The sequence below is a fragment of the Streptomyces sp. NPDC002537 genome (assembly GCF_053594975.1).
Window position 1 is genome coordinate 1 of the sequence record NZ_JBSFWT010000055.1, and the last position, 51,438, is coordinate 51,438.

The 51,438-nt window shown below is 72.4% G+C and carries 49 protein-coding genes and 1 tRNA gene; 33 read left to right on the top strand and 17 right to left on the bottom strand.

Going from position 1 to position 51,438, the window contains the following annotated elements; genetic code table 11:
• Positions 1-141: 141 nt before the first annotated feature.
• Complete coding sequence (locus tag ACWD4A_RS23220) at positions 142-1,659, bottom strand: MFS transporter (RefSeq protein WP_451196863.1); 1,518 nt, start codon at positions 1,657-1,659, stop codon at positions 142-144.
• An 81-nt stretch (positions 1,660-1,740) separates the two neighbouring features.
• Positions 1,741-2,382: a TetR/AcrR family transcriptional regulator gene (locus tag ACWD4A_RS23225; RefSeq protein WP_451196866.1), complete on the bottom strand. Its 642-nt coding sequence runs from the start codon at positions 2,380-2,382 to the stop codon at positions 1,741-1,743.
• A gap of 277 nt (positions 2,383-2,659) precedes the next feature.
• On the opposite strand from ACWD4A_RS23225, the gene ACWD4A_RS23230 reads away from it, so the two are divergent.
• The gene (locus ACWD4A_RS23230) at positions 2,660-3,931 is read left to right on the top strand and encodes a M6 family metalloprotease domain-containing protein (protein WP_451196869.1); all 1,272 of its coding nucleotides are present in this window, start codon (positions 2,660-2,662) and stop codon (positions 3,929-3,931) included.
• A gap of 205 nt (positions 3,932-4,136) precedes the next feature.
• Here ACWD4A_RS23230 and ACWD4A_RS23235 read toward each other — a convergent pair whose 3' ends face one another.
• Positions 4,137-4,757, bottom strand: a complete 621-nt coding sequence (locus tag ACWD4A_RS23235; protein WP_451196871.1) for a TetR family transcriptional regulator — start codon at positions 4,755-4,757, stop codon at positions 4,137-4,139.
• A gap of 108 nt (positions 4,758-4,865) precedes the next feature.
• On the opposite strand from ACWD4A_RS23235, the gene ACWD4A_RS23240 reads away from it, so the two are divergent.
• The 3 genes from ACWD4A_RS23240 to ACWD4A_RS23250 all read left to right on the top strand — a co-directional run bounded on the left by ACWD4A_RS23240 (position 4,866) and on the right by ACWD4A_RS23250 (position 6,681).
• Positions 4,866-5,015: a hypothetical protein gene (locus ACWD4A_RS23240; RefSeq protein WP_451196873.1), complete on the top strand. Its 150-nt coding sequence runs from the start codon at positions 4,866-4,868 to the stop codon at positions 5,013-5,015.
• Between the two features lie 2 nt (positions 5,016-5,017).
• Positions 5,018-5,326 (top strand): DUF4190 domain-containing protein, encoded by a 309-nt coding sequence (locus tag ACWD4A_RS23245; RefSeq protein ID WP_451196875.1) that lies wholly within the window; start codon positions 5,018-5,020, stop codon positions 5,324-5,326.
• A gap of 230 nt (positions 5,327-5,556) precedes the next feature.
• Positions 5,557-6,681, top strand: coding sequence for an IS701 family transposase (locus ACWD4A_RS23250; protein WP_451196936.1), 1,125 nt, complete (start codon positions 5,557-5,559; stop codon positions 6,679-6,681).
• A 39-nt stretch (positions 6,682-6,720) separates the two neighbouring features.
• Here the strand turns inward: ACWD4A_RS23250 and ACWD4A_RS23255 are convergent, their stop codons facing one another.
• A complete protein-coding gene (locus tag ACWD4A_RS23255; protein ID WP_451196876.1) occupies positions 6,721-8,664 on the bottom strand; it encodes a helix-turn-helix domain-containing protein in 1,944 nt (647 codons plus the stop codon).
• Between the two features lie 280 nt (positions 8,665-8,944).
• Here ACWD4A_RS23255 and ACWD4A_RS23260 point away from each other — a divergent pair, with 280 nt between their 5' ends.
• Entirely contained in the window at positions 8,945-9,688 is a 744-nt protein-coding gene (locus tag ACWD4A_RS23260; RefSeq protein WP_451196877.1) for a methyltransferase domain-containing protein, read from the top strand.
• Positions 9,676-11,829 carry an aminodeoxychorismate synthase component I gene (pabB, locus tag ACWD4A_RS23265; RefSeq protein WP_451196878.1) on the top strand — a complete coding sequence of 718 codons (2,154 nt, stop codon included), beginning with the start codon at positions 9,676-9,678 and terminating at the stop codon, positions 11,827-11,829. The genes ACWD4A_RS23260 and pabB overlap by 13 nt, the downstream gene beginning before the upstream one ends.
• Here pabB and ACWD4A_RS23270 read toward each other — a convergent pair.
• A complete protein-coding gene (locus ACWD4A_RS23270; protein WP_451196879.1) occupies positions 11,742-12,692 on the bottom strand; it encodes a transaldolase family protein in 951 nt (316 codons plus the stop codon). The two genes, pabB and ACWD4A_RS23270, sit on opposite strands and share 88 nt — an antisense overlap.
• Positions 12,693-13,291: 599 nt before the next feature.
• On the opposite strand from ACWD4A_RS23270, the gene ACWD4A_RS23275 reads away from it, so the two are divergent.
• Genes ACWD4A_RS23275 through ACWD4A_RS23295 form a run of 5 tightly spaced genes read left to right on the top strand, consistent with a single transcriptional unit; the run spans position 13,292 to position 18,190 of the window.
• Entirely contained in the window at positions 13,292-14,452 is a 1,161-nt protein-coding gene (locus ACWD4A_RS23275; RefSeq protein ID WP_451196881.1) for a 3-deoxy-7-phosphoheptulonate synthase, read from the top strand.
• A 52-nt stretch (positions 14,453-14,504) separates the two neighbouring features.
• Positions 14,505-15,275 carry a 2,3-dihydro-2,3-dihydroxybenzoate dehydrogenase gene (locus ACWD4A_RS23280; protein WP_451196882.1) on the top strand — a complete coding sequence of 257 codons (771 nt, stop codon included), beginning with the start codon at positions 14,505-14,507 and terminating at the stop codon, positions 15,273-15,275.
• Between the two features lie 34 nt (positions 15,276-15,309).
• Positions 15,310-15,966 (top strand): isochorismatase family protein, encoded by a 657-nt coding sequence (locus ACWD4A_RS23285; protein ID WP_451196884.1) that lies wholly within the window; start codon positions 15,310-15,312, stop codon positions 15,964-15,966.
• Positions 15,967-15,983: 17 nt separating this feature from the next.
• Positions 15,984-17,885, top strand: coding sequence for an anthranilate synthase family protein (locus ACWD4A_RS23290; protein WP_451196885.1), 1,902 nt, complete (start codon positions 15,984-15,986; stop codon positions 17,883-17,885).
• Positions 17,855-18,190: a hypothetical protein gene (locus tag ACWD4A_RS23295; RefSeq protein WP_451196886.1), complete on the top strand. Its 336-nt coding sequence runs from the start codon at positions 17,855-17,857 to the stop codon at positions 18,188-18,190. The genes ACWD4A_RS23290 and ACWD4A_RS23295 overlap by 31 nt, the downstream gene beginning before the upstream one ends.
• 68 nt (positions 18,191-18,258) lie before the next feature.
• On the opposite strand, the gene ACWD4A_RS23300 is transcribed toward ACWD4A_RS23295, so the two are convergent.
• Both ACWD4A_RS23300 and ACWD4A_RS23305 read right to left on the bottom strand, forming a co-directional pair.
• The gene (locus tag ACWD4A_RS23300) at positions 18,259-18,846 is read right to left on the bottom strand and encodes a TetR/AcrR family transcriptional regulator (RefSeq protein WP_451196888.1); all 588 of its coding nucleotides are present in this window, start codon (positions 18,844-18,846) and stop codon (positions 18,259-18,261) included.
• Positions 18,847-18,923: 77 nt separating this feature from the next.
• Positions 18,924-19,886 carry an alpha/beta hydrolase gene (locus ACWD4A_RS23305; RefSeq protein WP_451196889.1) on the bottom strand — a complete coding sequence of 321 codons (963 nt, stop codon included), beginning with the start codon at positions 19,884-19,886 and terminating at the stop codon, positions 18,924-18,926.
• 145 nt (positions 19,887-20,031) lie between these two features.
• Between ACWD4A_RS23305 and ACWD4A_RS23310 the strand changes: the two genes are divergently transcribed.
• Positions 20,032-21,192 carry a helix-turn-helix domain-containing protein gene (locus tag ACWD4A_RS23310; RefSeq protein WP_451196891.1) on the top strand — a complete coding sequence of 387 codons (1,161 nt, stop codon included), beginning with the start codon at positions 20,032-20,034 and terminating at the stop codon, positions 21,190-21,192.
• Positions 21,193-21,350: 158 nt separating this feature from the next.
• Positions 21,351-22,559, top strand: coding sequence for a Cmx/CmrA family chloramphenicol efflux MFS transporter (locus tag ACWD4A_RS23315; RefSeq protein WP_451196937.1), 1,209 nt, complete (start codon positions 21,351-21,353; stop codon positions 22,557-22,559).
• Between the two features lie 93 nt (positions 22,560-22,652).
• Here ACWD4A_RS23315 and ACWD4A_RS23320 read toward each other — a convergent pair whose 3' ends face one another.
• Positions 22,653-23,414, bottom strand: a complete 762-nt coding sequence (locus tag ACWD4A_RS23320) for an SDR family NAD(P)-dependent oxidoreductase (RefSeq protein WP_451196893.1) — start codon at positions 23,412-23,414, stop codon at positions 22,653-22,655.
• 190 nt (positions 23,415-23,604) lie between these two features.
• Between ACWD4A_RS23320 and ACWD4A_RS23325 the strand changes: the two genes are divergently transcribed.
• The 8 genes from ACWD4A_RS23325 (at position 23,605) to ACWD4A_RS23360 (ending at position 30,420) form a co-directional block, all read left to right on the top strand.
• Entirely contained in the window at positions 23,605-24,087 is a 483-nt protein-coding gene (locus tag ACWD4A_RS23325) for a cupin domain-containing protein (RefSeq protein ID WP_451196895.1), read from the top strand.
• Entirely contained in the window at positions 24,080-24,934 is an 855-nt protein-coding gene (locus tag ACWD4A_RS23330; RefSeq protein ID WP_451196896.1) for an arylamine N-acetyltransferase family protein, read from the top strand. The genes ACWD4A_RS23325 and ACWD4A_RS23330 overlap by 8 nt, the downstream gene beginning before the upstream one ends.
• A gap of 34 nt (positions 24,935-24,968) precedes the next feature.
• Positions 24,969-25,925, top strand: a complete 957-nt coding sequence (locus ACWD4A_RS23335) for an amidohydrolase family protein (RefSeq protein WP_451196897.1) — start codon at positions 24,969-24,971, stop codon at positions 25,923-25,925.
• Positions 25,926-26,047: 122 nt separating this feature from the next.
• Positions 26,048-26,284, top strand: a complete 237-nt coding sequence (locus tag ACWD4A_RS23340) for a helix-turn-helix domain-containing protein (RefSeq protein ID WP_451196898.1) — start codon at positions 26,048-26,050, stop codon at positions 26,282-26,284.
• 315 nt (positions 26,285-26,599) lie between these two features.
• Complete coding sequence (locus tag ACWD4A_RS23345; protein ID WP_451196900.1) at positions 26,600-26,767, top strand: hypothetical protein; 168 nt, start codon at positions 26,600-26,602, stop codon at positions 26,765-26,767.
• The gene (gene tal, locus ACWD4A_RS23350) at positions 26,764-27,885 is read left to right on the top strand and encodes a transaldolase (RefSeq protein WP_451196901.1); all 1,122 of its coding nucleotides are present in this window, start codon (positions 26,764-26,766) and stop codon (positions 27,883-27,885) included. Before ACWD4A_RS23345 ends, tal begins: the two co-directional genes overlap by 4 nt.
• Positions 27,882-29,183, top strand: a complete 1,302-nt coding sequence (aroA, locus tag ACWD4A_RS23355; RefSeq protein WP_451196903.1) for a 3-phosphoshikimate 1-carboxyvinyltransferase — start codon at positions 27,882-27,884, stop codon at positions 29,181-29,183. Before tal ends, aroA begins: the two co-directional genes overlap by 4 nt.
• 55 nt (positions 29,184-29,238) lie before the next feature.
• Positions 29,239-30,420: a 3-hydroxybenzoate 6-monooxygenase gene (locus tag ACWD4A_RS23360; protein WP_451196904.1), complete on the top strand. Its 1,182-nt coding sequence runs from the start codon at positions 29,239-29,241 to the stop codon at positions 30,418-30,420.
• A 39-nt stretch (positions 30,421-30,459) separates the two neighbouring features.
• Here the strand turns inward: ACWD4A_RS23360 and ACWD4A_RS23365 are convergent, their stop codons facing one another.
• Together ACWD4A_RS23365 and ACWD4A_RS23370 are read right to left on the bottom strand one after the other, a co-directional pair.
• A complete protein-coding gene (locus tag ACWD4A_RS23365; RefSeq protein WP_451196906.1) occupies positions 30,460-31,506 on the bottom strand; it encodes a methyltransferase in 1,047 nt (348 codons plus the stop codon).
• Between the two features lie 46 nt (positions 31,507-31,552).
• On the bottom strand, positions 31,553-32,773 hold the full coding sequence (locus ACWD4A_RS23370; protein WP_451196908.1) for a cytochrome P450 family protein: 1,221 nt from the start codon (positions 32,771-32,773) through the stop codon (positions 31,553-31,555).
• Between the two features lie 231 nt (positions 32,774-33,004).
• Between ACWD4A_RS23370 and ACWD4A_RS23375 the strand changes: the two genes are divergently transcribed.
• The 8 genes from ACWD4A_RS23375 (at position 33,005) to ACWD4A_RS23410 (ending at position 39,874) form a co-directional block, all read left to right on the top strand.
• Positions 33,005-33,133 (top strand): hypothetical protein, encoded by a 129-nt coding sequence (locus ACWD4A_RS23375; protein WP_451196910.1) that lies wholly within the window; start codon positions 33,005-33,007, stop codon positions 33,131-33,133.
• A gap of 113 nt (positions 33,134-33,246) precedes the next feature.
• The gene (locus tag ACWD4A_RS23380; protein WP_451196911.1) at positions 33,247-34,176 is read left to right on the top strand and encodes a SagB/ThcOx family dehydrogenase; all 930 of its coding nucleotides are present in this window, start codon (positions 33,247-33,249) and stop codon (positions 34,174-34,176) included.
• Between the two features lie 49 nt (positions 34,177-34,225).
• Positions 34,226-35,260: a TOMM precursor leader peptide-binding protein gene (locus ACWD4A_RS23385; protein ID WP_451196913.1), complete on the top strand. Its 1,035-nt coding sequence runs from the start codon at positions 34,226-34,228 to the stop codon at positions 35,258-35,260.
• Entirely contained in the window at positions 35,253-36,623 is a 1,371-nt protein-coding gene (locus ACWD4A_RS23390) for a YcaO-like family protein (RefSeq protein ID WP_451196914.1), read from the top strand. Before ACWD4A_RS23385 ends, ACWD4A_RS23390 begins: the two co-directional genes overlap by 8 nt.
• A gap of 1 nt (position 36,624) precedes the next feature.
• Positions 36,625-37,401 (top strand): CPBP family glutamic-type intramembrane protease, encoded by a 777-nt coding sequence (locus ACWD4A_RS23395; RefSeq protein ID WP_451196916.1) that lies wholly within the window; start codon positions 36,625-36,627, stop codon positions 37,399-37,401.
• Complete coding sequence (locus ACWD4A_RS23400; RefSeq protein WP_451196917.1) at positions 37,398-37,874, top strand: hypothetical protein; 477 nt, start codon at positions 37,398-37,400, stop codon at positions 37,872-37,874. The genes ACWD4A_RS23395 and ACWD4A_RS23400 overlap by 4 nt, the downstream gene beginning before the upstream one ends.
• Positions 37,875-37,966: 92 nt before the next feature.
• Positions 37,967-39,031 (top strand): LLM class flavin-dependent oxidoreductase, encoded by a 1,065-nt coding sequence (locus ACWD4A_RS23405; RefSeq protein ID WP_451196918.1) that lies wholly within the window; start codon positions 37,967-37,969, stop codon positions 39,029-39,031.
• A 123-nt stretch (positions 39,032-39,154) separates the two neighbouring features.
• Complete coding sequence (locus tag ACWD4A_RS23410) at positions 39,155-39,874, top strand: TetR/AcrR family transcriptional regulator (protein WP_451196919.1); 720 nt, start codon at positions 39,155-39,157, stop codon at positions 39,872-39,874.
• Here the strand turns inward: ACWD4A_RS23410 and ACWD4A_RS23415 are convergent.
• The gene (locus ACWD4A_RS23415) at positions 39,833-40,654 is read right to left on the bottom strand and encodes an MmyB family transcriptional regulator (RefSeq protein WP_451196921.1); all 822 of its coding nucleotides are present in this window, start codon (positions 40,652-40,654) and stop codon (positions 39,833-39,835) included. The two genes, ACWD4A_RS23410 and ACWD4A_RS23415, sit on opposite strands and share 42 nt — an antisense overlap.
• A gap of 537 nt (positions 40,655-41,191) precedes the next feature.
• Entirely contained in the window at positions 41,192-42,910 is a 1,719-nt protein-coding gene (locus ACWD4A_RS23420) for an MFS transporter (protein WP_451196923.1), read from the bottom strand.
• A 173-nt stretch (positions 42,911-43,083) separates the two neighbouring features.
• Here ACWD4A_RS23420 and ACWD4A_RS23425 point away from each other — a divergent pair.
• Positions 43,084-43,156 (top strand) — tRNA-Arg (locus ACWD4A_RS23425).
• Between the two features lie 606 nt (positions 43,157-43,762).
• On the opposite strand, the gene ACWD4A_RS23430 is transcribed toward ACWD4A_RS23425, so the two are convergent.
• From ACWD4A_RS23430 to ACWD4A_RS23445, 4 genes are all read right to left on the bottom strand, one after another.
• On the bottom strand, positions 43,763-44,131 hold the full coding sequence (locus ACWD4A_RS23430; protein WP_451196924.1) for an anti-sigma factor antagonist: 369 nt from the start codon (positions 44,129-44,131) through the stop codon (positions 43,763-43,765).
• 219 nt (positions 44,132-44,350) lie between these two features.
• The gene (locus ACWD4A_RS23435; RefSeq protein WP_451196926.1) at positions 44,351-45,085 is read right to left on the bottom strand and encodes an ANTAR domain-containing protein; all 735 of its coding nucleotides are present in this window, start codon (positions 45,083-45,085) and stop codon (positions 44,351-44,353) included.
• 5 nt (positions 45,086-45,090) lie between these two features.
• The gene (locus ACWD4A_RS23440; protein WP_451196928.1) at positions 45,091-45,807 is read right to left on the bottom strand and encodes an ANTAR domain-containing protein; all 717 of its coding nucleotides are present in this window, start codon (positions 45,805-45,807) and stop codon (positions 45,091-45,093) included.
• Positions 45,808-45,955: 148 nt separating this feature from the next.
• Positions 45,956-46,294 carry an ArsR/SmtB family transcription factor gene (locus ACWD4A_RS23445; RefSeq protein WP_451196929.1) on the bottom strand — a complete coding sequence of 113 codons (339 nt, stop codon included), beginning with the start codon at positions 46,292-46,294 and terminating at the stop codon, positions 45,956-45,958.
• Positions 46,295-46,483: 189 nt separating this feature from the next.
• On the opposite strand from ACWD4A_RS23445, the gene ACWD4A_RS23450 reads away from it, so the two are divergent.
• Positions 46,484-46,924 carry a DUF6542 domain-containing protein gene (locus ACWD4A_RS23450; RefSeq protein ID WP_451196931.1) on the top strand — a complete coding sequence of 147 codons (441 nt, stop codon included), beginning with the start codon at positions 46,484-46,486 and terminating at the stop codon, positions 46,922-46,924.
• On the top strand, positions 46,917-48,539 hold the full coding sequence (locus tag ACWD4A_RS23455; protein ID WP_451196933.1) for an LCP family protein: 1,623 nt from the start codon (positions 46,917-46,919) through the stop codon (positions 48,537-48,539). Before ACWD4A_RS23450 ends, ACWD4A_RS23455 begins: the two co-directional genes overlap by 8 nt.
• Positions 48,540-48,576: 37 nt before the next feature.
• On the opposite strand, the gene ACWD4A_RS23460 is transcribed toward ACWD4A_RS23455, so the two are convergent.
• Complete coding sequence (locus ACWD4A_RS23460) at positions 48,577-49,044, bottom strand: hypothetical protein (RefSeq protein ID WP_451196934.1); 468 nt, start codon at positions 49,042-49,044, stop codon at positions 48,577-48,579.
• A gap of 140 nt (positions 49,045-49,184) precedes the next feature.
• On the opposite strand from ACWD4A_RS23460, the gene ACWD4A_RS23465 reads away from it, so the two are divergent.
• A complete protein-coding gene (locus ACWD4A_RS23465) occupies positions 49,185-51,224 on the top strand; it encodes a restriction endonuclease (RefSeq protein ID WP_451196935.1) in 2,040 nt (679 codons plus the stop codon).
• The last annotated feature ends 214 nt before the right edge of the window (positions 51,225-51,438 follow it).

Genomic DNA, 51,438 nt, shown 5'->3' on the forward strand with positions numbered 1-51,438 from the left:
CCTGCGGGGCCCCTGAGGCTTCCGCTGTTCCCGAATCTCGAAGTCCATCGCATCCCCTGAACTGGGGTGTTGCGACGACCACTAGAACGGAAGCGACGGCAGGGGGCCTTCATGTTGAGCCGAGCAGGCGTCAGTTCGGCGTCAGTGGGCCATCACCGGGACGAAGTCCTCGGCGTCCTCGGCGTTCCCGTCACCGGACGTGGCGGCGGGGCCGCCCTGGTGGCCCGTGTTGATCGCGAAGAAGGCGATCAGCGCGGAGAGGCCGAGGATGCCGACCGCCCACCAGATGGCGACGGAGTAGCCGTGCACGCTCGACTGGAGGGCGAGCATCTTCTGCGCCGTGGGCGTCGCGACACCGGTCACGTGGGACTTGGCGTACGCGGTGCTGGCACTCGCCGCGATGGTGTTGAGCAGCGCGGTGCCGATGGCGCCGCCGACCTGCTGGGAGGTGTTGACCATCGCGGAGGCGACACCGGCGTCGCGCGGCTGGATGCCGTGCGTGGCCAGGCTCATGGCGGGCATGAAGGCCGTGCCCATGCCGAGGCCCATCAGCAGCAGGCCAGGCAGGATGCCCGTGGTGTACGAGGTGCCCAGGTCGATCCGGGTGAGCCAGAGCAGGCCGACACCCGCGAGCAGGAAGCCCGGACCCATCAGCCAGCGCGGTGCGACGCGGGTCATCAGGCGCGCGCCGATCTGCGTCGACCCGGCGATCATCGTGAAGATCATCGGGAGGAAGGCGAGACCGGTCTTGACCGGGCTGTAGGCCAGCGCGACCTGCATGTAGTAGGTGAGGAAGAGGAACAGGCCGAACATCGCGATGGCCGCGAGGCCGAGCGAGGCGTAGACACCGCCGCGGTTGCGGTCGGCGAGCACGCGCAGCGGCAGCAGCGGCGACTTCACCTTGGACTCGACCACCAGGAAGGCGCTCAGCAGCACGGCGGCGGCGATGAACAGGCCGATGGTGGCACCGGCGGCCCAGCCGTCGGACTCGGCGCGGGTGAAGCCGTAGACCAGCGAGACCAGACCGAGGGTCGCCAGGACGACGCCGGGGATGTCCAGCTTCGAGGGGTTGCGGCTGTCGGCGGGCTCGTGGATCACGGCGATCGCACCGGCCGCGGCGACGACGGCGAAGGGGATGTTCACGAAGAACGTCCAGCGCCAGTTCAGGTACTCGGTGAAGACGCCGCCGAGGATGAGGCCGACGCCGCCGCCCGCACCGGCGATGGCACCGAAGACGCCGAACGCCTTGGCGCGCTCTTTCGCGTCGGTGAACGTCACGGCGAGCAGCGACAGCGCGGCCGGCGCGAGCAGCGCGCCGAAGACGCCCTGCAGGGCGCGGGCGCCGAGCAGCATGCCCGTGTTCATCGCGGCGCCGCCGAGCGCGGAGGCGATGGCGAAGCCGACGAGGCCGATGACGAAGGTGCGCTTGCGGCCCCACAGGTCGGCGATCCGGCCGCCGAAGAGCAGGAGCCCGCCGAAGGCCAGCGCGTAGGCGGTGATGACCCACTGCCGGTTGCCGTCCGAGATGCCGAGGTCGGCCTGGGCGGAGGGCAGCGCGATGTTCACGATGGTCGCGTCGAGGACCACCATCAGCTGGGCCAGCGCGATGAATATCAGCGCTTTCCAGCGCCTGGGGTCGGGAGTGGTGACGTTTGGCATGGGGTGTCTACCTCAGCGGTGCGTGGTTCGGGACGGCGAGTCGAGGTGGTGGGGGGAAAGTCTGCAGGGGGGCGACCACGGTCATCCGCAGCACTCCTTGCGGCGCAGATCCTCCAAAGTGGCGGCGGTGCCGGGGAGTTCGGAACGGGCCGGGGCCATCAGGCCGTCGAGGAACACCTGGACGTGCCGGTGCACGAACTCGTCGAAGGTGGCACAGCCCTTGCCCGGCAGCGGTCTGGTCAGCTGGGCCAGCGCGATCATCACGTCGCCGAGGGCGACGTCGGCGCGCAGCTGGCCCGACGCGCGGGCCGCGGCCATCAGCTCTTCGAGGGCGCTGTCGAGGCGCTCACTCGCCGCGATGTGGTCGGGGTGAGTCGGATCGACGCTCTCGGCGAAGAGCGAGCACAGCGCCCCCACCCGTTCGTCCACGGCGGCGTGGACGAAGCGGCTCAGCGCGTGGAAAGCATCGGGCTCCTCGGCTCGTGCTGCCTCCGCCCGGTCCGCGAGGCGGTCCAGGACGAAGAGGGTGACATGACGGATCAGCTCGGCGCGATCCGCGAAGTGCCGGTACAGCGTGGCATTTCCGACCCCGGCCCGTCGAGCGATTAAATCGAGCGAGGTGTCGACCCCGTGCTCCACGAACACCTCGCGGGCGGCGGCGACGATCCGCTCCCGGTTGCGCACGGCGTCCGCGCGGAGGCGGGGCTGGGCGGTGGTGGCCACGGGTGGCGCTCCTTCCTCTTCTTCCTGCTGTCCCTGTGGGGTTCCGGCTCTGCGTGCCGGGCCGTAAGCGGGGAGTGTTTCCCCGCTTCGCCCGGACGAAAGACTAAACGGGGAGAGCCTCCCCGTTTATTTCGGGTGCCGGGTGTGACCTGCGTCACTGCCGGTCCGCTCCGGGCCGCCACCCCCATCTGCCACGGCCGGGAAGCGCGTCCGCGTGCGGCGGCTCAGGGTGATCACAGAGAGCGGCCGGACGCGGCCGCGCCTGGAGGTACCCGGCATGAGATCCCTGGCCATGGCGGTCACGGTGCTGACCGCGCTCGCCCTCACCGCGCCGCTGCCCGACCGGGAGGGCCCGGCCGTCGCGCTCGGCGGCACCGGGGCCGTAGGGGTGGCCCCGGGCGGCCTCCACCCGCACGGCCCCTGCGCGCTCCCCGGCGCCCTCGATGGTGTCTCCGAGTCCGCGCGCACCCCGCCCGGCTACGCCCGGTCGCACGGCACGGTGCGCGCCGTCACGCTCTTCGTCGACTTCCCCGACGCGCGCGCCCGGATCAGCCCCCGGGAGCGGTACGCCGAGTTCTTCCCGGCGGTCGCGGACTTCTACCGGACCAGCTCGTACGGGCGGCTCGACTACCGCTCGACGCCCGTGCCGCGCTGGATCCGGATGTCCCGCCCGTACGCCGCGTACGGCATCACGCGCGGCGCGCCGTTCGACACGGGCAGCGGGAGCGGCTATCACGCGATGGCCCGGGAGATCCTCGCCGCCGTCGACCGGAAGGTCGACTTCCGGCGCTTCGACCTCATCAACGTGCTGGTCGCCCCGAACGCCGGGCCGCCCGCCACCCAGGACGTGCGGTCCGTGACCTTCGCGGGCGCGCCCACGGGGCTCACCAGCCGCGACGGGGCCCCCTTCAAGAACGTCTCGTTCATCTGGAGCAGACAGACCGGCGACAGCCCGTTCCGCGTCCTCGCCCACGAGAACGCCCACAGCTTCGGCCTTCCCGACCTCTACGCCACGGACCCCGGCGGGCGGGTGCGGACGCCCGTGGGCCACTGGGACCCGATGGACGAGGACTGGGGCCCCTCCAACGACTTCCTCGCCTGGCACAAGTGGAAGCTGGGCTGGCTGGGCGTGGGCCAGGTGAGCTGCGTCCGCGGGGCGGGGCGGCACGTCGTGCGACTGACCCCGACCTCGGTCCGCGGCGGCCCCAAGCTGGCCGTCGTCCCGCTCTCCCGCACCCGCGCGATCACCCTGGAGGCGCGCGCGCCGGGCCCGTTGGACCACGCGGTCTGCAGGCCGGGCGTCCTCGTCACGACGATCGACACGGACGTCCCCTCGGGCGGCGGCCCGGTGCGCGCCGTCGACGCCACTCCCGGGAGCCGCGGCTGCTACACGACCGACCCGAACGTCAACGCCCGGCTGAGCGACGCCACTTACGTGACCGGGCAGCGCTCCTCGGTCTCGGGGGTGGGCATCGCGGTCCTCGGCGGCTCGGGCGGACGGGGCTGGCGGGTGGCAATCTCCCTCGGCCGCCCCGCCAGGACCCACTGAGCGCTCCGCTGGAAGTCCGGTACGTCGTCTGCGGGTGCGCCGTGGCTGGCCGTGCGGTTCCCCGCGCTCCTTCGGGACGCTACGAACCTAAGCGGAATCGCGCCCCGTAAGGGGCGCGGGGAAGCGCCGATCTGCGGCTCCGCCGCGTGGGCGCGACCAGCCACGACGCACCCGCAGTCGAATGACCGCACTCCCAGCGGAGCGCTCAGGCATCCCGCCAGTGGCGGCGCCCGAGGCTGATCAGCCGCAGCTGCCGGCGGGCCGCGTCCGCGATCCGCCCCCGCTCCCCCGGCTCCGCCTCCAGGAAGGCCGAGGCCGTCATCACCAGGTGGTCGACGTACAGCCCGGCCAGCATCCGGACGTCCGCCGCGCTCCACCCCTCCGACTCGTCCTGCGCGCCGAGCGCCTCCGCGACCTCGTCCCCGAAGCGCGCCAGCTCCGCCGCGATGGCCTCCCGTACGGCCCGTACGCCGCCGTGGCGTTCGCGCGCGACGAACCGGACGTGCGCCGGGTACCGCCGCACGTGCTCGGCGACCACCTCGACGCTCCGGTCGATGACCTCCTCCGCGTCCGTCTGCTCGGCGAGGACCGCGCGGATCATCACATGCAGGCTGCCCAGCGACTCCTCGACCAGGGCCACCCCGAGGTCACCGATGTCCCGGAAGTGCCGGTAGAAGGCCGCGGGGGCCACCCCCACGGCCCGGGTGACCTCGCGGAGCCCGAGGCTGCTCAGGCTCTGCTCCGCCAACAGCCCGAGCCCCGCGTCGAGAAGGGCCTGCCGGGTCTTCCGCTTCTGTGCCTCACGGACGCCGAGGGAGTTGCTCATGAAGTTCAGTAAACAACTGTTTGCCGGATGACGCCAGGCACGGTACGCTCTTTTCAGTGAACAGTTGTCATTCCAACCGTTCACCCCCTGCCCAGGGAAGGACTGGAAATGATCCTCCTCATAGCGGCCCTGCTCCTCTTGGGAGTCCTGGTGGGCGCCGCGGCACACACCCCGCTCCCCGTCCTGCTCCCGGCGGCGGGCGCCATCGCCCTCTGGCTGCTGGCCTTCGCGGTCCGCGAGCGCACGAGGGAGCGGTGACGATGACGACGACCCTGAACGAACGGCGGCGCGCGGCCACTTCACGGCCGGCCGCCCCGGCCCCGCGCGCCCGCCGCGGCGTACCGGACACCATGGCCGTCTGGTCCTTCGTCCTGGGCCTGCCGGGGCTGCTGATCTTCAATCTGGTCCTGGGCCCCGTCGCCCTGACCCTCGCCGTCCTCGCCCTCACCCGCGGCACGACCCGTAAAGGCCGCGCGGCCCTCGGCCTCGCGCTGGGCGCGGCGGACCTGGTCGTCATCGTCACGCTGATGGCGACGGACCACACGATCTCCTGGGCGGCGGGCGGCTGAGCCGCCGCTGTGCTCCCGGAACCTCCCCGGCCCGCGGTTGGGTGACCGCCGCACCTCGTCTTCCCCACGCCCGACGACCACCGTTGAAAGCTCAGTCGCCAGTCGGCCGAGCCGCAGGACGGAGTGTCGTGAACCAAGCAGCAGTGCTGAGTCTTAGTGACCGCCGGGGGCAGCACCAGGGACCGGACCGTACCGGAAGGAACGGGACGGACGGAAGAGGGGACGCGGAACTGCGCGCTTCCCTCTTCTCCACCCTGCGCCGCAGCGACCAGCGCAAGAAGGCCGATCTCTATCTGAGCGGACTGCTCGCGGCCGAGGGCCGCAAGTCCATCCGCAACATCGCCACGGTCCACGGGGGACCGGCCGCGGAGCAGAGCCTGCACCACTTCATCTGCAGCTCCACCTGGGACTGGGAGTCGATGCGCGCGGAGCTCGCCCGCTTCCTGGGCCGGACCGCGCCCCACCGCGCCTGGGTGGTGCGGTCGTTGGCGATCCCCAAGGCGGGGACGCACTCCGTGGGCGTGGGCCGCCAGTTCGTCCCCGACCTCGGACAGGTGATGAACGGGCAGCTGGCGTACGGCTCCTGGTTCGCCTCCGAGGAGATCAGCGCGCCCGTCGACTGGCGGCTCTTCCTGCCGCCCAACTGGCTGGACCACGAGGGCCGCCGGTCCCGGGCGGAGATCCCCGACGGCATCGACGAGGCCACCCCCGCCCAGTGCGCCGTCGCCACGGGCCTGGATGCCGCGCGCCTGTGGGGGCTGCCGGCCCGGCCCGTCATCCTGGACACCGAACTGGACGAACCCGGCACGGCCGTACGGGCCTTCGCGGCCGCGGGAGTCCCCCTGCTCGCGCGGATCAACGACAGGACGCAGCTGGCCGTCGCCGACCGCGCCCTGCCCGGCTCCGGCCGCGGCGCCCTCCCCGCCCGGCAGATCCTGGAGTCGGTCAGGGGCCTGGCCCGGCCGGTGGACTGGACGCACCCGACCGCGCCCGGCGTACGCCTGACCGCGTTCGCCGCGGCGGTCCCGGTGCGGCTCGCACAGCCCGCGTCCGGACCGGCGCCGCTCGCCCGGCGCGATCTGCTGCTGCTGGGCGAGTGGCCGGACCGGCGGCGCCGGCCCTCCCGGATCTGGCTCGCCGACCTGCCGGGCGTCCCGCTGAGCTCCCTGCTGCGGCTGAGCAAGCTCACGTCGAGGGTCGACCACGACGTGGAGCGCGTGGGCGACCAGGTGGGCCAACGCGACTACGAGGGCCGCTCCTTCCCCGGCTGGCACCGCCACATGACGCTCGTCTCGGCGGCCCACGCGGTGGCGATACGGAGTGCCGCGCGGGGGCAGGAGCGCAGGGCGGGCTGAGCGCTCCGCCGGGCCGCGCGGCGGTGGTGCGGGCACCCCCTACGCGCTGCGTTCGGCGAGCATCCGCCGTGTCCGGTTGAGCCTGAGCGCGAGCTGGATCTCCAGCGCGCGCTCGGGCTTCTGCCAGTCCGCGCCGAGGAGTTCGGTGATCCGCTCCAGACGGCGCGAGACCGTGTTGGGGTGGACGTGCAGCGACCTGGCCGCGTGCCGCGGGCTGCTGCCCGAGGCGAAGTACGCCTCCAGCGTGCGGGTGAGCTCCGTGAAGCGCTGGGTGTCGTAGTCCAGCACGGCGCCGATGACGGAGCCGATGTAGTCGTCGGTGTCGTACGTGTCGCACAGGAGCAGGCCGAGGAAGCCCATCTGCCGGGGTGTGGCGACGCAACCGGTGTTGCCGAGCTCCGTGAGCGCCTCGAGGCAGTGCTGCGCCTCGCGGTACACCTGCCGGACCGTGTCGAGACCCGTCGTCGGCCCGGACGCGCCCACCGTGACCGGATGCCCGAGCAGCGGCGAGAGTTCGTCGCACACGGCCCGCGCGGCGGCCTCCGCGTCGTCGCCCGGCAGCAGCAGCGTGATGCAGCCGTTGTGCGTGCTCTTCAGCCCGCGCCTCCGGTGGGCGTACGAGGAGGCCCAGACGACCGCCCGGCCCTGGGACCCGCCTTCGGGGCGGGCCACCACGACGACGTGCGGGTCGCCGACATCGACGGCGAGCGCGCGGGCCCGCTCCTCGACATGCCGCCACGGGCGTCGCGGGCCGGCCAGCAGTTCGTCGAGGAACTCGTCGCGGACCTGGCTCGCGGCCACGGCCGTGCTGCGCTCCAGGAGCAGGGCCAGCGCGACGGTCCTGGCGGTGAGGAGGAGCCGCGCGGGCGGGACCGCGAGCGGTTCGTCCGGGACGAACAGCACGGTTCCCAGGTCCTCGCCGCTCGCGCTGACGGGGGCGATCCAGGCCCCGTCGCCCAGCGGCACCGGCTCGCCCCCGGCGTGCGCGTCCAGCCCGCCCTCGGTCAGCTCCGCCGCGCCGAACGCGGGCAGTTCACCGGTCGCGGCCAGGATCCGGCCGCCGGGGTCACGGACGGCCAGCGTGCCCCGCAGCGCGCCGGCCGAGGCGCCGACGATGCCGCTCAGATCGCCGCCGTCCAGGACCAGGCCGATCAGACCGCTGTGGACGGCTTCGAGGCGGCGCCGCTCGGCGAGTTCCGCCCGGGCGGCGGCCCTGTCCCTCTCCAGCGCCCTGGCCTCGGCCCGGACCGCGTCCAGCGCCCTGGCCTTCTCGATGGCGACGGCCGCGACGTCGGCCAGCGAGCACATCAGGCTGATCTCGTCCGGCAGGAAGTGGCGCACCTCGCGGTCCGCGCCGTAGAGCGTGCCGACGACGGTGCCGCAGCACGACAGCGGGACCGCCATGATCGCGCGGATGCCCTCGGCACGGACCACCTCGTCGATCTCGTCGGCGTGCGTGATGCGGTCGTCGGCGAGGTAGTCGGGGGTCCAGAAGGGGGCGCCCTCGCTCAGGACCGCGGCGCCCAGGCCCGATCTGTCGCGCACCTTCAGCCCGACGTTGAGCGCGGTGGTGTCGCCCTCGGAGGCGCGGATGGTCATCAGGCCGCCCCCGGAGGCCGCGCCGGCGCGCGTGCCCGGGGCCGCCTCGTCGAGGCCGATGTAGGCGAGGTCGAAGCGCAGCAGCCGCTGGGCCCGCCGGGCGACTTCCTTGAGCAAGGTGTCCAGGTCGCGCGCGTGGTAGAGCTCGCGCGCGGTGTCCACCAGCGCGGTCAGCCCCGCCTCCCGCCGCTGCCCGCGGCCGAACAGCTCGTGGATGTCCGTGCCCAGGCGCACGGCCCTGTCGAGTCTCTCCAACTTCTTGACGGACGCGCCGTCGCGGCGCGCGCGCTGAAGCAGCTCCTCGAACTGCCGTGGGGCTTGCCGGTGGGCCAGAAGTTCGAGCACGTCCAGCGCGTCAGGGCCGGCTCGGTGCGCATCAGCCATCAGATTGTTCCCCCCGTAACAAAGGCTGCTCCCCCGATTCATCCAATGAATCAATGACCTCAGGCTACTGGTTTGAGTCCTTTGGACCCCACGTCAGGGCAGGGGGGCGACAAGGAAACGCAAGGACGGCCCGGGGGGTGGTGATCCGGTCACCACCCGCGGCGGCCGACAGTGTCACGGCATCACCTTTTGCCGTTTCATTACCCAGGTCATGATCAATAACGGGGACGTGTCAGCGCCCCCGCCGATGCTGTTCTGGTGTAGGGGGCACAGAGATCCGATGTCGGAAGTCCGCAGTTACCTCCGCTCCCTGGAGCGTGGCCAGGAGTCCCTCACGCGGGAGGACCGGCCACGGGTCTTCACCATGAACGGACGCGAATGGGACCTGCTCGACCAGGTCTTCGCGCCACCGCACACCTCGGCGACCGGCGCCGCCCTGGGCCTGCTGGGGCTGCTCGGGCCGCGGCCGCGGCCGTGGCGGGGCTCCCTGCTGGAGATCGGGTGCGGCACCGGCATCATCGCCGTCGGCGCGGCCCTGGCCGGCAGCCCCCGGGTCACCGCCTCGGACATCAACCCGCACGCGGTGCGGAACACGGCGCTGAACGCCGCGCGGCACGGCGTCGCCGACCGGGTCCGGGCCGTGCACAGCGATCTCTTCGCCGGCCTGGAGGACGACGAGCGCTTCGACACGGTCTACTGGCACTCCAACTTCGTCCTCGCGCCGCCGGATTACCGCTACCGCTCGGTCCACGAGCGGGCGTACGTCGATCCCGGCTACGCCGCCCACCGGCGGTATCTGGAGCAGGCGCCCCTCCGGCTGGCACCCGGCGGCCGGGCCCTGCTCCACTTCTCCAGCCGGGGGGACGCGGAGGCGCTGCGCCGGGCGGCGCGGGAGTGCGGCCGGGAGCTGCGGGAGTTGAGCGGCACGACCGTCCGCGACGGCACGGTCCCGGTCGAGCACACGCTGTTGGAGGTGTCCGTCGTCAGGACACCGCGAGGTACGGGGCAATCGTGCGCACACTGATCATCGACAACTACGACTCCTTCACCTACAACCTCGTCCACCACCTGGCCGCGGTCAACGGCCGGGAGCCGGTGGTCGTCCGGAACGACGACCCCTCCTGGCGGACCGGCCGGCTCGCGGAGTTCGACAACGTCGTCCTCTCCCCCGGCCCCGGGAACCCGGGCCACGCCGCCGACTTCGGCATCTGCCGGGAGCTCGTGGACCGCTGCGACCTGCCCCTGCTCGGGGTGTGCCTGGGACACCAGGGCATCGCCCTCCAGCACGGCGCCACGGTGCGGCGCGCCCCGGAGCCCCGGCACGGCCGCACCTCTCCCGTCCTGCACGACGGGACCGGGCTGTTCGCGGGGCTGCCCACGCCGTTCGAGGTCGTGCGCTACCACTCGCTCGCGGTCACCGATCTGCCCGACGAACTGGAGGCGACGGCCTGGACACCGGACGGCGTCCTCATGGGGCTCCGGCACCGGCGGCGGCCGATGTGGGGCGTGCAGTTCCACCCCGAATCCGTCCGCACCGAGTACGGGCACGAACTCCTCGCGAACTTCGGCACGTTGACCCGCGAGCACCGGGCGGTACGGCACGCGCCCGTACGGCTCTCCGGCGTCCCGGCCGCGCCCCCGGCCCCTGCACGGCACCGGCGGCTGCGGGTGCTGGCCGAGCCGCTGCCCGTCCGCTGGGACGAGGAGGCCGCGTTCGAGGCGCTCTTCCACGGCGGTGAGCACGCCTTCTGGCTGGACAGCAGCACCCACGAGCAGCCCCTGGGCAGGTTCTCCGTCATGGGGGACGCCTCCGGCCCGCTCGCCCGCGTGGCCACGGCCGACGTCGGCACCCGCACCGTCTCCGTGCGGTCGGCCACCGGTACGCAGGTCGTCACCGGCGAGTTCCTCGAATGGCTGGACGCGGACCTGCGGGAGTGCGCCGCCGACGTCCCCGAGCTGCCCTTCGACTTCGCCCTGGGCTGGGTCGGCTACCTCGGATACGAGCTGAAGGCGGAGTGCGGCGGCACCCGCGCGCACCGCTCCGAGGAGCCCGACGCGGCGATGGTCTTCGCCGACCGCGCCCTGGTCCTCGACCACCTGACCGGCACCGCCCACCTCCTCGCGCTGGCGGAGGACGGCGACGAGGGCGCCGCGCGGGCCTGGCTCGCCGCCACCGCCGGGGCGCTCGCGGCGCTCACCGGCACCGGGGCGCCCCCGCCGCAGGCACCCGCGCCGCTCTCCGGAGTGCGGCTGCGCCACGACCGCGAGGCGTATCTGGACCTGATCGCCGAGTGCGGGCGGGAGATCGCGGCGGGCGAGAGCTACGAGGTGTGCCTGACGAACATGGCCGAGGCCGCGGGCGAGTTCGACCCCTGGCAGGGCTACCGCCTCCTGCGCCGCGTCAGCCCGGCGCCGTTCGGGGCGCTGCTGCGCTTCGGGCCCCTCTCGGTGCTGAGCACCTCGCCCGAGCGCTTCCTGCGGATCTCCCGGGACGGCGTCGTCGAGTCCAAGCCGATCAAGGGGACGCGGCCGCGCGGCGCGACGCCGGAGCAGGACGCCGCGCTCGTCGCGGACCTGCGCGCGGACGAGAAGGACCGGGCCGAGAACCTGATGATCGTCGACCTGGTGCGCAACGACCTCGGGCGGTGCGCCGTACCGGGCTCCGTCGAGGTGACCGGGCTCTTCGACGTCGAGACCTATGCCACCGTCCACCAGCTCGTCAGCACGGTCCGCGCGCGCCTGCGGCCCGGCGCGAGCGCGGTGGAGTGCGTACGGGCCGCGTTCCCCGGCGGTTCGATGACCGGGGCGCCGAAGGTCCGCACCATGGAGATCATCGACCGGCTCGAAGCGGGCCCGCGCGGCATCTACTCGGGCGCGATCGGCTATCTCTCGCTGTCCGGGGCCGCCGACCTGAGCATCGTCATCCGCACCGCCGTGGCGACACCGGGGCGGGTGCGGTACGGCATCGGCGGGGCCGTCATCGCCCTCTCCGACCCGGAGGCGGAGTTCGAGGAGACGGCGGTGAAGGCGGCCCCGCTGCTGGCCCTGACCCGTGGCGGCTTCCCCGGCAGGGACGGTCAGGCGACGGCGGCCGGCTCCCGTTCCAGGGAACGCGCGGTCTCGTCGAAGGGGATGCCGAGCCTCTCCAGCTCCGCCACCACCTGACCGGCGGCCCGGTGCCCGCAGGTGAGCGTGTCACCGTGCGCGCTCCCGTGCCGGGCCAGGTCCTCCAGGGCCGCGGGCGACAGCGCGCTCACCGTCCCCCAGCCGACGAGCCCGGCCGCCCCGCGCGCGTCGGTGGCCCACAACGGGCGGGGCGGGCGGGCGCCGTGTTCCACGAGCGTGCGCCAGCGGGCGCTGCCGAGCAGTTCGTCGTGGGCACGGTAGACGAGCCGGGCGACGGCCAGGGCCGCCGTGCCGCGCAGCGCCCCGGCCGCGGGATCGGCCGACTCCGCGAGCAGGGAGTCGACGTGGTCGCCGAGGCGGTCGACGTCCACCTGGACCACCGCGGCGACGGCGGCGAGGTCATGGCCCTGCCCCGAGGCCCGTTCGAGACCGTGGAAATAGGCGTCCGCCGCGGCGGCGTACCCCTGGGGGCCGCAGACCGGGCCGACGTGGACCCCGATGCCCCGCGCGAGGCAGTCGGCGGCGGCGGCCAGGCCCTCGTCGGTGGCGTCGGTCCTGATCAGCACGTTGGGCCGGTCCACCGCCTCGGCCAGTGACCGCGCCGCCTCGGGGGCCGGGCCGGGAGCGGCGCTCACCGACACCCAGCCGTCCTTCCCGCGCGTGGCCGTGAACGCCTCGCGCAGGACGTCGCAGGCCCCGCGGATGTCCTCGGCGGGCAGCGGATCCGCCACGGCGCCGCGCACCGTGCCCTCCGCGACCACGCGGGCCAGTGTGCCGTCGACCAGGTGGCCGTGGCGCAGGCCGCCCAGCCACAGGGAGACGCCTTCCGCGGTCAGCTGCCCCAGGACGCCGCTGTCGTCGCTCTCGTCACTCTCGCCGCTTTCGTCAGGGGACGGGTCCATGTTCAACCAGCGCCTCCCGCATGGCTCGTATCGTTCACGCCGGAACGTCCTGCCGACAACTCCACCCGCCGTAGCACCTGATGGAACACCATGGGCGGCCCTCCGGTCATGCGGCCGGCGACATTGGCCACGGGCCGCGCACCGCATGCGGACGGAGTGGAGCAGTTTACCCCGGCGACGGCCGGTTCGCCCCACACGCGCGGGCCGCGTGGACGGCCCCAACTCCGCTGCGATTGTTTTCGCTTCAAGCGTTCCGGCCGGGCGGAGGTACGAACCAGGGCCCCGCGCGGCCGGCACGGCGACCACCGTCCCAGAGTCCCGCCGCGACGACGAGCCGAAGCGGACCACTCCGTCATATCGTCCCCGGCGACGACGTCGACTTGATGGAGTGAGCCGGCCCGCGTTGACAACCACCAGGTGAATGCGAAATGTCTTTCCGGGACGGGAAAAACGCCGCCCCCCACCACCTGACGAAGTAGCGATAACGTCCTTCACCTCCCCGCTCCGGCTGTCACAGACTCCATGGACGCCGCTCCCTGAAATCCCTTATTACGGGGGGCGGTGCCCGATCGCCATGGAGGAATTCAGTGGACAGCGATATGTCACTCCTGCGAACTGTTCCGGCACAGCAGCAGCCGGCTTGGGAGAATCACCCGGATCTCGCCCGCACGCACGCGGAGCTGAAAGAGAAACCCGCCCTCGTGACCGGGGCGGACGTACGGATCCTGCGTTCCCAGCTCGCGGAGGCGGCGGCCGGGAAGGTCCAGGTCGTGCAGTCCGGCGACTGCGCCGAGGACCCCGCGGAGTGCACGCCGGGCTACGTCGCCCGCAAGGCCGCGCTGCTCGACACGCTGGCCGGCGCGATGCGGCTGAACGCGCACAAGCCCGTGCTGCGCGTGGGCCGGATGGCGGGCCAGTTCGGCAAGCCGCGCTCCAACCCGACCGAGCTCGTCGACGGCCGTGAACTGCCGGTCTACCGCGGCCACATGGTCAACGACCCCAGCCCCGACCCCGAGCTGCGGCAGCCCGACCCGCGCCGGCTGCTGGCCGGGTACGAGGCGGCGAGCGAGGCCATGCGGCACCTGGGGTGGACGGGCTCCGACCTGCCGCGCCGGATCGGCCCGTCGGTGTGGACCAGCCACGAGACGCTGCTGCTCGACTACGAACTCCCCATGGTCCGCAGGGACGACGAGGGCCGCCTGCTGCTCACGTCCACGCACTGGCCGTGGATCGGCGAGCGCACCCGCCAGGTGGACGGCGCGCACGTCACCCTGCTCTCCAAGGTGGTCAACCCCGTGGCCTGCAAGGTCGGTCCGGGCATGACCACCGACGAGGTCCTGCGGCTGTGCGAGAAGCTCGACCCGGAGCGGGTGCCCGGCCGCCTGACGCTCATCGCGCGCATGGGGGCGGACAACGTGGCGGAGAAGCTGCCGCCGCTGGTCGAAGCCGTGCACGCGGCCGGCCACCCCGTCATCTGGCTCACCGACCCCATGCACGGGAACACCGTCAGCGGCCCCAACGGCCTGAAGACCCGCATGCTGGAAACCGTGATGCGCGAGGTCGAGGAATTCCAGCTCGCGGTTTCCGAACACGGCGGCGTCCCCGGTGGACTCCATTTGGAGACGACCCCGGACGACGTCACCGAATGCGTCGGCAATGACACGGCGTTCGAGCAGGTCGGCGACAAGTACACCAGCTTCTGCGACCCCCGTCTCAACCCCAGGCAGGCCGTACAGGTCGCCGCGGCCTGGCGGGCATGAACGCCGGCCCGCGGGAATGTCCCGCGCCACGCCGCATACGAAAGGCTCAGCAGTGAACGGAAAAGTCGCGCTCGTCACCGGAGCGGCAGGCGGAATCGGTGAGGCGATCGCCCGCGTCCTCGCGGGACAGGGCATGCAGGTGGCCGCGGTCGACAGGGACGCCGACGGTCTGAAGGCATCGGCCGGCCGTGCGGCGGCCGACGGCCTGGACATCACCGCGTTCCCCGCCGACGTGACGTCGAGCGCCGCCGTCGAAGCCGTCGTCGACGAGGTCGAACGGCGCCTCGGGCCCATCGACCACCTGGTCAACGCCGCCGGGGTGCTCCGGCTCGGCGCCGCCAGGGAACTCTCCGACGAGGACTGGTCGGTCACCTTCGCGGTCAACACCACCGGCGTCTTCCACGTCTCCCGCGCCGTCGTCAACCGCATGGTGCCGCGCGGCCGCGGCGCCGTGGTGACCGTCGCGTCGAACGCCGCCGGCACACCGCGCACCAACATGGCGGCCTACGCGGCGTCCAAGGCCGCGGCCGCCATGTTCACCAAGTCCCTGGGCCTGGAGGTCGCCCGGCACGGCATCCGCTGCAACGTGGTGGGACCCGGGTCGACCGACACCCCGATGCTCAACTCGATGTGGCACGACGAGAGCGGGCCCAGGGCCACGATCAAGGGCGACCTCGACGCGTACCGCGTGGGCATCCCGCTGGGCAAGGTCGCCCAGCCCGAGGACATCGCGCGGGCCGTGGCCTTCCTGCTGTCCGACCAGGCCTCCCACATCACCCTGGCCTCCCTCACCGTCGACGGCGGCGCGGCCCTCGGTGTCTGACACCGGCAACGACCACAGAAACGCGAGGCAGCCCATGCCGGGGATTCCCGCCATCGAGCCGTACCCGATGCCCACCGAGGGCGACATACCCGACAACACCGCGACCTGGACCGTGGACCCGGACCGCGCCGTCCTGCTGCTGCACGACATGCAGCGCTACTTCCTCGAACCCTTCCCGGCGGACGAGGCACCCGGCCGCGAGCTGGTCGGCAACGCCACCGCGCTGCGCGAGGCCAGTGCCCGCCTGGGCATCCCCGTGGCCTACACGACGCAGCCGGGCAGCATGACTCCGGAGCAGCGCGGCCTGCTCAAGGACTTCTGGGGCCCCGGCATGCGGGTCGACCCCGAGCACCGGGCCGTGGTCGACCCGCTCACCCCGGCGCCCGGCGACTGGGTGTTCACCAAGTGGCGCTACAGCGCCTTCTTCAAGTCCGAACTCCTGGAGCGCATGCGCTTCAACGGACGCGACCAGCTCGTCATCTGCGGGGTCTACGCGCACATCGGCGTGCTCAGCACCGCCGTCGACGCCTTCACCCAGGACATCCAGCCGTTCCTGGTCGCCGACGCCGTCGCCGACTTCTGCGCGGCCGACCACCGCCTGGCCCTCGACTACGCGGCCCGGCGCTGCGCCGTCGTCAGCACGACCGCGACCGTGCTCGCCGAGCTCCAGCAGGCACGGGCAGCACTGTGACCACGGAAGGAGCCCCCATGGAAACCGACCTGCTGGCGCGGATACTCGCCGAACAGCCGCCCTCCTTCGCCCTGTTGTACCGCCCCGAGGCGGCGGGCGCCGACGTCCTGGACGTGATCGTCGGCGACGCGGTGGCGGTGGGCGGGCTCGCCGACCTGCCCGTGTCCGAAGCGCCCGGCCCCGCCGGCGCGCCCCGCCACGAGGTGCTGGCGGTCGTCCCGTACCGGCAGATCGCCGAGCGCGGCTTCGCCGCCCCCGACGACGGCGAGCCGCTGATCGCGATGACCGTCACGCACCAGGAGACCGTCCCGGTGGACGAGGCGCTGCGCCGCCTGCCGAACGTGCCGACGGAGCTGGCCGGCGGCCACTTCGACCTGGACGACGAGCAGTACGCGGACACCGCCCGCACGATCATCGCCGAGGAGATCGGCACGGGCGCGGGCGCGAACTTCGTCCTCAAGCGGTCCTACGTCGCCGACATCACCGGCTACACCTTGCACAGCGCGCTCTCCTTCTTCCGCCGCCTGCTGGCGAAGGAGGCGGGCGCCTACTGGATCCACCTGGTCCACACCGGCGGGCGCACGCTGGTGGGCGCCAGCCCCGAGCGGCACGTCAGCCTCTTCGACGGCACGGCGGTGATGAACCCGATCAGCGGGACGTACCGCTATCCGGCGTCCGGCCCGACCCTGCCGGGGGTGATGGACTTCCTCGCGGACCGCAAGGAAGCCGACGAGCTCTACATGGTCGTCGACGAAGAGCTGAAGATGATGGCCCGGATCTGCGCGGACGGCGGGCGGGTGGTGGGCCCGTACCTCAAGGAGATGGCCCGCCTCGCGCACACCGAGTACTTCATCGAGGGGCGCACGTCCCACGATGTGCGGGAGATCCTGCGCGAGACGCTCTTCGCCCCCACCGTCACCGGCAGCCCGCTGGAGAGCGCGTGCCGGGTGATCAGCCGCTACGAGCCGGAAGGCCGCGGCTACTACAGCGGCGTGCTGGCCCTCATCGGCCGGGACGAGCGCGGCGGGCGCACCCTGGACTCCTCGATCCTCATCCGTACCGCCGACATCGACGGCAGCGGGCGGCTGCGGATCGGGGTGGGCGCGACGCTCGTGCGGCACTCCGACCCGGCGTCCGAGGCCGTGGAGACCCGGGCCAAGGCCGCCGGGCTGCTCGCGGCCCTGGGCACGGACCGGCCGGAGGGCTTCGGCGGGCACCCGAGCGTGCGCGCCGCGCTCGCGTCCCGCAACGACCACATCGCGGGCTTCTGGCTCCGGGAGAACGACGCCCGGTCCCGGCCCGTGCCCGCGCTGGCCGGCCGCGAGGTGCTGGTGGTCGACGCCGAGGACACCTTCACCTCGATGATCGCCCATCAACTCCGTTCCACGGGGCTGTCGGTGACCGTACGCCGCTTCGACGAGCCGTACTCCACCGAGGGCTACGACCTCGTCGTCATGGGCCCCGGCCCCGGCGACCCGCGCGACACCGCGGACCCCAAGATCGCCCATCTGCGGGAGACGATCACCGCGCTGCTGGCCGGGCAGCGGCCCTTCCTCGCCGTCTGCCTCAGCCACCAGGTGCTGTCCACCCTGCTCGGCCTCGACCTGGTGCGCAGGGAGACCCCCAACCAGGGGGTGCAGCGCGAGATCGACCTGTTCGGCCGACGCGAACGGGTGGGTTTCTACAACACGTTCGCCGCCCGCAGCGACGAGGACAAGGTCGTGACCCCCGACGGCTCCGTCGTGGAGGTCAGCCGGGAGGTCTCGACCGGCGAAGTGCACGCGCTGCGCGGGCCCGGCTTCGCGTCGGTGCAGTTCCACGCCGAGTCCGTACTGACCGAGGACGGTGTCCGCATCGTCGGTGGGCTGCTCGAGGAGTTGATCCGGACATGCGCGTCGTGGTCGTCTGGTGGGATCTGAGCGAGTCGCGGCAGACCGTCGCCTCGCTGCGGGGATTCCTCCGCGACGAGGCCGTGGACCGCTGGGCCCAGGTGCCCGGACTGCGCCTGAAGCTGTGGATCTCCGACACCGAGGGCCCGGCCGAGCGCTGGGGGGCCGTCTTCGTGTGGGAGTCGGCCGAGGCGGCGGAGCGGCCCCTGCCGACCAAGGCGGGCGAACTGATCGGCTACCCGCCGGCGCACCGCTCGTCCTTCGACGTGGAGGCGACGACGGAGGGCCTGTACGAGGTCGCGGCGCTGGCGGGGCGGGGGCTGGCGTTCGCGTAGCGGCGGAGCGGCGGTGAACGCGTGGCGGCCGGTGCCTGAAGGCACCGGCCGCTGTGTCGTGCGTGCGCTCAGAGCGTGGCGAGCGCGCCTTCCACGACGTCCGCGAGCACCTGCCGGTCGTCGTGGGCCCTGCTGAGGACGTGCAGGCCGTAGTACGTGCTCAGCACCTGGCGCGCCAGGCTCGCCGCGTCGCGGTCGGTGCGGATCTCGCCGGCCCGCTGGCCGCGCGCGACCGCGTCGCGGAGCGCCTCCTCCACCCGGGCGAAGTGGCGGTGCACCTGCTCCTTGACGTCCGGATCCGAACTGGCCATCTCGATGGCCGCGTTGATCGCGAAGCAGCCGACGGGGCGCCCGGTGCCGGAGGGGTCGACGTCGACATCGACGTCGTGGAGCATCAGCTCGCGCAGCCGGTCCTTGACCGGCCCCGGCCGTTCGAGGATCCCGATCTGCGCATGGGTGGCCGTCTCGTAGTACCGGCGCAGGGCGCGCAGATACAGCTGCCTCTTGTCGCCGAACGTGTTGTACAGACTCGACGGGCCCAGCCCGGTGCCCTCGCTCAGGTCACGGGTGGAGGTCGCCTCGTAGCCGCGGCGCCAGAACGCGTCCATCGCCGCGCCGATGACGCGGGTCTCGTCGAACTTCCTCGGCCTCGCCATAATCAGCACACTAAAGGTTTTGAAGCGATCGTCCAAAAACCCCAGGCAGGGGCCTCGCCGGGCGTCGCCCCGCCGCCTCAGGAGCCCAGCGCCTCCTTCACCACACGGGTCCGCTCCGCCGCCGCGCGCTCGCTCAGCTCGGTGCCGTAGGCGTCGAAGATGTGGAAGGTCCCGGCCCACTGGTGGATCCCGGTGGAGACGCCCGCTTCCAGGAGGCGCAGTCCGTAGCGGATGCCCTCGTCGCGCAGCGGGTCGTACTCGGCGGTGATGATGTGCGCCGGAGGCAGCCCCGACAGGTCGGTGGCCCGGCCGGGTGCCGCGTAGGGCGAGGTCTCGCGCTGCTCGTACCCCTCGCCGAGGTAGTGCCGCCACGACGCCCGGGAGTGCGGCGTGGACCAGACCGGGGTGTCCTGGAAGCGCCGGGCGGACGGGGTGTCCATCCGGTCGTCGATCACGGGGAACGTGAGCAGCTGGAACACGAGCCGCGGGCCGCCGCGGTCGCGGGCCATCAGCGTGAGCGCGGCGGCGAGCGCGCCACCGGCGCTGCATCCCGCGACTCCCATCCGGTCCGGGTCGATGCCGAGTTCGGCGGTGTTCTTCGCCATCCACTCCAGGGCCGCGTAGCAGTCCTCCACGCCCGCCGGGAAGGGGTTCTCGGGCGCGAGGCGGTACTGGACGCTGACCACGACGCATCCGCCGTCGGACGCGAAGCTCGCACAGTGCTGGTGCTCGGTCTCCAGGTCGCCCATGACGAAGCCGCCGCCGTGGATCCACAGCAGACCGCCGTGCGGTCCCGGGGTCTTGGGGGTGTAGATGCGCACGGTGACGTCGGGGGCCCCGTCGGGTCCGGGGACGTCGCGCTCGGTGACGGTGATCCGGCTCGTGTCGACCGGGGGCCACTGCGCCTCGAGCCCCTTCAGGGTGCGGCGGGCGACAGGCGGGTCGGTGACGTCGAGGTACGGGCTCTCCTCGACGAGCGGGGCGAGTTCGGGGTGGTAGTCCGGGCGCGGGCTCGATCCGGCCGGAGAGGTTTCGCTCATGCGACCACCCTCCCGTCGGGCCGGGGAAATCAACTACCGCCCGCTGTCGGCGGCTGAGGCCTTCCACCCGCCATCTGTCGGGCAACCTGACAGAGTTCGCCCTCGTCGTGCGGGGCGGCCCGGACGGGCTGCCTAGTCTCCAGGAATGTACGGTCTGCGCCTGTCGCATCTCGACCCGGCCGCGGCGGGTGCCTTGCGTGTCATCTCCTACTTCGACCGGCTGGTGGAGAACCACTCGGATCCCGACGCCCTGGCCCGGGCCACCGCCCTGCTCGCGGAGTGCCCGGCCGGCACGGCGGACCACCGCCGCGCGGCGGTGCACCGCTACGACCCCGACGCCCGCGCGCTGCCGCCCGACGAGGCGGCGCCGGCGGACAGCCGCGCGGTCGTCGTCGACGGGCAGACGGTGGGCGAGGTCTGGCTGGAGCGGACCGGGTGCGCCTGGTCGCTCGACGGGCTGGTGCTCGAACGGCTGGCGCTCGCCGCGTCCTTGGCCTTCGAGCGCTCCGGTGCCGTCCCCGGCCCGGCGCATGCCCCGCAGTGGGGCGATCCGGCGCTGGTGCAGGTCGCGCTCTCCACGCGGGGCGCCGAGGCGGAGCGGTCGCGGGCCCTGCACCTGCTGGGCCTGCACCCGGACGAACCGCTGCGCGCCGTCGCCGTCGTGGCGCCGGACGCCGCCGTCATGCGGAGGGCGCTGGGTTCCTGCGCGCGGGCACTGAGCGTGGCCCACCCGCGGCTCGGCCGGCCGGCCCCGTTCGGCGCCCTGTGGTCCACCGTCGGGGCGATCCTGCTCCCCGCTCCCGCCGACGCCCGGCCCGGGAGCCCGGTACTGCCGGAGGGGGCGACGGCCGGCCTGCCGGACGGTGTGGCGGTCGGGACGGGCCCGGCGGGCACGGCGGCCCAACTGCCGGACTCCTGGGCCCAGGCGCGGCGCGCGGCACGGTTCGCGGGCCTCGGCCCCACCTGGCCGAAGGCGGTGGACGCCACCGGGCTGGGCACGCTCGCCCTGCTCGCGGACATCCCCAGGGACACCGCCCTCGCGCACCCCGACACCGCGGCCCTCGCCGGGCTGTGCGGCGAGGACCTCGCCACCCTGGACGCGGTGTGCCGCACCCCCTCGGTCCGGGCCGCGGCCCAACTCCTCTACCGGCACCACAGTTCCGTCGCGCAGCGCGTCACCCGGATCGAACGGATCCTGGGCTTCCGGATTTCCGGCCCGCACGGGCGGCAGCGCGCACAGACCGCGCTGCTGCTCCGGCAGTTGAACACTTCCAGTTTTTCCCCTCTCGCGCTTCCTACATTTTGAAGCACTCGCTTCAAAATGTGCTAGCGTCCTGATCGTGGAGTCGAGGGCGCCGTACGTCCGGTTCATGAACCCGACTCAGAAACCACCGATCCCCGAAGCACTGGAGACCCTCCATGGCACTCGACCCGAAAACCACTGATCCAGGGCGGGCCGGGAAGATGCCGCTCGCCGTCTACATCCTCGGACTCGGCATCTTCACGCAGGGCACCTCGGAGTTCATGCTCTCCGGCCTGCTGCCCAACATGGCCGACGACCTGGGCGTCTCCATCCCCGACGCCGGCCTGCTCATCTCCGCCTTCGCCATCGGCATGGTCGTCGGCGCGCCCCTGCTGGCCGTCGCCACCCTGAGCTGGCCGCGCCGCACCGCGCTGGTCGCGCTCCAGGCCGTCTTCATCGCCGCCCACGTGGTCGGCGCCGTCGCGCCCGGCTACGGAGTGCTGTTCGCCACCCGCATCGTGAGCGCACTGGCCTACGCCGGGTACTGGGGCGTCGCCGTGGCCACGGCCGTGAGCATGGTCCCGCTGAGCGCCAAGGGCAAGGCCGTCGCGGTCGTCGCCAGCGGACTCACCCTCGCCACCATCGTGGGCGTCCCGGCCGGCACCGTCCTGAGCCAGTTCGCGGGCTGGCGCGCGGCCTTCTGGGCCGTGGCCGCCCTCACCCTCGGGAGCCTCCTCTGCTCGGTGTTCGCCATCCCCGGCGGCAAGGGCACCAAGGAGGAGACCCGTACGGTCAAGTCCGAACTGCGCGCCATGGCCCGGCCGCAGCTGTGGCTCTCCTACGCCATCACGGCCTTCGCCTTCGGCGCCGTCATCGTCACCTTCAGCTACCTCGCCTCGGTGCTCACCGACGTGACCGGCCTCTCCGAGGGCTGGGTCCCGGCCATCCTGGCGCTGTTCGGCGTCGGCGGACTGATCGGCATGACCATCGGCGGCCGCGTCGCCGAGTCGCACCCGATCCGCACCCTCTCCCTCGGCCTCGGCGCCCTGATCGTCGCCTCCGTCGTGATCGCGCTGACGGCGCAGAACGTGGTCGTCACGGTCGTGGCGGTCTTCGTCCTGGGCCTGGCCGGCTACGTCACCAACCCGATCCTGCAGTCCCGCGTCTTCACCGTCGCACCCGGCGCCCCGACCCTCGTCGGCGCCACCAACACCTCCGCCTTCAACGTGGGCAACACCCTGGCGCCGCTCCTGGGCGGCCTGGCCATCAGCGCCGACTGGGGTTACGAGTCCGTGGCGTGGGTCGGTGCCGGCCTCGCCGCGCTCGGCCTCCTGGGCACGCTGTGGGCGGGCGCGCTCCAGCGCCGCACGGACAGCACGACGGCCGCCGCGCCGGAACCGCGGCAGGAGCTCGCAGGGGCCGACGCCTGACACCCCCGAACAGGCCGCCTCTGCGTACGTGTGCCCCGGTTTCCCGCAGCGCGGGACCGGGGCACACGTACGTGACGGGAAGCGCGCGGTACGTCAGGCGGTGATGCCGCCGTCGATGACGAGGTCGTGGCCGAGCGCGAAGCCGGACTCCTCGGAGGCCAGCCACAGCACCGCCCCCGCGCCCTCCTCGACGCTGCCGATGCGGCCGAGCGGGAACATCCCCTTGGCGCGCTCGGTGCGTTCGGCCTCCGTCTCGCCCTCCAGCAGGGACATCGGGGTGTCCATCGAGGAGGGGCTGAGCGTGTTGACCCGGATGCCGTCGGCCGCGTACTCACGGGCCGCGCTGCGGCCCAGCGCGGCGACGGCGGCCTTGCTCGCCCCGTACGCCCCGGCGCCCGGCAGGGTCAGGTGCGCGCCCACCACCGACCCGACGTTCACGATGACCCCGCCGCCGGCGGTCCGCATGTGCCGCACCTCGTGCTTCATCGACAGCCAGGTACCGACGACGTTGATGCCCAGGGTCCGCACCAGCGTCTCCTCGTCGAGGTCGGCCAGCTCCGCGGGCTCGGGGAGGTGACCCGCGTTGTTCACCGCGATGTCGAGGGCGCCGTGCCGCTCGACGACGGTGGCGACCATGCGCTCCACGTCCGCGGCGACGGCGATGTCGGCCGTGACGGCGCTGCCGCTGCCGCCCGCCTCCTCGATCAGCCGCACCGTCTCCGCCAGGTTCCCCGCGGTCCGCCCGGCGACCACCACGGTGGCGCCCTCCCGGGCGAAGGCCAGGGCGGTGGCGCGGCCTATGCCGGAACCGCCACCGGTGACGAGTGCGACCTTGCCTGCGAATCGAGCGGTCATGTTCCCATCCATTCCTCGTGCGTTGTCGCACCGGCGCCGCGCGCCGTGCGCTACCACCCTGACCGCCCCGCTCGCCGCTGCCATCCCGTATTCACGGGTGTGGTGCACGGAAATCACGGGATCACGTGATGCCAAACACGGCCGCACGACGTGGAGTAGGAGCCCTGGCAGGAAGGAAGAGGGAGCACACGTGAGCTTCGAGGAGTCCGAGGACATCGTCTACATCCCGCCGCAGGCGGGGCCGAAGCGCTGGGTCTTCGGCGACCACTACACGATCAAGGCGGACGCGGAGAACACCCACGGATCGCTGGGGCTGATCGAGGCCCTCGTGCCGCCGGGCGGCGGGCCTCCGCTGCACATCCACCACGACTCCGACGAGGCGTTCTACCTCATCGAGGGCGAGCTGGAGATCTCCAACGAGAAACTCTCGCAGACCGTCGGGGCCGGCGCCTTCATCTTCGTCCCGCGCGGCAAGGTGCACGCTTTCAAGAACGTCAGCGACGCCCCCTGCAAAATGCTGATCATCTTCACTCCCGGCGGTTTCGAGCACTTCTTCAAGGAGCTGGGCGTCTCCGCCGACGACGGCCGCCCGGCACCGGAGGCGTCGCAATACGCCGAGGACGTGGAAAAGGCCGCACGCATCGTCGCCCGATACGCCGCCGAATATGTCTGAGAGCGCCGACGACATGTCTGAGAACACCCCCGCAGAACCGGTGGCCCCGCGCGACCTGAGCACCGAGGAAGTGGACTCCTACCTCCGCCGCATCGGCGCCAAGGCCCCCGAGCGCCCCGACTCCGCCGCCCTGCGCGAACTCCACGAGCGCCACGTCCTGACCGTCCCGTTCGAGAACGTCGACTTCGCCTTCGGCCGGCCGAGCACGCCGATCGGGCTCGGGGCACCGGCCCTGGAGAAGATCGTCGGACGGGAGCGCGGCGGCTGCTGCTACGAACTCAACGGCGCCTTCTACGAGTTGCTGCGCGCCCTGGGGTTCGGGGTGGAGCTGCTCGCCGGGCGGGTGCTGGAGGACGGCGAACTCGGACCGCTGCTCGGGCACCTGACCCTCCGCGTGACGACCGAGGACACCCCGGAGCCCTGGCTCGTCGACGTCGGCTACGGCCGCGGCTTCCGGCACCCGCTGCGCCTGGCCGTCCGCGCCGAACAGCCCGACGCGCAAGGCGTGTTCCAGCTCGTACAGGCGCCCCACGGGGACCTGGACCTGCTGCGCGACGGCGAGCTCCAGTACCGGCTGGAGACCCGGGCGCGCGAGCTCGCGGACTTCGCGCCCACCGTGTGGTGGTTCCGCAGCGCGCCGCAGTCCCCCTTCCTCGCCCGGCAGGTGTGTTCGCTGCCCACCACCACCGGCCGGGTCACCCTCAGCGGCCGCACCCTCACCCGCACGGAGCACGGACACCGCGTCCAGGAGGAACTGGCGGACGACGCGGCGGTGTTCGCCGCGTACCGGACGTGGTTCGGCGTCGAGCTCGACGCCCTGCCTCCCGCCACCGCCGACCAGCGGTAACAGCTCGACCCGAAGACTGACTACGGAGATCCCCATGAACAACCCGTCCGGTCTGATCGACGTCCACCACCACGCGATTCCGCCGACCTACCGGGAGGCGCTCGGCGACAGCGTCGCCATCCCGGGCGTCGACTACCCCACCTGGACCCCCGACGCCAGCCTGGAGCTCATGGACCGGCACGGCATCGCCGCGTCCGTCCTGTCCGTCACCGCCCCCGGCGTCAGCTTCCTGCAGGGCGAGGACCGCGTCCGCATGGCCCGCGAGGTCAACGAGTTCTACGCCTCGCTCATCGCCGAACACCCCACCCGTTTCGGCGCGTTCGCGATCCTCCCGATGCCCGACGTCGCCGCCGCGAAGGACGAGCTGGCCTACGCGATCGACGAGCTGGGGCTGGACGGCGTCGGCATGCTCACCAGCTACGGCAACCGCTACCTCGGCGACCCCGAGTTCGAGCCGCTGCTCGCGGAGATCGCCGACCGCGGACTGCCGCTGCACGTCCACCCGGCCGCCCCGCCGGCCCAGGACCTGGCCACCTTCGGCCTGCCGGCGTCGCTCTACGACTTCACCTTCGAGACCACCCGCACCGTGGTCAACCTGCTCTTCAACGGCGTACTGGAGCGGCTGCCGCACCTGAAGCTGATCGTCTCGCACGCGGGCGGCACCCTGCCCTTCCTCGCCAAGCGGCTCACGTACGGGCCCACCATCGGCAAATACCTCACCGAGCGCGCCCCCGCCGATGTGATCGCCTCGCTGCGCGGCATCTACTACGACATCGCCATGTCGGCCAATGAATTCGCGCTGCCCGCGCTCACGGAACTCGCCGCTCCGGACAAGATCCTCTTCGGCAGCGACTATCCCTTCATGCCCGCCGAGCACACCACCGAGAACGTCACCGGATTCCGGACCTATCAGGGCTGGAACGAGCAGCAGCGCACGGCCATCGGCCGTGACAACGCGCTGGCGCTCTTCCCCCGGCTCGCCAAGGGCTGACGGCCGCTCCACCTGACGAAGTGGCGCCTTCCGCGTTGCGGGCCCTTTTCACGGCCCTGCACAGTCGGAACCGCAAGCGGCGATTCCCGCCGACGAGCGGACCGACCGAGGAGAACTTCGCCATGCCCGCAGCAGTGTCGAATTCCGGATGGGCGAGCCTCACTCCCGCCGAATTGCGCGTGGCCCGGCTGGTCGCCGACGGTCTGACCAACCGGGCCGCCGCGGCCGTGCTCAGCATCTCCCCGCACACCGTCGACACCCACCTGCGGCACATCTTCGGCAAGCTCCAGATATCCGGCCGTGTCGCGCTGACCCGCCTCGTCATGCTCCACGAGGGCGTCCTGGCGGCGTCGGCGTGACCCGCGCACACGCCGGTCGTGTCGGCCCCGCCGCTTTCACGCACTGTTCCTAGACGGTGCGTGACACCGCGGCCACGCTTTCGGCGCCCGTCGTCGAAACGCACCTTTCGGCCCCCGGGCGCGGGAGTCTTCATGGCCGGGGCCGTCGCCAGCACGGCCGCGTAAACGGTTCCTGACGAAGTCGCACCGAATCGGTTGAAGCCGGAGCCGTCAGGCGGCCAATGTCGCATCAGCACATTCCGGCAGCACCGACGGCGGCACCGACCGCCCGCCGTGCGCGACGAATGCCGTGCGCAACGAATCAGGAGAAGCACGATGCCGTTCATGGGGAGCGACCCGGACCGGCGGCCCGTACTCCCCCGGCGGGCCGCCACCGATCGCGGCAGGTTCTCCGCCGGTCACGATCACATGGAGAACCTGCCGCGCCTCGGAAACGGCCGACTCCCCGCGAGCACCGGCGAGTTCCACCGGGCCTCCGCGTGAACGGCCACAACCTGCGCCGCCTGGCCGCCTCCGGCGTCTCCGTCCGGCTCACCGGCCTCGACCGCACCCGGCCGGCCGACGGCGGCCTGGCCGCGCTCGTCCGCGACCAGCACGTCACCGGCGTCACCTCCGACCCCGCCGCCCTGGCCGCGTCCCTCGCGGACAGCGGGGCGTACGACGGCCGGCTGCGGGCCCTGGCCGCGCGGGGAGCCACCGCCGACGCGGCCGTACGCGCACTGACCGTCGAGGACGCCCGGCTGGCCTGCGACGCCCTGGCTCGCGTCCACCGGGAGACCGACGGCGCCGACGGACACGTGTCCGTCGCGCTCGACGCCGGGCTCGCCCGCGACGCCGCGGCCACCGTCCGGCAGGCCCGCGACATCGTCCACGCGGTCGGCCGGGCCAATGTGACGGTCGAGATCCCCGCCACCGACGAGGGCCTGACCGCCGTCACCGCCTGCCTGGCCGAAGGCATCGGCGTCAATGTCACCCTGCTCTTCTCACCCGAGCGCTACGACCAGGTGCGGGAAGCCCACCTGACCGGGCTGGAGCAGGCCCTGGCGGCGGGCCGCGCCCTCGGCCCGATCGCCTCCGCCGCGTCCTTCCCCCTCGGCCGGATCGACGCGGCCGTCGACACCCTCCTCGACCGCGCGGGCATCGGCGCCTCGGAGGCGAAGGCGCTGCGCGGCACCGCCGCGCTCGCCGTCGCACGGCTGGCGCACGAGCGCTTCACCGCGCTCCTGACCACACCGCGCTGGCAGCGCCTCGCCGCGCACGGCGCCCGTCCGCAGCGGCTGCTGTGGGCCTCGGACATCGTGCCCGAGCCCGGCCCGCGCGCCACCCGCCAGGTCACGGAACTGGCCGTTCCGGGCACGGCGCACACCATGCCCGAGGCCACCCTACGGGCGGTGGCCGCGCACGGCGCGGTCGTCCCCCGCACCTGGACCCGGCACTCCTACGATGCCTCCCGCAAGAAGCTCGACTACCTGAAGTCGTTCGGTATCGGCTTCGCGGACGTCGCCTCGGCACTCGAAGAAGAGGGCCTCAAGAAAACCCACGCGTCGTGGCGATCGCTGCTCGACGCGCTGTCACCGGCACTCGACGAAGGACGGTCATGACGACCAGCGTCACGACTCACCTACCGCACTCTCCCCTGACGGCCCGCATCCCCGGCTCGAAGAGCATCACCAACCGCGCCCTGCTGCTCGCGGCGGCCGCCGTCGGCACCACCCGGCTGCGGGCCCCGCTCGTCAGCGAGGACACGCTCGCGTTCCGTACGGCGCTGTCCGCGCTCGGCTTCCGCGTCACGGCCGGCCCGGACGACGAGGTGTGGGAGGTGACCGGCAACGGCAGGGGCCCCGTGGGCAGCGCTCGCATCTGGTGCGCCGACGCCGGGACGGCGGCCCGCTTCCTGCCGCCCTTCGCCGGCACCGGCTCCGGCGAATTCACCTTCGACGGCACCGACCAGCTGCGCGCCCGCCCGCTGTGGCCGCTGACCGACTCCCTGGTGGAGCTGGGCGCCAAGGTGCGCACGGCGCCCGAGGGCGGGCTGCCGCTGGTGGTGGAGTCCGACGGCCTGTACGGCGGCCGGATCAGCCTCGACTCCTCGCTGAGCAGCCAGTACCTGACCGGCCTGATGATGTCGGCCCCCCTGATGCACACCCCGCTGACCCTCTCGGCCCGCGAGCTCGTCAGCCGCCCGTACATCGACATGACGCTCGCCCTGATGCGCCGCTTCGGCGCGAAGGTAGCCGAGGACGCCGACGGGACCATCCGGATCGACCCCGGCGACTACAACGCCATCGACATGGCCGTCGAACCGGACGCCTCCACCGCCTCGTACGTCTTCGCCGCGGCCGCGGTGACCGGCACCGCCGTGACCGTGCCCGGCCTCGGCCGCGACAGCCTCCAGGGCGACCTCCGCTTCGTGGACGTCCTGCGCAAAACCGGCGCGCGGGTCGACATCGGCGAGCGGGCGACCACGGTCACCGGCACCGGCAGGCTGCGCGGCGGCTTCTGCGTCGACATGGGCGAGATCTCCGACACCTTTATGACGCTCGCCGCGATCGCACCGCTCGCCGACGCCCCCATCACCATCCGCGGCATCGCCCACGCCCGCCTCAAGGAGTCGGACCGCATCGCCGCCGTCGCCCGCAATCTGGGCGCCCTGGGCGTGCGCACCGAGGTCGGCCAGGACCGGATCACCATCGAGCCGGCCGAACCCGTCGGCACCCGGATCGCCTGCTACCGCGACCACCGGATCGGCATGGCCTTCTCCGTCCTCGGCCTGCGCGTACCCGGCATCACCCTCGACGACCCCGCCTGCGTGGGCAAGACCTTCCCCGGCTTCCACACCGAGCTCCACCGCCTCTTCCCCGGCCACACCGTGCCCGCCACGGACACGTCCGGCGCCTGAGGCCGCGAGGCCCGAGCAGCACACATCCCGATCCCCGAGCAACGAAGGAAGAAAGATGGCGGAGATCCTCATCGCCGGCGGTGGCATCGGCGGCCTCGCGGCGGCCCTCGGCATCGCGCGGAACAACAGCGGCCACCACATCACCGTCCTCGAACGCCGCGACGAGTTCAGCGAGTTGGGCGCGGGCATCCAGCTGGGCCCGAACGCCTTCCACGCCCTGAACCGCCTCGGCGTCGGCGACGAGGTGCGGGAACGCGCCGTGCACATCGACGAGTTGCGTCTCATGGACGGCACCACCGACGAGCGCATCGCCGTCATGCCGCTCACCGGCGGCTACCGCGAGCGCTTCGGCAACCCGTACGCCGTCGTGCACCGCGGCGACCTCTACCAGGCCCTCCTCGACGCCTGCCGCGCCGCACCCGCCATCACGCTGGCCGCGGGCTTCGCCGTCGCCTCGTACGAACAGGACGCGGACGGCGTCACCGCCGTCACCGACACCGGCCGCCACTTCACCGGTACGGCCCTGATCGGCGCCGACGGCATCCGCTCCGCGATCCGGCGGCAGCTCGTCGGCGACGGGGAGCCGCGGGTGTCCGGTCACACGATCTACCGCTCCGTGATCCCGATGGAGCTGGTCCCGGAGGAGCTGCGCTGGAACACGGTCACGCTGTGGGCCGGCCCCAAGTGGCACTTCGTGCACTACCCCATCGCGGGCGGTACGCACCTGAACCTGGCGGCCACCCGCGACGACGGCGCGCGCGACGCGGTCGTGGGACGCCCGGCCGAACGCGCCCACGTGCTCGGCCGGTTCCCGGAACTGGGCGAGACGGCCCGCCGGCTCCTGGAGCTGGGCACGGACTGGAAGGAATGGGTGCTGTGCGACCGGGACCCGGTCGACACCTGGACGGACGGCCGCGTGGCCCTGCTGGGCGACGCCGCGCACCCGATGCTCCAGTACGCCGCCCAGGGCGCGTGCATGGCGCTGGAGGACGCCGTGGTGATCGGCTCCCTCCTCGACGCCCCCGCGGAGGACACCGTCCAGCGCCTGGAGAAGTACAGCGCCGAGCGCCGCGGCCGCACGGCCAGGACCCAGCTGGTCGCCCGGGAGATGGGCGTCCAGCTCTACCACCCCTCGGGCCCCGAGGCCCAGGCCCGCAACGCGATGATGGCCGCCCTCTCCGCGGACGACCTCTACGACAAGGTGGCGTGGCTGCACGGGGAGCGCGTGGCGGGGTGAGGCGACGCCCAGTGGCTGCTCACCGCCCGCCCCCGGTGGTCACCGCGGCCGGGCGGTGAGCAGCCACTGGGGCGGCAGGAGGCTGTCGACCGATTCGAGGGTGAAGCCGCACGACGGGAGCAGGCGCTCCCATTCGTCACGCGTGTGCACCCGGCCGCCGCAGTTGACCATCACCTCGATGTCCACGAACCGCCCCCAGTCGTAACCGTTGCCCGGCGTGACCATGGACTCGATGAGGAACAGCCTGGCGCCGGACCTGTCGCCGACGGCCGCGCGGACTCCGCGCAGCGTCTCCCGCACGGTCTCCTCGTCGAGGCAGTGCAGCGTGTTCTTGATGATGTACGCGTCCGCGTGCCGCGGCACGTCGCCCGGCAGGGAACCGGCGGCCAGTTCCACGCGGGGCGCCAGCGGGCCGCCCATGAGGTCGGGGTGCGCGTGGCGGATCACCTCGCGGCGGTCCAGCAGGATTCCCCTCGCGGCGGGGCAGGCCCGCAGAACGGCGCGCAGCAGGGTTCCGGTGCCCCCGCCGAGATCGGCGATCGTCCCGAAGGCGCCGAAGTCCACGGCCTTCAGCAGGGCCTGCGCGACGCCCTCGGTGAGCGGCGCCCACGCTCCCTGATAGCTCGCCCGGAGCTCGGGGTCGCCTTCCAAGTACGTGAACAGGGGTGCGCCGTTGGCGTCCTCGAAGCCGGGCTCTCCGGTGCGCAGGACGTCCATGATGCGGTCGAAAGAGCGCGTGGTGGACGCGTCGCCCAGGAAGAGCGCCAGGTCGCGCAGCGACAGCCCGACGCCCGGACGCAGGTGCTCCGCCATGGGGCTCAAGGCGAAGGCGCCGTCGTCGAGTTCGGTGAAGACGCCGACAGCGGCGGTGGCGCGCAGGCAGCGCCGCAGCGGGTCGGGCCGTACGCCGCAGGCCGCGGCGAGGTCCTCGACCGTACGGGGCCCGCCGGCCAGCAGCTCGGCCACGTTCAGGCGGGCCAGGGCGAGCAGGGGCTGGGTCGTCCACTTCGCGGCGACCAGGTGCATCAGGCGGAGGTGGGGCGGCATCCAGTCGGGGAAGAGCCGCGGAGCGCTGTGCGTGTCCATGGGGCCTCGAATCCGGGGCAGCGGGCGACGTACCTGACGTACCGGTTCAGCGGGCGGCCAGCGTCACGGGGAGGCTGCGCATGCCGCGCATCACGATGTTGGCGCGCCAGGACAGCTCCCCGTGCGGGGTGTCGAGGCGGAGGTCCGGGTAGCGGGCGATCAGGCACGCGAGCGCGGTGCGGGCTTCCATCCGGCCCAGGGAGTGCCCGAGGCAGTGGTGCGCGCCGTGGCCGAAGGACAGGTGCGGCGAGGCGGGGCGCGCGATGTCGAGCCGGTCGGGGTCGCGGACGTGTTCCGGATCGCGGTTCGCGGCGGCGAAGAGCATCAGCACCGGCTCGCCCACCGGTATCCGCACGCCTTCCACCTCGACGGGCTCGGTGGGGAAACGCCACGTGGCCGACTTGACCGACCCCTCGTAGCGCAGGAGTTCCTCGACGGCGCCGTCGATCAGGGAGCCGTCCTCGCGCAACAGCGCCCACTGACCGGGGTGGGCGAGCAGCGTGGCGATGGCGTTCGCGATGAAATAGCTGGTGCTCTCGTGCCCGGCGAAGAACAACTGGAAGAGCAGCGAGTTGAGTTCGGCCTCGGCGAGCTCGCCCCGGGAACGCGCGGTGAGCAGCATCCGCATCAGTCCGTCGTCGCTCACGCCGTCCGGGTGCGCGATCAGGTTGCCCAGATAGCCGGCGAGCGACGAGACGACGTGCCCGAACACCTCGTCCCCGGCGGCGTCGCCGCGCAGCACCAGCAGACCGAGTTCCTTGAACAGCGCGGCGCCGTCGGACGGCAGTCCGATGAGGTCGGACAGTACGCGGATGGTGAGCGGCAGCGCGTATTCGGCCAGCAGGTCCGCCTCGGCGCGACCGGCCAGTTCGTCGAGGAGCCCTTCCGTGATCTCCAGCACCCGCGGTTCCATCGCACGGAGCCGGCGGGCGGTGAGCGCGTGCGACATGACCCGCCGCATGCGCGTGTGGTCGGGTGGATCCGATGCCAGGAGGTGCCGCCCGTAAAGGGACTGCTTCTCCTCGGTCGCCAGTCCGTCGATCGCCCGCCGCACGTCGGCCGTGGTGGACACCGGATCGATGCTCAGCCGGTGGTCGGCCATCAGGGAGCGCGCCGCCGAATGGCCGCACACGAGCCACGCCTTCACCCCGGGAGCCACTTCCACATGGTGGACCGGGCCCGCCCGGAGCAGACCCCGGTAGGCGTCGTAGGGAAGCGCGGCGTGCCGCTCGGCGAAGGGCCGCGGCAGGGAAGCGGGCGAGGTCATGGCCCATTCGTCTATCACGCGGCGGGCCGCGCGCCACGGGGTTCGCACATGTTGTTCTGCTCGCTTGGACCCGTCGGTCCGCCCGTGGAAGGTCTCAGTGGGTGCTCCACCGTACGGCGGTGGAGCACCCGGGCCGGAGCGGTGGCACGGATCGGTCGAGCCCATCCCCTTGTGCCGCCGGGACCGGCGTTCCTTCCATCCGTCTCTACCCCTTCGAGGAGGTACCGAAAGATGAAGCTGAGTTCCGAATCCATGGTGGAGCACCGCAACACCAGCGCGCAGGTCACCCTCAACGACCAGCGTGACGAGGCCGTTGTGATCCCGGGTACGTGCTGCTGCTGCGCGGCGATCGTCCGCTGAGTGAGCGCACCCCGAAGCAGGGGCGCCGAGCAGACAGGGCCCTGTCTGCTCGGCGTCATGCCGCCAGCCTTTCCCCATGGCCCGCCGGCCGGTCGAGCGAAGGATGATGCACCGTGGCCAGCAGTCGTTTCACCAGCGCCGCCGAAGTGCGGGACGCCTTGGTCACCACCGAGGCGCGCGAGGTCAGCCCCTCCCTGGCGGGCGTCGGATTCCGCACGCATCCGCTCCGGCTGGACAACCGGGCCGACCCCGCCGAACGGGCGCACCCGGCCGAGGAGTTCCTCGTCGCCAGCCGGAACACCCGGCACGACAGGGAGACGCAGCTCTCGGTCGCCCATTACATGAGCGACCTGGTCACCGTCGCGCTGGCGCAGTCCTCGTGGAGCCCGGACGACGGAGCCGTACGCGTACCCCTCCCCCAGGCCGCGCCGCCGGGCGCGTCGCTGGCGCAGGTGATCGCCTCCCGCCGCAGCGTCCGCGACTTCGCTCCCGCGCCGCTCCCGCTCGCCGAACTCGCCACCGTGCTGCGCTACGGGGACTCGGAGACGGTCGAGGTCTTCGCCCGGCTGGAGAAGGGCGGCGAGGTACCGCTGCGCATGCGCTCGGCGCCCAGCGCCGGAGGGCTGTTCCCGGTCGAGACCTGGGTAGCGGCGGGCGGTGTCACGGGCCTCGGGCGCGGCGTCTACCGCTATCTGCCGCGCGAGGACGCCCTGGAGGGCTGGGCCGGTGGCACGGCCCTCGACGAGCTGCTCGCGTCGTGCCCGGACGCCGGCGGCGGCGATCTCGTGGGATCCGCCGCGGCGTTGCTGCTCCTCGTCGCGAGCCCGTGGCGGTCGATGCGGAAGTACGGGCCCCGCGGCCTCCGGTTCGTGCTGCACGAGGCGGGCGGGATCGCGCAGAACGTCCATCTGACGGCCACCGCGCTCGGGCTCGGCAGCCTGGACTACTCCGGCTACTTCGACGACGAGACACACCGGGCCCTCGGCATCGACGGGGTGTTCCGCACCGTCGTCCACATGATGCTGCTCGGTCCGCGCGCATAGCGGCATTCCCACCCTCACCCATCCGGCACCACGTCTCATGGAGAACCGAATGTCAGGAGCAGAGGCGCGCGTGAAGCGGGCGATCACGGTGGTCGGGCACGGTCCCGATGTCGTCGAACTGCGCACGGGGGTGTGGAACCCCAGGTCGTTCACGGTGACCGACGAGTCGGGCAAGGGAAAGCTGTTCGACCTGATCTGCGGGCTGGACGGTACCCGGAGCCACAAGGAACTCGCCCGCGCGCACGGGGTCTCCCGGTCGACCGTGGAGGCCGTCGTGGACCATCTGCGCACGCTCGACGTCCTCGAGTGGGGTCCGAGCAGCGCGCTGGACGCCTATCTCGACCAGCTCACCACGCTGCGGGTCGAGCAGTCGGACACGGGCCGTCCGGCCCGGTCGCTGATCATCGGGGACGGCCCGCTCTCCGGCGCCATCGCCGAGCTGGTCCGGGACGCCCAGGCCGGCAAGGTCGAACAGCTCGCCCCCGGTGACCGGCTGACCGAATCGCTGAACCGCATGGACGAGAACGCGGTCCACGACGGGCTGCGTCTCGCCGGACTCGCCGAGGAGCTGGCCCCGCTGCGCGGCGGCTATGTGGTGTGGGCGCAGGACACCGTGAACCCGGTGCGCTCACGGGTGTTCAACAGGGTGGCCATGGAGCTGGACGTCCCGTGGACCCACGTGGCCGTCGACGGGCCGTTCCTCCTCGTCGGCCCGACCGTCGTGCCGGGCAGCTCGCCGTGCTACGAGTGCTTCGAGACGCGGGTGGCGATGAACCTGCGCGAGAGCGCCAGCTATGTGCGCTACAAGCGGGCACTCGCCGCCGGGGCCGTGAAATCGGGCACTCCCGCGCAGCTGTCCGCGGTCCGGTCGACCATCGCCGGGCACAGCGCGCTGGAGGCCATCAACTTCCTCACCACCGGCTCGACCTTCACCATCGGCAAGGTGCTCGGCATCTATCTGCCGACGATGGAGATCGCGCACCAGGAGGTCCTGCGGCTGCCCGGCTGCCGCGCCTGCGGATCGCTCCGGGGCCGCGACGACGCGAGCCTGTACTTCGACGCGAGGTCGTGGATCGATGGCTGAGACGGCACCGGCCGGGACGGCACCGGCCCTCCGCGTCCTGCGGGACGAGGACGAGCGGGTCCGGTCGCTCCAGGCGCGGATGCACGGCCGGCTCTGCGGGTTGATCACCTCGGTGGGGGGCCTCAACAAGCCCTCGCGGGCCCCGCACCTGTTCGTGGAGGGCGCCGAGCTGACCGGCGTGCACCTGTGGCAGGGCCGCCCGGCCCCGAAGCCGGGCTCCTACCACATCGGCGGCTACGGCTTCCTGCCGTTCGAGAGCCGGATCCGGGTGCTCGGCGAGGCGCTGGAGCGCTACGCGGGGCACGCCGTGGTGGCGGAGCGGCGCCTGCCCGTCACCACGGCCACCCATGCCCAACTGGCCGGGCGGGGCGAGCCGGTGCTCGACGCGGACTGCTTCCGGCTGTTCGAGGCCGAGCAGCTCGGGCGCACGGGCTTCCCCTACCAGGCCTTCGATCCGCACGCCCCGATGGGCTGGGTGCGAGTGCCCTCGCTCCTCGACGACTCCGAGGCGCTGGTGCCCGCGCAGCAGTTCCTCCTCGGCTACCTGCCCGCCGACGACGAACCGTGGCTGGTCTCGGCGGTGACGACGGGCACGGCGGCGCACACCGCCCCCGACGCGGCGCTGCGGGGCGCGCTGTACGAACTCGTCCAGGTGGACACCGCCATCGGCCACTGGTACGGGAACGCCGCGAGCGTGGTGATCGGCTTCGACGGCCGGCTGAGCGCGCTGCGCGGCCTGCTCGGACGCCACTACGCCGGAACGGTCGGCCACGAGTTCCACTGGCTTCCCAGCCCCGATCTGCCGGGCTTCACCGTGGCCTGTCTCCTGCGCTCGCCCAACGGTGCGATGCCCGCGATCAGCATCGGCCTCGGCAGCGGCGGCGGACTCGAACGCGCCATGTACCGGGCGCTGTTGGAGGCCGTCGGCGTCCACGGCCTGGCGGGCTGGTCGCTGCTGGAGGCGGAGGTGGAGTCCGCGGACGGCTCGCCCGAGGAACGGCTGGACGGCATGTTCGACCTGGAGTCGAACGTCGGCTACTACGCGAGCAAGGAGGGCGCCCGGGTGGTGGAGGAGCGGTTCGCGCACCATACGCGCGAGACCGCCGGGAACCTGCCGCCGGACGACGAGCGGCCGCCGCGCCGGATCGCCGCCGGAGTGGTGGACGCCTTCCGCGCCACGGGCAAGCGCCTGTACTGGTCCGACCTGACGTCCCCGGACATCCGGCAGCTGGGGTTCACGGCGGTGCGCGTGTGGTCGCCGGACACCCTGAGCCTGCCGTTCCCGAGCGCGCCCCCGGCCGCCCACCGCCGGTTCGCGGCGCACGGGGGATTCGTCAACCCGCTGCCGCATCCCTATCCCTGACATGCACGCCTACTTGGTGGCCGTACTGCTCCTGGGCGGGCTGGCGCCCATGGCACTGGCGTCCCATGTGCACGGCCGCTGGATCGAACCGAGGGCCCCGGACGTGCCGACCCTGGCGGTGTACTTCGTCGTCATGGGCGCTCTGGCCGTCCTGGGCCTGGTGCTGCTGGGCCCGCGGATGCTCACCGACGGCGGGTGGCTCCGGACGGTGTCCCCGGCGCCGCTGGGCTGGTGTCTCGCGGCCGCCGCGTGGCGCTGCGACCGCTGGATCGTCGCCCGGTACGGAGGCCGCAAGGGATGGACGGCGGCCCGGCCGCGCGGCTCGCGGACGGCCGGACCGGCGCGGCCCGTGGGCATCGCGGCCGCCGACGGGGCCGGCCTGTCCCCCGCCGAGGGCGTGCGGCCCGCCTCGGTCACCAACCGGTGGGGCCGTACGGAGCGGGCCCGCGAGACGCGCGTGGGGCTCTCCTGGCTGGTCGCCGGGGCGGTCCTGGAAGAGCTCGTCCACCGCGGCGCGTTGACCCGGTTCGCGGTGGACGACGTGTCGTGGGCGTACGGGATCCCGCTGCTGGCGGGTGCGGCGCTGGCGTTCGCCCTGTCGCACCTGCCGTTCGGCTGGGTCCACGCGCTGGCCAAGCTGCCGCTGTCGCTGATGGCGGTGGCGCTGACGCTGGCCACCGGCGGTGTGGTGGCGGCGGTGGTCGGCCACGTCTGGTTCAACGTCCGCGTGCACCGCCACTACCGGGCCACGTTCGGCGGGCGGAGGACGGCACGGTGATCACAACCCTGTTGCTGCTGCCCCTGGGTGTGCTCGTGGGCGCCGCCGAGTTCGCGGTGTGCGGACTGCTGTCCACCGTCGTGGCCGGCGCGGTGCGCCGCGAGCCCGTGGGGGAGGGCACCTGGATGGCGGTCGTGGGCAGCGACGCCCTGCGGCCCTGCAAGGAACTGGCGCGCAGACTGCCCCGGCCTGCGGCGGTCGTGGCGCTCGTGCTCGTCGGCCTCGCCCAAGAGGCCCTGCTGCGGGCCGGGGTGTTCGCGGTGGCGGGCGGCGACGCCCTCGCCGTCCCGCTCTCCGCCGCCCTGACGCCGCTCGTCGCCGTGGCCACGGTACGGGGCGTCGAGGCGAGGGCCCTGGCGGCGCTCGCCGGAGCGGTGACCGGCACCGTCCACGCCCTGCTCTACGCGGGCGGGCACGCCGTGCTCCCCCTGGCCGTCGCCGAAGGCACGTTCCTCGCCCTCTGCGTCCTGTAGCCGTCCCGCCTCCCCCGATGCCCACCGTTCCCGACGCCCGACGCCCACCGCCCACCGCCCACTGCCCACCGCCTTCGACAAGGAGGAGCTCCGTGAAACACGGGATATCGCTGCTGCCCGACTGCCGGCCCGACCGGCGGTCCGCGGCCGCGTACTTCGCCGACGCCCTGCGCGTCTCGGTGCTCGCCGAAGAACTCGGATTCGACTACGTCAAGATGACCGAGCACTACCTGCGCGACTACGGCGGCTACTGCCCGAGCCCGCTCGGTTTCCTCAGCGCCGTGGCCGCCCGGACCGAGCGGATCCGCATGATGACCGGAGGGATCCAGGCGTCGTTCCACCACCCGGTGCAACTGGCCGCCGAGGCAGCGCAGCTCGACGCGCTCAGCGGCGGCCGCCTCGACGTGGGATTCGCCCGCGCCTGGCTGCCCTACGAGTTCGACGTCTTCGGGATCGATCTGGACGACAGCCGGGCGAAGTTCACCGCCACCGTCGAGGCGGTGCTCAGGCTCTGGACGCGGGAGAAGGCGTCGGAGGACACCCCCTTCTTCCGCTACACCGACGCCACCTCGCTGCCGCCTGTCACGCAGTCGCCCCATCCCCCGGTCTGGGTCGCCGCGGTGCGCTCCCGGGAGAGCTTCGCGTGGATCGGCGAGATGGGGTTCTCCCTGCTGATCGCCTCCCCGCCGAAGGAGGAGGAACTCCCTCGCACGCGGGAGATGGTCGAGGTCTACCTCGAAACCTTCGAGGACGCGCACGGGGCGTCCGGCCGCCTGCCGCGCGTCGCGCTCAGCGTCCCGGTCCACGTGGCGGAGACGGACGAGGAGGCGGTACGGGCCGCGGCGCCGCTGCTGCGCGCATACCTCCGGGTCTGGGGCGAGGCCGCCGCGTCCTGGACCGGCGTCAAGTCCAGCTCGTACCCGGGCTATTCGACCCCGGGGGCATCGTTCGCCGGCGCCTCCGAGGCCGATCTGCGGAGCAACGCCACCGGCGTGGTCGGCAGCCCCGGCACCGTGCTCGAAAAGGTCACGGCGCTGCGCGAACAGCTGTCGCTCACCACCATGCTGTGGCAGGTCGACTACGGAGGCCAGGACGCACGGTCGATGGAGCGGAACCTGCGGATGCTCGCCCACGACGTCATCCCCAAGATCGGCTGACTCCCGCGCGCCACGAACTGGCCACCTGCGGACCTAACGGTGTTAGATGTGCAGGTGGCCGCGTTCGCGCGCGGCCCGCCACGGCGCGGCGGCGCGCCGGGACGCGGAGGCGAGGGGACGGACGTGGGGACGGACGCGCGGGACAGGAAGCGGCCTTCCGTGCGGCGGCGGCCCGCGGCGGACGCGGAGCGCGTGCCGGTCACCGTCGACCGCATCGTCCAGGCCGCGTTCGAACTCATCGAGCGGGACGGGCTGGACGCCCTGAGCATGCGGAAGCTGGCCGACCGCCTGGGCATCAAGGCCGCCACCCTGTACTGGCACGTCCAGGACAAGCACGACCTGATCGACCTGCTCGCCGAGGCCCTCTTCGCGGACTTCCCCGTGGACGAGCTGCCGGCCACCGAGGACTGGAAGGAGAACCTGCTCTCCTTCGGCCACGCCTTCCGCGCCTACCTGACCGGCAGACGCGACGCCGCCCGGATCCTCACCAACCGCTTCGTGCTGGGGCCTCATATGCTCTCCAGCCTCGAACGCCTGCTGGGCTGGCTGCGCGGCTCGGGCCTCGGCGACCGTGAGAGCTCCTACGCGCTGATCACCTGCCTGGTCTACATCCACGGCTTCGTGCTGTGGGAGACCACTCCCATGTCGGGTGCGGTGGCGCGGGGCGAGGCTCCCCGGGACTACCTCGCGGAGATCCGGGAGGAGCTGGAGGAACTCTCACGGGAGGAATATCCGCACACCGTGGCCCTCGCCGAGGAACTCACCGGGACGGGGAACGACGACCGGTTCGCCTTCGGCCTGTCATGCCTGCTCGACGGAGTCGCCGCGCAGGCCCGCCCCTAGGACAGCCGGCTCGCGGGCCACGAACTCGCGGGCCACGGACCCGCTCGGCACCAGCGAGAAGATCTTGTAGCCGGTCATATAGCGCGGCACGGTCTCGGCCACGGTCACTTCCGGCCCCCAGACCGGGTGCCGGAAGGGGCGCGAGGCGCCGGAGAGCGGCAGGTACGGGGCGTCCAGCCGACGCCAGGCGCGCCGCAGCCGCTGGTCCCGCGCGACGTGGCGCAGCAGGGACTTCGGCCATCCGGCCTCGGGGAGGACCTCGCACGCCGTGCGCAGCTCGGCGAGCAACGGGGCGGCCCACGCCTCCTCCCACATCGCGAGCAGGACATCGCGAACGGACGGAGTGAGCAGGATGTGGTGCATCAGATTGCGCCGGGCGCCGCTCGCGTCGGTGAAGGGGAGATCCTCATAGGCATCGTTGGAGGCCACGATCTGCCAGGCGGGGTCCACGATGACCGCAGGGCACCGCTGCACGGACAGCAGTTGCGAGAAGACGGAAGCGTCTTCCAGGGCGACGCCGTTCAGCGGCGGCGGGTCATGCCGCACCGCGAGCATATAGAGCGTCCACCGTTCCCGCGCGCCCAGCCGCAGGATGCTGGAAAGACTGTCCAGGAGATCCGCACTGGGGTTGCGGATGCGCCCCTGTTCGAGATTCCAGTAGCCGCGCGGTGATAAATAGAGCTGCTGCGCCAGAGTTTTCTGCGAGATACCGGCACGGACCCGACATCGCTGCAGGAAGACCTGGAGTCCATACTGCTCGGACAAGACATTGGTGCCCACTTTACCCCCCTTGACGCAACGCCGGACAGGCCATTGCAGGATTCGAGATGAGCTCGCGCGCCACAGCCCCGGGCCACACCACGGCCCACGCTGCGCAATGATTCACATAAAGCGTCCCGCGATCACTGGAGTTTTCACGGTGCATAAAAGCGGACGCTATTCCTCACCACCGTCGGGACCGCTGCCCGACCGCCACACCCGGCACCCCGGGCCTCCCGACCGGCGCCTTGTCCATGAACGAGCAATCCGCTGCTGTCATCGCGTAACCCCCGTGGAGACATCAGCGGCCATGCAAGCACATGACCCAGGTATTTTCAACCTTTACCACAGCCCTCGGCCAGGCAGTCGGCAGAAAGCCAATCATTGGCCGGTAATCCCCCATCAGCCGTCACTTCCGAGTGTTCTTTTCAACCCCTTCCCGCATGCTTTCGGAATCATCCATTCACGCTACAACCGAACTTGGTAACCATTACGCCGCAGGCGCGGAAAACAACTGGGGCCCCACCGACGGCAGGGCCCCGGACCGATGACCGCATGTCACCCGATGACGACCGCGTCCCGGCTTTTCTCCTCGAACTCGGCGAGCTCTTTTCCGCGCACCTTGGGGAGGATCCAGACCAACAGGAAGCAGACTCCGAACAAACCGATCTGGACGTACAGGGTCCGTTCCACGGACCAGGCGAAGTCGGTGCGCGTGGCCTCGTCCGCCGAGCGCTTCAGCACCCGGTCGACCTGCCCGGACACCGGCACCGCGCCGGTCCGGCGACAGCTTTCCGGCGTCACGGTCGAGTCCTTCTCGTGCGCGCGGTCGCGGAAGCACCGGCGGTAGGAGTCGACCACGGCGAGACTCTGCTCGGGGCGCAGCCCCGCATCCGTCAACTGCCGTACGACACGAGGTGCTTGGTCGGCCGTGACGGTGTCGGCGTGGTTGCCGATCAGTCCGAAGAACAGGCTGCCCAGGAGCGCGATCCCCACGGCGCTGCCGAACTGCTGCGCCGTGGTGAGCGTCCCCGAGGCCGAACCCGCGTGCCGGATCGGCGCCTTGGCCAGGATCAGCGTCACCAGCGGGGTGACCGTCAGCCCGAAGCCGAGACCCGCCACCAGCAGTGCGGGGAGCAGTTGCACGCCGTGGAGGTCCGTACCGAGCCGGTGCACCGTCCAGGCGATCCAGCAGGTCCCCGCGATGAGCACCAGGAAGCCGACGTGCAGGACGGCGCGGCCGAGACGCGGCGCCAGCGCGATGGACGCCCCGGAGCCGAGGGCCGATCCGAGAGCGTAGGGCACCAGCGCGACACCGGCCTGCAGCGCGGTGAAGCCGAGGCCGGACTGCACATAGACGCTGAAGACCAGGAAGAACGGCAGGAACGCCCCGTAGAAGAGAACGACCATGACGAGCCCGCCGCTGAACCCGCGGCTGGCGAACAGGCTCATCCTGATGAGCGGCGTGCGGCCGGAGCGCTCCCTGCGCAGCTCGTAGAGCGCGAACGCGACGAGCCCCAGGACACCCGCCGCCAGCAGGCCGAACAGCCAGCGCGGCCAGCCCAGGTCGCGTCCCTGCACCAGGGGGTAGACGAGCAGGGTGACACTCGCGGTGACGAGGGCGACGCCCGGCCAGTCGATCGGGTCGGCTTCGTCGGCGCGCGACTCCGGGAGGTACCGGATGGCCAGGAGCACGGCCAGGACCCCCACGGGAACGTTCACCAGGAAGATCGGCCGCCAGCTCCAGTGGAACAGATCGGCCTGGATGAGCAGCCCGCCGACGAGCGGACCGGTGACCGCCGCGAGGCCGATGACCCCACCGAGGGCCCCGAGCACCGCTCCGCGCCGCTTCGCCGGTACGACGACCTGGATGACGGAGTAGACCTGCGGGTACATCAACGCGGCGGCCAGCCCCTGCAGCAGCCGGGAGCCGACCAGCATCCCCGGCCCCTGCGCGACGCCGCACAGCAGCGAGGCGGCGGTGAAGGCACTCATACCGACCAGGAACATGCGCTTGCGCCCCAGCCGGTCCCCCAGCCGCCCACCGGCCACCAGGAACACGGCGAACGCCAGCGTGTAGCCGGCGAGCACCCACTGCAACTCCGTGTAACTCGCCCCCAGCCCACGCTGGATGGCCGTCACGGCGACGTTGACGATGCTCACATCCACGAGCTGCATGAACGCGGCCACCAGCACGATGGCGATGGTGATCCCACCGCCCCGGCCCCCGGCCGGTAAGGCGCCCGCGATCGGCGCCGAGGTGTCGACGCGTGCCATGCGCCCCTCCAACTTCCAGCGCGGCGGCCTTGCCCGCCCCCACTCGCTCTAACAGTGTTAGTGAACCCTATCGCCGTTAGAGAGGCAAGGGGCACCCCGGAACCGGCCCACCCGGCCCCATTTGCGGCGGAGCACCACCCGCTACACTGTCCGCGGTAACGCAGCACCTCCCCGCCTCCGTAGCTCAGGGGATAGAGCACCGCTCTCCTAAAGCGGGTGTCGGCAGTTCGAATCTGCCCGGGGGCACGTGGTCGGACAGGGTCCGGCCTGTGGGACATCGGCTTTCAGCCGGAGCGACGGCCTCGGACCTCTCGTCCGGGGCCGTTCGCATGTCCGCGCCCCGCCGCTCACCGGCGATACCCGAGGGCGGCGCCGCCCCACAGGCCCGCGGGCCGCTGGCCAATTCCCGGCTCTTGCCCGCCTCTTGCCGGTCGTCTAGCCTCCGAGGCGAAGCCGGGCAGCATCTCTTGCCCGGCCCGGCTCTCCCAGACCCCGAGGCCGCCGAGCCCACAAGGACGGCTGGAGACGCGACGGCAACGCGTGTTTCCGGTCCCGCCCTTCCCGGCCTGTCCCGCCAGGGTCTCTCCCGCGTGCCCCGGCCTGCCAGGAAGGGCGAACCGCGTCAGGAGGCGGGGACACAGGGAGCCCCCTCTTCTCTGGCGCCCGGCCGCCGCCGGTCCCGGTGTCTTCCCCGCGCGGCGGCCGGACCTCCCGCATACCCGTGCGGGTACCACTACGAAGCACGGTGCATCAGACCGCCACAACTTGGCAACCCCGCTTCCCCGTTGCCCACGAAGTGGTCACGGCCGGAACCCGCCGCGGCACATCCGCCGTACCGGCACGACCCCTCGGTCAGGCGCGCGGACGTGCCCGCCCGTCGAGCAGGGCGTCCGCCACCGTGGCCACCGGCCGGAAGACCGCGGACCACGTCCCGATCCTCAGCAGCCGCAGATGCCAGGGCCGGGTGCAGACCACCCCGAACGAGCCGCCACGCTCCAAGGCGCGGCGGCGGGCCCGGCAGAGCAGGCCGAGCGCGATGCAGTCCATGAACCGCACCGGCCGCAGGTCGACCACCACCCGGCAGCCCACAAGTGCTGTCGCGGCGTCGATGTGCAGCGAGACGTCGGGGGCGGCGGCCAGGTCGATGTCGCCGTGGAGCTCCACCACGGTGAATCCGCGCAGGAAATAGCTGTATACGTTCGGGCGCCCTTCGGGCAGCATCCCCGGAAACTGAGCTGTCGTCCAAGGGACGGGTCGTCGGTGCTCGGTGCCCATGGCAGTCCCGATGCGACTGGCCCCGCCGGAGCGAGGGGGTGGGGTGCGGAAAGCCACCGGGGGCTGGGGCGACACCGACAACCATAGGAACAGACAGAACACAGAATCTCTCCAGCACCCCACAATTCACTGGTGCAGGTGATTTCCGGCAATTCCGCTTGCCAATCAGGCGGCTCCCGGAGTGGTGGGCAGGCCGGGTACGTAACCGTCGACGATCTGGCGGGCGAGCTCGGAGATGCGCAGGTGGCGGGCTCGGGCATGGGCGCGGATCGCGGCGAAGGCGTGGTCGGGCGTGGTCTGCAGGCGTTCCGCGAGGATGCCCTTGGCCTGCTCGATGACGATGCGGCTGGTGAGAGCGGCCTGGAGCTGGGTCCGCTCGGTCTGTGTCTGCTCCAGGGTGCGCTGTTGCAGGATCCCGATCGTCGCGATGTCGGCCAGCGCCTGCGCCAGCGCCGTGTCCTCGCCTCCCAGCACCGTCCGGTCCGTGTGGAAGAGGTTCAGCGCCCCGACGACGTGCTGACGCAACCGCAGCGGGAGCGCGTGCGTGGTGGTGAAACCGGTACGGCGCGCGTGGTCCGCGAACAGCGGCCAGTTCCCCGCGGCCGCGGGGCCGGCGAGGTCGATGTTGAGACGGGCGACGCCGCGGGTGTAACACTCCACGCAGGGCCCTTGGTCGTGCTGAAGAGCGAAGAGCTCCAACAGCCGGGTGTCCTCGTCGGACGCGGCGATGATCTGCAGGTCACCCTGCGGGTCCGCGAGCAGGATTCCGGCAGCCGAGACGTCCAGCAGCTCCACGCAGCGAGCGGACAGCCTCTGAAGGAAGTCGATGATGTCGAAGTCGGCGACGAGGGTGTCCGCCATTTCGACGAAGACCTCCGCGACCTGCTGTTGGCGGGACATTCTCCTCATCCCCTGCTCTCTCCGGGCCGAGACAGCCCGCTCGTGGAGTCGTTGAACCGCAGCCGACGCGACACGACCTCCTGGGACAGTTCCACGATCGACTGATCGCGGCTGTACGCCGTGGCGCGCAGTCGCAGCAGCGCCGCCGCCAGTGAGATCGAAAGCTGCACGCTGACCATGCCCGTCGCCTGGTGCACCACGGCCTGCTGCCACCCGTGCGGGAGGTGTGCGACGCGCAGCCCGCCGTCCCCGCGCCCGCTGCCGTCGAGGAACAGTGTGGTGAGCGCCGAGGCCAGCGCGAGGGCGTCGGTCACCTCCGTTCCGGACAGCGGGCCCGGCCGGGCGCGCGCCGCGGTCAGCACGCCCACCCGGATCGCGCCGATGCCCAGCGGGAAGCAGAACACCGCTTTCGCCGGCAGCTCGGCCACGGCGGGCAGCAGCAGCGGCCAACGGTCCGCCGGGACCGCACCGAGGTCGGGCACCAGCACCACGTCACCGCTGCGCGTCGCGTCGGGTTCGGGCCCTTCGCCGAAGGTGCGCTGCAGCTCGGCGAGATCCGGGCCGCGGCCGGAGGACCACAGCGGTTCCGTGTGACCGGCGTCGAGCACCACGGACACCGTCACGTCGTCGACACCCAGGACCTCGGCGAACGCCGAAGCCGGGTCCGCGTCGCCAAAGGCGTACAGCGAGCGCAGGACTCCGGCCATCCCATCGCTGATCATGGCTTTGCTCCGCTCTCCGGGTCCGCCAGACGTTCCCGGACGCGGCTGGGTACCGCACCCCCAACCCTAGTCGCACGACGCGACGAGGGACCGCGCGTTCATGGCGAACGGACAGGCACCGGTTCCCCGTTTCCGGCCGGCCCCGCGGTCAGGCCGAGAGTTCGCCGGGGTCCGCCCTCAGGGCGGCCAGGGTCAGCATCGCCCGCGCGGAGGCGGTCAGGCGGGGGTCCGTCACCGCGTAGATCTGGTGGCGGCCCTCGCTGCGGGCGCGGACCGCTCCGGCGAGTTTGAGGCGGGCGAGGTGCTGGCTGACGGCCTGGGCGCGGGCGCCCACGCGCAGTGCCAGCTGCGTGACGTCGCTCTCGCCCTGGGCGAGCACCCACACGATGTGCAGGCGCAGCGGGGAGGCGAGGAGCCCGAACATCAGGGCCGCCGCGTCGAGCGCCTGCGCCGGAGGGTCCGCGTGTCCGTCCCCTGGTGCCGTCATCGGCGCGGCCCCTCCCCTTCTTCGTCCACGGTCGCGGGAATCCTGTCGAACTCCCGTGCAGCACCATAGCCCGAATACTTGCTACATTGCGCAACTATGCAACCCGGAATGCCTACGGCAGGCCAGCGGGCCACGGCTCCGAGCGAGGGCGTGGGCTCCTCGCGCGGTCCGGCCGCATCCCGACGCCGAGTGCCCACCCAACGGGGTCGAACGGCGGGCGCGCGCGCCCGGAGAAGCGGCAGGACGCGGGCCCGTGCCCGCCGGACGGCCCTGCTCGCCCTGGCGCTGCCGGTGCTCGGCGCGCTCGTGGACGAGCTGGCCGGCTCCTCGCTCGGCTGGGCCTTCGTGGTCACGGCGGCCATCGGCGCGGCCCTGGCGGCACTGACGTGCTCGCGGGCGGGCGCCTGGTGGGTGGCTTACGCGCCGCCGCTGGTGGTGATGTTGGTCACAGTGGCCTCGGAGCAACTGGCGGGCGAGACCGGGGCCCACGGCAAGGGGCTCACGACCGGGGCGGCGCACTGGGCGATCGACGCCTTCCCGGCGATGGCGGCGGCGGAGGTCGCCGTGCTCGCCGTGCTGGCGGTGCGGTGGTTCCGGTCCAGGCGAAGGGTGAGGAAGAGCGGTGCGTGAAGAACCCGGCGCCGAGCGGCGCGGCAGTGGCAACCGCAGCAGTGACAACCGCGGCAGGGCGGCCCGGCGTCGCGGCGGGAAGAAGAGCGGGAAGAGGACGACCCGGGCGGTGATCGCCGGGCGGGCCGTGGTCGGTGTGGCCTCCGCCGCCGTGCTGGCGACCAGTGGGGTCTCCTGGGCCGCGTACCACTGGATCACGGGCGGTCTGAACACCTCCGACGCCCTCGACAAGGTGGGGCGGCACGGGCCGAAGCACCTCGACAACTCGGTCAACCTGCTGCTGATCGGCCTCGATTCGCGCAAGGACATGAACGGCAACGACCTCCCGAAGGAGTTCGTGCAGGACCAGCTGCACGCGGGGTCGAGCGACATCGGGTACTACAACACCAACACCCTGATCCTGATGCACATACCCGCCGACGGCGGGAAGGTGCAGGCGCTCTCCATCCCCCGGGACGACTACGTCCAGACGTACAAGGGCGACGGCTCGCCGCAGGGACACTACAAGATCAAGGAGGCGTACTCCTACGCCTACACCGCGGCGCACGACAAGCTCTACGAGAAGGGCGTGCGCGGCAACGACCTGGAGGCGCAGAGCCGGGAGGCGGGCCGGGAGGCGACCCTGGCGACCGTGCAGAACTTCCTCGGGGTGCCGATCGACCACTTCGCCGAGGTCAACCTGCTGGGCTTCTACGACATCGCCAAGGTGCTCCAGCCGATCCAGGTCTGTCTGAAGCACCCGGTGCACGACCGTTACTCCGGGGCCGACTTCCCCGCCGGGCTGCAGGAGGTGAACCCCAAGCAGGCGCTGGCGTTCGTCCGTCAGCGGCACGGGCTGGACGGCGGCGACCTGGACCGGACCCACCGTCAGCAGGCGTTCCTCTCCTCGGTCACGCACAAGCTCAAGACCCAGGGCACCTTCGACAGCCTGAGCAAGCTGCAGGGCCTGTTCGGCGTGGTGAAGAAGGACCTGGTCATCGACAGCAAGCTGAACGTCATCGACTTCGCCCAGCAGGCCACCAACCTCACCGGCGGGAAGGTCGAGTTCAACACCCTGCCGACCGAGGGGTCGGCCATGCGCAACGGTGAGGACGTGGAGCTCGTCGACCCGGAGAAGATCCGGGCCATCGTGCAGAAGACGATGGGCGGGGGCGACGCGTCCCCGACGCCCGGCGCGGGCAGCGGGAAGCCGTCCGCCCCGGCGAAGCCGGCACGGGCGACCGTGGACGTCTTCAACGGCTCCGAGAAGACGGGCGCCGCCGAGGACGAGCTCAAGGCCCTTGCGGCCATGGGCTATACGGCCGGCCAGGCGTCCAACACCACGGCACAGGCGCCGACGACCGTCGTGTACGGCGAAGGCGCGCAGACCGCCGCCCAGCAGATCGCGGCCCGGCTGGGCGTGACCGCCGCCCCGTCCGCCAGCTCGTCGGTCCCGGCCGGACACGTCCAGGTCACCCTGGGCCAGGACTTCACCGCGCCCACCGCGAAAGCCACCGACTCCCCCGGCCCGACGGGCTCCCCTACGGGCTCCCCGACGGGCTCGCCCTCGCCGTCGTCCTCGGGCGACTTCGCGGGCGAGTCGGTGAAGGAGGGCGGCATCCCCTGCGTCAACTGAGGCCGCTGTGGCGCGCGGTGTGCTGTGGCGCGCGGTGTCAGGCCGGCGGGTCCTCGAGGTCCGAGATGGTGAGGTCCTCCAGGCGGACCTGGTACCAGACGTCCCGCTTGGCGCCGCCGCGCCAGTGCTCGGTGACGATCACCGTGGTGTGGCCCGCGCCGCTGCCCTCGGTACGCGTCGACCACGACGCCGGGACGTTCTGGGCACGGAAGACGGGGTCGGCGTCGTGGAGGCGGGCCCAGGTGCCGAGGCGCCGGTCCAGCTCGTGGGTCAGGTAGTGGGCGCGGACCTGGGCGGGGGTCCTGTCGCCCTTGTGCAGGACGGCCTGGCGGTAGTCGTGGAGGAAGGTGCCGACGCGGACCTCGGCCCTGGAGCGCTCGGCTGCCGTGGCGGCGGGGGTCGTGGGGGCGTCGGCGGCGAAGGCGGACGCGGAGAGCGGTGCGGCGGTCAGCAGAACGGCGGCCATGACGGCCGTGGCGGTGCAAAGCCTCGTACGTTTCGGCATATTCACGAGCTAAGCACGTACCCATAAATCCACACATCACTCACATGGATGAGCGCCAGAAGATCACGAGCCCGACTAAAGTCGGATGGACGTTGCATCCGGGGCGCACGGGGTGTCCCGAGGGGAGGGCATGTTTCCGCATGAGTCGTCGTTCCAACGGACTGATAGGCATCTGGGCAGAGGCACAGCGCCAGCAGCAGCGGCAGCGCGAGGCCGCCCGCCGGGAACAGGTGCAGGCCCAGCGGGAACAGGAACGCCGGCAGCGGGCGTACGAGCGGGAGGCCGCGCGGCTCGACCGCGAGCAGCGGGCGGCGTACCGCCAGCGCCGGGAGGCGGAGGCCGGACGGCGCACGGAGGAGCTGGAGGGCCGGGTCGCCGAGCTGACCGGGCTGCTGGCGGCCGGGTGCCGCGAGCGGGCGTTCACCTCGGCTGCGCTCCGCAGGCCGGAGGAGGTCGAGCCGTTCCAGCCGGGGCACCTGGCCCACCCGGTGGCCATGCCCGACCCCGGTCAATACCGCTTCGCACGGCAGCAGTTCGAGCGCGACCGGCAGGCGGCACAGACCGCCGAGGCGCAGCGGCAGCAGCAGCTGGCCGCGTACCGGCAGCAGTACGACCAGTGGGCCGCGGGGCAGCTCGCGGAGGTCCGCCGGTACAACGCGGGCGTCGCGGAGATGACGGAGGCGCTGCGCGGGCGGGACCCGGACGCGGTCGTCGACTACTTCTCCGCCGCGCTCTACGCCTCGTCCGCGTGGCCGGAGGAGTTCCCGCACCAGGTGTCCGCCGCGTACGACCCGGGCGCGCGGCAGTTGGTGCTGACGTCGGAGCTGCCGGGGTACGGGATCGTGCCGGAGACGAAGGCCGTGCGGTACATGCCGACCGCCGACCAGGACAAGGAGACGGCCCGGCCCGCGGCGCAGCGGCGGGCCGTGTACCGCGATGTGCTCGCGCAGTGCGTGCTGCTGACGGTGCGTGAGCTGTTCGCGGCCGACGAGTTCGGGGCGCTGGAGTCCGTGGTGCTCAACGGCTTCGTCGACGACCACGATCCGGTCACCGGGCGGCGGGCGCAGATCGTGCTGGCCGCGGTCACCGTCTCCCGGGAGGTCTTCGACGGCCTGCACCTGGAGCAGGTCAGCGCGGTCGACTGCCTGGTCGACGGGCTGGGCGGCCAGCTGTCCGCCCGGCCGGACCAGCTCGCGGCCGTGCGGCCGGGGCGGATGCCCGACGAGGTCGGCCGGGGCGTGGTGTCGCACGGGGGCGGTGACGACCCGGACCTGTACGAGATGGACCCCATCGAGTTCGAGGGGCTGGTCGCCCAGCTGTTCCGCGCCCGCGGGATGCAGGCCGTGATGACGACGCGGTCCAACGACGGCGGCGTGGACGTCGAGGCCCTGGACCCGGACCCGATCAGCGGCGGCCGGATCATCGTGCAGGTGAAGCGGTACCGCAAGACGGTGCCGCCGACGGCGGTGCGCGATCTGTACGGGACCGTGCAGGGGGCCGGGGCGAACAAGGGGGTGCTGGTGACGACGTCGGGGTTCGGCCCCGGTTCGTACACCTTCGCCAACGGGAAGCCGCTGACCCTGGTGTCCGGCGAGGAGCTGGTCGACCTGCTGGGGCGGCACGGGCTGCGCGGGCGGCTGGGTCCGGGCCCGGGGGCCGCGGCGGCCCCGGAGCCGGAAGCCGCTCCCGCGGCGGGTGACCACAATGTGCTGGGCATGTCGTGGTCCGGCTCGGTCGGCCTGGACGTGTGCGCGCTCGTCTGCCGGGGGACGCGGGTGCTCAGCGACGATCACTTCGTCTTCTACAACAACCCGGCCACTCCCGACGGCTCCGTACGGGCCGTGCCCCCGGCCGCCGGGGACAAGGCGGCCCTCCGGGTGGCCTTCGACGCGCTGCCCGCGACCGCGGACCGGCTGGTCCTGGTCGCCGCGATCGACCCGGCCGTCAATCCGGACGCCGACCTCGCGGAGTTCACGGACGCGCGGATCAGGCTGTCGGACACGGGTGGTTCCGAGCTGGGTCAGCTGGAGGTCTCCGACGGGCGGCCGGGGGAGACGGCGCTGGTCCTGGGATCTTTCCGACGGCGGGCGAACGGGGACTGGGACTTCGTGCTCGGCGGGCAGGGGTATCGGGGCGGGCTCTCGGAGCTGGTGCAGGCGCATGGCATCGAGGTGGCGTAGGGGGTCCGCCGGGGGTGCGGGCGCGTCGCCGGGTGCGGGCCCGTCGCGCCTGCGGCGGGCCTTTCCCCAGCCCCGCCCCTTCCCGAAACTGGTGCACGTGCCCCAGGCCCCCGGCTGCGGGCCGGTTCGCCGCCTGCGGCGGGGGCGGCCTGCGGCCGCGTCCTCAAGCGCCGGACGGGCTGAATGTGCGGACCGTGGCCTTGAGCCTGCGGGC

Coding starts and splice junctions, on each gene's coding strand:
- ACWD4A_RS23435 (WP_451196926.1), bottom strand. CDS start 45,085: ATGTCCCGCCAACAGCAGGTCGCGGAGGTCTTCGTCGAAATGGCGGAC.
- ACWD4A_RS23370 (WP_451196908.1), bottom strand. CDS start 32,773: ATGACCTCGCCCGCTTCCCTGCCGCGGCCCTTCGCCGAGCGGCACGCC.
- ACWD4A_RS23235 (WP_451196871.1), bottom strand. CDS start 4,757: ATGAGCAACTCCCTCGGCGTCCGTGAGGCACAGAAGCGGAAGACCCGG.
- ACWD4A_RS23305 (WP_451196889.1), bottom strand. CDS start 19,886: ATGAGCGAAACCTCTCCGGCCGGATCGAGCCCGCGCCCGGACTACCAC.
- ACWD4A_RS23375 (WP_451196910.1), top strand. CDS start 33,005: ATGAAGCTGAGTTCCGAATCCATGGTGGAGCACCGCAACACCAGCGCG.
- ACWD4A_RS23260 (WP_451196877.1), top strand. CDS start 8,945: ATGTCGGAAGTCCGCAGTTACCTCCGCTCCCTGGAGCGTGGCCAGGAG.
- ACWD4A_RS23275 (WP_451196881.1), top strand. CDS start 13,292: ATGTCACTCCTGCGAACTGTTCCGGCACAGCAGCAGCCGGCTTGGGAG.
- ACWD4A_RS23335 (WP_451196897.1), top strand. CDS start 24,969: ATGAACAACCCGTCCGGTCTGATCGACGTCCACCACCACGCGATTCCG.
- ACWD4A_RS23465 (WP_451196935.1), top strand. CDS start 49,185: ATGAGTCGTCGTTCCAACGGACTGATAGGCATCTGGGCAGAGGCACAG.
- ACWD4A_RS23365 (WP_451196906.1), bottom strand. CDS start 31,506: ATGGACACGCACAGCGCTCCGCGGCTCTTCCCCGACTGGATGCCGCCC.
- ACWD4A_RS23345 (WP_451196900.1), top strand. CDS start 26,600: ATGCCGTTCATGGGGAGCGACCCGGACCGGCGGCCCGTACTCCCCCGG.
- ACWD4A_RS23445 (WP_451196929.1), bottom strand. CDS start 46,294: ATGACGGCACCAGGGGACGGACACGCGGACCCTCCGGCGCAGGCGCTC.
- ACWD4A_RS23385 (WP_451196913.1), top strand. CDS start 34,226: ATGTCAGGAGCAGAGGCGCGCGTGAAGCGGGCGATCACGGTGGTCGGG.
- ACWD4A_RS23295 (WP_451196886.1), top strand. CDS start 17,855: ATGCGCGTCGTGGTCGTCTGGTGGGATCTGAGCGAGTCGCGGCAGACC.
- ACWD4A_RS23360 (WP_451196904.1), top strand. CDS start 29,239: ATGGCGGAGATCCTCATCGCCGGCGGTGGCATCGGCGGCCTCGCGGCG.
- ACWD4A_RS23300 (WP_451196888.1), bottom strand. CDS start 18,846: ATGGCGAGGCCGAGGAAGTTCGACGAGACCCGCGTCATCGGCGCGGCG.
- ACWD4A_RS23285 (WP_451196884.1), top strand. CDS start 15,310: ATGCCGGGGATTCCCGCCATCGAGCCGTACCCGATGCCCACCGAGGGC.
- ACWD4A_RS23430 (WP_451196924.1), bottom strand. CDS start 44,131: ATGCTGCCCGAAGGGCGCCCGAACGTATACAGCTATTTCCTGCGCGGA.
- ACWD4A_RS23270 (WP_451196879.1), bottom strand. CDS start 12,692: ATGGACCCGTCCCCTGACGAAAGCGGCGAGAGTGACGAGAGCGACGAC.
- ACWD4A_RS23230 (WP_451196869.1), top strand. CDS start 2,660: ATGAGATCCCTGGCCATGGCGGTCACGGTGCTGACCGCGCTCGCCCTC.
- ACWD4A_RS23440 (WP_451196928.1), bottom strand. CDS start 45,807: ATGATCAGCGATGGGATGGCCGGAGTCCTGCGCTCGCTGTACGCCTTT.
- aroA (WP_451196903.1), top strand. CDS start 27,882: ATGACGACCAGCGTCACGACTCACCTACCGCACTCTCCCCTGACGGCC.
- ACWD4A_RS23330 (WP_451196896.1), top strand. CDS start 24,080: ATGTCTGAGAGCGCCGACGACATGTCTGAGAACACCCCCGCAGAACCG.
- ACWD4A_RS23460 (WP_451196934.1), bottom strand. CDS start 49,044: ATGCCGAAACGTACGAGGCTTTGCACCGCCACGGCCGTCATGGCCGCC.
- ACWD4A_RS23255 (WP_451196876.1), bottom strand. CDS start 8,664: ATGGCTGATGCGCACCGAGCCGGCCCTGACGCGCTGGACGTGCTCGAA.
- ACWD4A_RS23315 (WP_451196937.1), top strand. CDS start 21,351: ATGCCGCTCGCCGTCTACATCCTCGGACTCGGCATCTTCACGCAGGGC.
- ACWD4A_RS23420 (WP_451196923.1), bottom strand. CDS start 42,910: ATGGCACGCGTCGACACCTCGGCGCCGATCGCGGGCGCCTTACCGGCC.
- ACWD4A_RS23390 (WP_451196914.1), top strand. CDS start 35,253: ATGGCTGAGACGGCACCGGCCGGGACGGCACCGGCCCTCCGCGTCCTG.
- ACWD4A_RS23290 (WP_451196885.1), top strand. CDS start 15,984: ATGGAAACCGACCTGCTGGCGCGGATACTCGCCGAACAGCCGCCCTCC.
- ACWD4A_RS23245 (WP_451196875.1), top strand. CDS start 5,018: ATGACGACGACCCTGAACGAACGGCGGCGCGCGGCCACTTCACGGCCG.
- ACWD4A_RS23340 (WP_451196898.1), top strand. CDS start 26,048: ATGCCCGCAGCAGTGTCGAATTCCGGATGGGCGAGCCTCACTCCCGCC.
- ACWD4A_RS23240 (WP_451196873.1), top strand. CDS start 4,866: ATGATCCTCCTCATAGCGGCCCTGCTCCTCTTGGGAGTCCTGGTGGGC.
- ACWD4A_RS23220 (WP_451196863.1), bottom strand. CDS start 1,659: ATGCCAAACGTCACCACTCCCGACCCCAGGCGCTGGAAAGCGCTGATA.
- ACWD4A_RS23310 (WP_451196891.1), top strand. CDS start 20,032: ATGTACGGTCTGCGCCTGTCGCATCTCGACCCGGCCGCGGCGGGTGCC.
- ACWD4A_RS23320 (WP_451196893.1), bottom strand. CDS start 23,414: ATGACCGCTCGATTCGCAGGCAAGGTCGCACTCGTCACCGGTGGCGGT.
- ACWD4A_RS23395 (WP_451196916.1), top strand. CDS start 36,625: ATGCACGCCTACTTGGTGGCCGTACTGCTCCTGGGCGGGCTGGCGCCC.